The organism is Streptomyces sp. NPDC107522, from assembly GCF_055657525.1.
Map to the genome: position 1 here is coordinate 394,597 of NZ_JBVKAU010000007.1, position 43,230 is coordinate 437,826.

Consider the following 43,230-nt stretch of genomic DNA (forward strand, 5'->3'; position numbering starts at 1 on the left):
GAGGGCATCGCGGTGCACGACACCGCCTCCTTCTGGGCGTACGCCGGCAAGAAGGGCAACAAGACCCGCATCATCGGCCCGAACTGCCCCGGCATCATCACCCCGGGTCAGTCGAACGTCGGCATCATCCCGGGCGACATCACCAAGCCGGGCCGTATCGGCCTGGTCTCGAAGTCCGGCACGCTGACGTACCAGATGATGTACGAGCTGCGTGACATCGGCTTCTCCACGGCCGTCGGCATCGGTGGTGACCCGATCATCGGCACCACGCACATCGACGCCCTCGCCGCGTTCCAGGCCGACCCCGACACCGACCTGATCGTGATGATCGGTGAGATCGGTGGCGACGCCGAGGAGCGGGCCGCGGCCTTCATCAAGGACAACGTGACCAAGCCGGTCGTCGGCTACGTCGCGGGCTTCACGGCGCCGGAGGGCAAGACCATGGGTCACGCCGGCGCCATCGTCTCCGGTTCGTCGGGCACGGCCCAGGCGAAGAAGGAGGCGCTGGAGGCGGCCGGCGTCAAGGTCGGCAAGACGCCGACGGAGACGGCGAAGCTGGCGCGCGAGATTCTCGGCGGCTGAGGGTAGTTACGGCTGTCAGCTGAACGTTGGTGGGCCCGTTCCCCGGGGTGGGGGCGGGCCCACGGCGTTGTCGCCGGCCGCGCACCGCGACGGGCCCGCGGTCGGGAGACGGCCGTAGCTGCAACGGCGGAGTGCCGCACCTCTCATCTGGTCTCCGGTACAAGCCTCACTGGGCCGCTTGCCGCAGCCTTCCGCAACTTCTCCCGCAGTTTCACCTCCCTCTCCGACAACGGCCCCGGCGCCACCTTCGGCGGTACGCCGAGCACCGTCTGCCCCGGGGACACGGGGGGTTCGTACCGGGTCGGAGCCGTTCGCAGCGTGAGCGCCGTCGTGCCGATGAGGGCCACCGTGAACGCGATCGCCGCCCGGGTCCAGAAACGGGCCCGGCGTTCGCTGCTGTCACGCACCGTCGGCGGCTTGGCCGCGCGCAAGCGCTCCGCGGAGGCCAGTTCGGCCAGACGGCGGTGGAGGTCGGTGGGGTCGGACAGGGCCGGGAGACGGTCGGCGACAGCGGCGCGGGCGTGCAGCAGGCGCATCGCGGTCGCCGGAGTGCTCGCCTCCGACTCCGCTGCCGTCTCGGGCAGGTCGAGGCCCACACCGTCGTAGAGGAGAAGCGCGCGGCGCTGTGGCGGCGTGAGGTTGAGGAGTACGTCCAGCAGCGCGCGGTCGGACGCGTCGGCGGGCGGGGGTTCGGGGTGCCGGTAGCGGGGGCGGAACCGGTGCCAGGGGGAGAGGGCGAAGTCGTACGCCGTCGCCCGCACCCAGCCCGCCGGGTCCCGGTCGCAGGCCACCTCCGGCCAACGCTGCCAGGCGAGTTGGAAGGCCCGCTCGACCGACTCACGCGCGAGTTCCCGGCGCCCGGTGAGCAGGTAGGTCTGCCGTACGAGGGCGGGGGCGCAGAAGGCGTAGAGCGCGTCGAAGGCCTGGGCGGGGGTGAGGGGACGCGTCGACTGCTGACGTCGTGTCACTTCGGCGTCGATCACCCCGTCCTGAGCCGCCGTCTGCGATGCGAGCGACCTGAGCAGTTGGGCGTAGGCCTCCTTCCTGAGGCCGCGTGGTGTCGTACGGCCGTTCTCCCAAGCGTGTACCGTCTCGCGGCTGACGCCCACCTGTGCCGCGACCTGAGCCTGCGTCAATGAAGCGGCCTCACGCAGGTGTCGGCGCTCCTCGGGCGGGGGGAGCGGGGTTGCAGGGGTCTGCGTCACCGGGCGCCCTTCCGTGTGAAAAGGTACATAAACATATATTGAGCGACACATCGGAGGTTCGCCTGTTACGACGGGAAAGCGCGTGTCGTTGGGAGCATGGCGGGCGTGATCGAAACGACCGCTCGTCGAACGTCCTCGTTCTCCTCGCACACGCGCAGGCACGGCCGAACGCCCGGGCTGGCCGCCAGTCTCATGGCCGGTGCGGTGGCGGCGGGGCTGGGGCTGGGTGTGTTCGCGGTGCTGGTGATGGTGCTGTGGGTCAGTTCGCCGTATCCGGACAGTGGGCCGGGCAGTGCGTTGCAGATCGCCGCCGTGCTGTGGCTGCTGGCGCACGGCGCAGAACTGGTCCGCGTCGACACGCTCTCCGGCGTCCCCGCGCCGGTCGGTGTCACGCCGTTGCTGCTGTTCGTGCTGCCGGTGCTGCTGGTGCACCGGGCGGCGCGGGACACGGCGGCGGACGGGGGTGAGGGGGCGCCGCTCGTGCCGGGGCGTACGGCGTGGGCGGGCGTCGTGCTCGGGTACCTCGGGGTCGGTGCGGCGGCCGCGGTGTACGCCGCGCGGGGGGATCTGCGGCCGGCGTGGTGGTGGGCCGGAGTGTGGGTGCCGGTGGTCGTGATCGTGGCGGCGGGAGTGGGGGTGTGGACGGGGTGCGGTCGGCCGCCCGAGGTGGTGGAGCGGGTGCTGGTCGCATTGCCGAGGAGGGTGCGGCGGCTGGTGCCCGGCGTGACGGCGCGGGCCCGGCTCGGAGTCGCCGGGCGGGCCGCGGGCGCCGGGGTCGCGGTGCTCGTCGGGGGTGGGGCGGTGCTGGTGGGCGGGTCGCTGGTGTGGCACGGGGCCGCGGCGCGGGCGTCCTTTCTGCAGCTGACGGAGGGCTGGTCGGGGCGGTTCGCGGTGCTGCTGCTGTGTGCGGCGCTCGTGCCGAACGCGGCGGTGTGGGCGGCGTCGTATGCCCTTGGGCCGGGGTTCGTGCTCGGGGCGGGGCATGTGGTGGGGCCGGTGTCCTCGGCGCCCGCGCCGTTGCTGCCGCCGTTTCCGTTGCTGGAGGCGGTGCCGGGGGCGGGGGTTGGGGGGCCGGTGCAGTGGGGGGTTGGGGCGGTGCCGGTTGTGGCCGGCGTGGTGGTGGGGTGGTTTGTGGCGCGGGTGGCGGTTTGTGGTGGGGATGGTCTGGTGGCTCGGGCGGGCGGTTGGGGCGATGGGTGGCAGGCTTCGGGGCAGGCTGGGGCGGGGTTTCGGACCAGGGGTGGGCAGGGGGCCGAGGAGACGCGGTCCAGGAGTGGGGGAGTGACTGAGGGAGTGCGGACCAAGGATGGGCGGGGGGCCGAGGAGGGGTGGACCAAGGGCGGGCGAGCGTCTGCGGCGGACGGGTCTCGGGCCGGGCGCGTGCAAGCGCAAGCTCCTGTTGTGGTCTGGTCGAGCGGGCGCACCGCAGGGGTTGCGGCGCAGGCTGCCGTGCTCTGCGGGGCGGTGTTCGCTGTGGTGGCCGCGCTGTCGGGTGGGCCGCTGGGGGTGGGGGTGCTGGCGCAGTTCGGGCCGGTGTGGTGGCAGGTGGGGACGGCGACGCTGGGGTGGGTTCTGGTGACGGCGGTGCCGGTGGCTGTGGTGGTGCGGGCGTGGCGGTGCCGGGCGGGGCGGGGTGTGGCGGAGGGGGTCGTGAGCGAGGCGCAGGGGGCGGGGATCGGGATCGGTAGGCCTCGGGTGGGGGTGACCGGGGGGAGCGGCTCGGGTGTGGGGGCTGCCGGGGCGGGTGCTGGTTCGGGTGTCGACGGCTCGGGTGCTGTCCGTGGGCGGCGGTTGCGGGAGCGGTTGCCGTTGGTGGGCCGGTGGTGGTCGCGGGGGGCGGAGTCGGAGGTGGGTGAGGGGGCGGCTGCGGAATCGGGGTCGGGGCGCATGGTTTACGACCAGGACGCGCCGTACGCGGTGTCGGGGCAGGAGCAGGCTGTGCCGCTTCAGGGGCGTGACGATCTGGATGCTCGGGTCGCGGAGGGTGACTCCGAGGCTTTGAACGAGGCTCGCGACGAGGAAATCCCGTACGTGGAGTACGACCACGACACCACCTTCGAGCCGTACGGCTTTCCGTCCAGCGAGCCGCCGGCTGGGCCGCCGCCCTCGCCCTCGTCCGCGCCGTCACCATCGGCGTCGCCCTGGCACGATGACGCCTCCCGTGCGGCGCGTTGGGCAGCGATGAAAGAGGTGTCGGAGCCGTCGGAGGTCCTTGAGGACTCGGAGTCGTCGGGCGCGGCCATCGTGGACGCGGATTCAGTGGGTGCCGTTGCGGACTCGGATGCGGCCGGCGCCCTTGAGGAGCCGGATTCCCCCGACGACGGCTCTGAGGACACGGCATCGCAGCCGTGACCGGCCGGAGGCCCAGGGCGGAGCCGCCGATGGATTCCTCGCCCCCGCCGCCCCTACCCGTCCCATCCCCCAGGGGCTCCGCCCCTTCGACCCCGGTCCCTGGGGGCTGCCGCCCCCAGACCCCCGCATCGGCCCTGAAGGGGCCTTGTCCTCAAACGCCGGACGGGCTGAGAGATGCGGGCCGGCGCTGGGACGTGACCGTCGGTGCCGTGAGGTGAAGCCCGGTGGTCGAGAGGAGGCCGCCCCTCTGCGGGTGGGTGGGGGTTGTTAGGGACGGCTCTGCGCGGCCTCGACCCCCGGACCTGACGGGCTGAATGACGCGGACCGGCGCCGAGAACGGAGCCGCCGCCTCCTCGTCAGACCCCGCTACTCAACCCGCGTTCCCCAAAACCCCCCGCAACTCCTCGGGCAGAAGCTCATTGCACGACTGCTTGGCCTCGTTGGTCAGCGCGTCACTCGTGCAGGTGTAGTAGTCGCTGTACACCACCTGCGCCGTGAACCCGGCAGCCACCACCGCGAGCGCGAGGGACGCCGTGACGAGCCCGCTCACTGCTGCCGTGGTCTGGGGGCGGCCCGTGTGCTGGGGGGCCGGGGTGTTCGGGTCGGGGGTGCGGGGCTTGGTGCGGAGGCTGGTGATGCCCCAGTAGAGGGCCAGCGCGCCCAGCAGCAGGGCCACGTACGGCCAGCTGAAGAGGGCGAAGAAGAAGGCCCACATGCCGGACAGCAGGGCGTAGCGCGCGCGGCGCTGGGCGGGGTCGGTGGGATCCCAGCGCAGGCCCGTGCCGGGTCCGCCTCCGCCGGGGCCGTCCTGGCCGCCGCGGGGGCGGTCGCCGAAGCCGCCCGGGGAGCGGCCCGGCTGGCGGTCGCTCCACTGGCTGCCCCAGGGCGAGTGGCCGCCGCCCTCGCCCGATCCCTGCGAGCCGTCCTCGCCCGTGGGGCGCCGCGGCTGCCACGGACGGTCCGGTGTGCCCTCCGGCGGCGGTGCGAAGGGGTTGTCCTCCCGCGCCCGGCCGCCACGGCCCGGCCGGCCGTCCTGAGCCCGGCCGCCACGCCCGTCGTCGTCCTGTCCTTGGCCGCCACGGCCCGATCCGCCCTGAGCCCGGCCACCATGACCCCGGTCGTCCTGAGTCCGGCCACCGCGGCCCCGGTCGTCCTGAGCCCGCTCGTTGCCGTGCTCGCCGCCCGAGGGTGCGTCGGGCGGTGAGGCGGGGCGCTCGCGCAGCAGCATGCCGCTGTGCTCCCTCCCCTGCACCGGCTGCGGGGGGAGCATGTGGAGTCGCAGACTGCGGTCCGGCATCAAGTGAGCGTCTTCCCCTTGTGGATACGGCTGGATACGGCTGACACGGCTGTGGGGCCGGCCGGCTACGACAGTCGGCCACGGCTGTCTCGCGTGGAGCTGTCACTTCGTGAACGCACCGCACACCGACCGCGTTCCCGAGCCCGCTCCCCGCAGACGCTACCTTCCGGCCGTGCCCCCGTCCCACGGGGGCCGCCCGGTGTGCCGGTATCGTTGCTGACGGTCGGCTGCTTCGTAGACTTCCCCGTATCGCGGGGCGCGATGCATTCGTATGAACGTACAGGCCGTCTGCGGGCAAGGCGCAGACCGTCGACGTCCCTACCCGCCGGCCGCACGAAGAACGCACCCCCGAGAAAGGGCCCCACCGTGGCCGCCAAGCCCGTGGCCGAGCGTCCCAGGCGCCTCGTCGTGCTGGTCTCCGGATCCGGCACCAATCTGCAGGCGCTCCTCGACGAGATCGCCGCCGTCGGCCCCGAGGCGTACGGCGCCGAGATCGTCGCCGTCGGCGCCGACCGGGAGAACATCGAGGGGCTGGCGCGGGCCGAGCGCGCCGGGCTGCCGACCTTCGTGCGGAAGGTCAAGGACTACGGCAGCCGGGAGGAATGGGACGCCGCCCTCGCCGAGGCCGTCGCGGCCCACGAGCCCGACCTCGTCGTCTCCGCCGGGTTCATGAAGATCGTGGGGAAGGAATTCCTGGCCCGGTTCGGCGGACGGTTCGTCAATACCCATCCCGCCCTTCTCCCCAGTTTTCCCGGCGCCCACGGCGTGCGTGACGCTCTCGCGTACGGCGCCAAGGTCACCGGCTGCACCGTCCACTTCGTCGACGACGGCGTCGACACCGGACCGATCATCGCTCAGGGCGTGGTCGAGGTCCGGGACGAGGACGACGAGAGCGCTCTGCACGAGCGCATCAAGGAAGTCGAGCGAAGGCTGCTCGTCGAGGTCGTGGGGCGGCTCGCCCGCAACGGCTATCGCATTGAGGGACGAAAGGTAGTTATCCAGTGACCGCCACCGCCGAGAGCAACAAGCGGGCCATCCGTCGCGCGCTCGTCAGCGTCTACGACAAAACCGGCCTCGAAGACCTCGCGCGCGGGCTGCACGAGGCGGGCGTGGAGCTTGTCTCCACCGGGTCCACCGCGGGCCGTATCGCCGCCGCGGGCGTCCCCGTCACCAAGGTCGAGGAGCTCACCGGCTTCCCCGAGTGCCTGGACGGCCGCGTCAAGACGCTGCACCCGCGCGTGCACGCGGGCATCCTCGCCGACCTGCGCCTGGAGGACCACCAGCGGCAGCTGCAGGAGCTGGGGGTCGAGCCGTTCGACCTCGTCGTCGTCAACCTCTACCCGTTCCGGGAGACCGTCGCGTCCGGCGCCTCTCCCGACGAGTGCGTCGAGCAGATCGACATCGGCGGTCCGTCGATGGTGCGCGCCGCCGCCAAGAACCACCCCTCCGTCGCCGTCGTCACCAGCCCCGCCCGTTACGCCGACGTGCTGGCGGCCGTACAGAACGGCGGCTTCGACCTCGCCACCCGCAAGCGGCTCGCGGCCGAGGCCTTCCAGCACACGGCCGCGTACGACGTGGCCGTCGCGAGCTGGTTCGCCTCCTCCTACGCCCCCGTCGACGAGTCGCAGTTCCCCGACTTCCTCGGCGCCACCTGGGAGCGCGAGAACACCCTCCGGTACGGCGAGAACCCCCACCAGCCCGCCGCCCTCTACGTCGACGGCAGTGGCGGCGGCCTCGCCAAGGCCGAGCAGATGCACGGCAAGGAGATGTCGTACAACAACTACACGGACACGGACGCCGCCCGCCGTGCCGCGTATGACCACGCCGAACCCTGCGTCGCGATCATCAAGCACGCCAACCCGTGCGGCATCGCGGTCGGCGCGGACGTCGCCGAGGCGCACCGCAAGGCACACGCCTGTGACCCGCTGTCGGCGTTCGGCGGTGTGATCGCCGTCAACCGGCCGGTCAGCAAGGAGATGGCCGAGCAGGTCGCCGAGATCTTCACCGAGGTCATCGTCGCGCCCGACTACGAGGACGGCGCGCTGGAGGCTCTCACCAAGAAGAAGAACATCCGCGTCCTGCGCTGCCCCGAGGGCCCCGGCAACCCCGTCGAGGTCAAGCCCGTCGACGGTGGCGTCCTCCTCCAGGTCACCGACCGCCTCCAGGCCGACGGCGACGACCCCGCCAACTGGACCCTCGCCACGGGCGAGGCGCTGTCCGCCGAGGAACTCGCGGAACTCGCCTTCGCCTGGAAGGCCTGTCGGGCCGTCAAGTCCAACGCCATCCTGCTCGCCAAGGACGGTGCCTCGGTCGGCGTCGGCATGGGGCAGGTCAACCGGGTCGACTCCGCGAAGCTGGCGGTGGAGCGCGCCGGTGCCGAGCGCGCCCAGGGCTCGTACGCCGCCTCGGACGCCTTCTTCCCCTTCCCGGACGGCCTGGAGATCCTCACCGCGGCCGGCGTCAAGGCAGTGGTCCAGCCCGGCGGTTCGGTCCGCGACGAGCTGGTGGTCGAGGCCGCGAAGAAGGCGGGCGTGACGATGTACTTCACGGGCACGCGGCACTTCTTCCACTGATTCCGCAGGCGGAACGACACCCTGGCGGCGCTACGTCGAACTGCGCAGCGCCGCCCAGGTGTTGGGGCCCACCTGGCCGTCCACCTCAAGCCCCTTGGCGCCCTGGAACTGCTTGACCGCGGACTCGGTGTCCCGGCCGAACTCGCCGTCCACGCCCGCGCTGCCCACGCTGTAGCCGCGCTTGGTGAGCATGCACTGCACCTGGACGACGCGTTGGCCCTTGTCGCCGTAGTCGGTGAGCTCGGTGCCGGAGTAGTACGTGCACTGGGAGATCCAGGGCGGAGTGGCGGGGGTCGTGGCCGTCTTGGTGGGGGTGGCGGCCGGGGTGCTGCCGTCACTGCCGCTTCCGTTGCCGTCGGACGGGGCGGAGGTTTCGTCGGCGGGAGTCGCCTGCGTTCCGCCCGCTGCGCCGGCAGAGGCGCTCGGGCTCTTCGACGCCTCGATCCTCTCCGCACCCGGCGTTGCCTTGTCCTTCCCCTTTTCCTTGGCGCCGGAGGGCGACGCGGAAGAACTGGTGAGGGAAGAGGCCTGCGCGTCGTCGGCCGTGGCGCCGCCGGTTGCCGTCGGGGCCGCCGAGGCCGTCTCGTCGAAGGACGGGCGCGTGAGGAAGAAGGCGCCCGCGGCCACGGCGCACACGGCGAGGCCCGCGGCCACGGCCAGGTACGTCTTCCGCTTCCTCCGGCTGCCCCCGCCCTCGGGAACCGGGGTCTGCACGGGGGTGGCGTACTGAGCAGGCGGCATCGGCGGCGTAGCAGGCCCGAAGGGGAGGCCGGGGGCGCGGGACGCCGCGGGCTCCGTCGGCGCACGCAGCTGGACCGTCTCCTGGACGGAGACCTGTTCCAGTACGTCGCACGCCTGCCGTCGGGCGAGCAGCCGGGCGTCCAGCGGCTCGTGCCAGGAGGCCGCGCGGCCGTGACCGGCGGCCGTGGCGGCGTCGAGGAGCTGCCGCGGGGTGGGGCGCCCGGCGGGGTCCTTGGCGAGGCAGGCGGACAGCAGGGCGGCGAGCGCGGGGTCCACGCCGGAGAGGTCGGTCATGATCTCCGGCTTGGGCTCCTCGAACGCGACCCGGTGCATCACGTCGACGCCCGTACCGTCCCCGAAGGGGGCGTGCCCGGTGGCCGCGTAGATCAGGCTCCCGGCGAGCGAGAAGACGTCGGAGGCGGTGTCGCAGGTGCCCTCGCGCAGATACTCGGGCGCCATGAAGGCGGGCGTGCCGACGCGGCTGCCCGTCGAGGTGATCGCGCTGCTGTCGGCGAGCTGCGCGATGCCGAAGTCGATGACGTACGCACCCTGCAGGGACAGGATCACGTTGGACGGCTTGAGATCCCGGTGTACGACACCGGCGGCGGCCAGCGCCGACAGGGCCTGCCCGAGCTCCGCCACCAGCCGCCACACCCCGGCCGCCCCGAGCGTGCCGCACTCGCGGACGGCGTCGGCGAGGTTGAGGCCGGGCAGGTACTGCGTCGCCATCCACAGCAGCGAGTCGTCGAACCCGGTGCCGAGCAGGCCCGGCGTGCGCGGCGTGTGCACCTGGGCGTGCACGGCCGCCTCCCGCTCGAAACGCCGCCGGAACCGGGGGTCCTCGGCGTACTCCGGGCGGATCACCTTGACGGCGGCGAGGCCGGGGGCGTTGTCGGCGGGGCGTGCGAGGTAGACGTGGCCCATGCCGCCGCTGCCGAGCAGCCCGAGGGGCACGTAGGGGCCGATCCGCGCCGGGTCCGTGGACCGCAACGGGCTCGCCCCTGCCTGCCGCAGTGCGGCGTCCCCGGACGCCGGAACGTCCGGCGGCGTCGGCTGTTGGTCTGACATGGGTCCCCCGGTGTGCTGCCTTCTCACAACGTGCGCTCGTGTCACGCCAGTTGCGCAAGAGGCTACCGCCCCGGGCGAACGTGGGTGCGGCCTCCGGCCCTCCCCCGAGGGGACCGGAGGCCGCGCCCGTGTCAGCGGCGTCGGTCAGCAGGTGCGCAGACCCGGGATCGCCCCGTAGTTCACGCCGCCGGACACCTTGTTGGCGGGGAACCAGCCCCAGCCGCCGTTGCTGACGTTGGTGTCGGCCTGGGTCCACAGCCACCAGTCGTTGCGGGCGTCGCCGACCGGCGGGTTCTCCTGGCCCGGGAACTTCTTCTGGCAGACGAACCAGTTGTCGCCCGCGTTCAGCCAGCCCGCGACGTTGCCGTTGAACATCACGTTGCCGCCCTGGTAGTTGTGGCAGTAGCGGGAGTTGTTCGGCCCGCTGCCCCAGCAGCCGTTCGGTGCCGCGGACGCGCCCGTCGGCGTGAGGGCGACCGCCCCCGTGGCGAGTACGGCCGCCGCACCCAGCGAGGCGAGCATGCGCTTCATGGTCGGTGTCCTTCCGGTCTTGCCACCCCCGTTGGTGGACACGACCACGGTGACGCCGACGCCCCCCGCGCGGTACCTCGGACCTCTCAGGGTCACTTCTTGCCGGGCGGCGTGTACTCCTTGAGGTAGTGGGCGACGCGGGCGGCGTAGTCGCGGTACTTCGGGGGAACCCCGCCCGCGTTGTTCACCACCTTGGTCGACGTCCGGTACGCGGCCGCCAGCAGCACCTGACGGTCGCCGGACAAGCCCTTCCGATGGAGGAGCGGTTCCATGTAGCAGAGGTAGCGGCCCACGGCCGGGATGGACTCGGCCGGCGTGAGGGGAGGCTTGGGGGTCTCCTCCGCCGGGACGCCGTCCGCGCGGATCCACCAGCGCAGCAGGCTCGGCGTCCAGCGCGCGATGCCGTACTCGCCCTCCTCGCCCACGGACGGGTCGGTGAGGTCGGGGTCGAAGTTGCTCTCCGCCTTCAGCAGGGCCGCGATCAACGCCGGGGTGACCTCCGGCCGCACGCAGTCGTGGGCGGCGTCGACGATCAGCCTGCGGTAGGCCACCGGGACGCCCTTGTCGGTACGGAGTTCGGAGGCGCCGTAGGTGGCGGCCGTGACCTTCGTGGTCCCGGCGGACGAGGGCGCGCCCGCGCTTCCGTCCGTGCCGTTGTCCACCCAGGCGCTGACGCCGTAGCCGAGCGCCGCCACCGCCACCACGGCGGTCGCGGCGGCCAGCGTCGTCGTACGGCCGGAGCGGCGGCGCGGGAGGAGGGCCCGCGGCAGGCGCGGCGAGCGGGCGGTGCCGGCCGCGGCCTCCACGCGGCGCAGCAGCTCCTGGGTGCCGATCCGGTCGGCGTGCGTACGGGTCAGACAGTCCCGCACGATCTCCCGCCAGGCGTCCGGGAGTTCGGGCGACAGCCGCAGGTCGTCGGTGCCGCGGGCGTAGGCGGCGGCCGCGTCGCGGCGGGCCGTCGGGGTGGCGCCGGGCAACGGGAAGGAACCGGTCAGGAGGAGATGCGCCAGCACACCGAAGGCCCAGACGTCCGCCGAGGGGCGGATACGGCGGCCCCGCTCACCGATCTCCGACCAGAGCAGCTCCGGCGGCGTGTAGTCGGGCGTCGAGAAGGCGGGCGTGTACGCGTGCGTGCCCTCCAGCTCCGCCGCCATGTTGAAGTCGGCGAGCCGGGCCGAACCGTCCCGCATCAGCAGCACGTTGGCCGGTTTCAGATCCCCGTGCACCCAGCCGGCGTGGTGCAGCTGCGCCAGCCCCTCACAGATCTGCGCGAGCAGGGCGGGACCGGCGGCGGGCCGGGGCTGGGCGGCGAGCAGCGCGGACAGGGAGCCCTCCGCCTTCTCCAGTACGAGGACGGTGGCGCCGTCGAGGGCGGGGCTCGCCGGGTCGTCGACGGTGAGGGTGCCGTACATCCGGATCAGCCGCGGCTGCTTCAGCCTGCGGTGCAACTCGACCTCGCGGTCGACGAGTTCGCGCAGGTGGGTGAGTTGGCGGGGGGTGCCGGTGCCGGTGGGCAGGAACTTCAGGGCCGCCGTACGCGGCAGGTCCTGCGAGCCGTCCGTACGCCTCCCCTCGTACACACTCCCGAACGCCCCCGTGGCGATCGGCTCCCGCACCTCCCACCCGCCCACCCGGTACCCCTTCGGCACCGGCACGGCGTACGGCTCGGTCACCGGGCCGGCCGGCCGGACGCCGGGGCGGAGGGAGACGGCTCGCTCAGCACGACGAGATCGTCCTCCCGTACGAGATCGAAGCGCAGGGCCAGCGAGACCAGGGACTCCTTCTTGCCGTTGAGCCGCGGTCCCGTGTCGGCTGTCTCCGGGCCGGGTTTCAGGCGCAGCTTCACGGCGAGGTAGTCGATGTTCCACTGCACGGACGTGCGCGAGGCGGCGGGCCAGGTAGGGCGCAGGCGGTCCACGACCTGGTCGACCGTGGGCAGCGGGGCGTGCGGCTCGCCGCGCAGGCGGGGTTCGCACAGGGCGGCCAGGACCGCGAAGTAGCGCTTCGTACGGTCGACCGAGAAGGCGGGCGCGGTGGTGGCACCGTCCAGTCCGCCCTCGGCGGTGAGGTAGTCGTGGCGCGGCGCCCACACCTCGATCGGCAGCAGATCACCGGCCGCCGGCAGCACGATCCGCGAGAACTCGAAGGGGATCGGCGCGTCCAGCCGCCCCGGCCCGACCTTGATGTGCTCGCCCGCGCCCTCCGGGTTCTCCACGACGTACGTCTGTTCCCGGCTGAGGTTGCTCAGTATCCAGAAGGCGCCCTGCGCGGTGATCTCACCCGCTCTGCGGGAGACCCCCTCGTGCGCGATCGCGAGGCCGTTGTCGGAAACGGAACGCCCGAAGCCGAGCCGCTCGCCGGGCGCCAGCCGGATCTGGGTGGGCCGGTTCTCGTCCTCCGTGGTCGGCGGAGGTACCACGATGATGCTGTACAAGGTGCGTCTCCCCGTGCCTGACGGCTACCCAGGTCAGAGTAGGGCGACGCAGCGGGGCCGTGTCCCCCTCGTACGGGTGAGACACGGCCCTCGGCTGCTATTTGGCGCGAACTGAGCCCCCGCTGGGGGCGTTCCTCAGTAGCGCGGGCGGTTGAACCAGGCGGACGCCTGGCTGTTGACCATCGAGGCGAGGATGATGCCGGCGATGGCGAGGGAGATCAGCCCACCGAAGGTGGCGGAACCGGTCCCTCCGGCCACGATGTTGTAGATGCTGCCGAGGATCATCAGCGACGCGTACACGATCGTCGTGATGCGGATGCCGCTGCCGCCGTTCTTGAACTTGACGCCCAGGAAGATGGACAGCGCGCCCATGCCCACCAGGAGGGCCGCCATCAGGAAGCCGAGACCGGCCAGGGCGTCGGTGGAGTCACCCGAGCCGACGCCGTTGGACACGTCCTGCATGGCGCCGACGGCGATGCCGGCGATGAGGCCGAACAGGATGTCGAAGCCGGCGAGGATGAAGAGGAAGACACGCGCGGTCTTCATCAGGCCCGGCATCTCCATCGGCATCATGTTGCCGCCCGGGTAGCCGGGGTAGGCCGGCTGGCCCTGCGGGTAGCCGTAGGCGGGCGGCTGCTGGGGAGCGCCCTGCGGGTAGCCGTAGCCGGGCTGGGGCTGGCCCTGGGGCGGCTGCGGCGGGTAGCCGGGCTGGCCCTGGGGCGCCTGGGGCGGCGGGCCGTAAGGGTTGTTCGGGTCGCCGAAACTCATGGCGGTCTTTCCTCCGTTGTCCGAGTGCGGGGACGCGCGGCACGGTTCGGAGGAAGGTCTTCTATGCGGTTTGTCCCCCCGGTACTGCCCGCGGCACTGCCGTCACATCGTTCTTTAGTCTGCTCTTACTTGTCCAGCCGCATTCCCTATGTGTTGTGCAAGTGCAACATCGCTGATCATGAGGGGATACGGGGGGAGATACGGCGGCCGAGGTCACGGCAGGCGCCGCCGAGGGCCGCAGGAGACCCGGATTGGAACCCGGAGGGCGTCATCCGGGAGGATGGGAGCCATGACCGCCCAGATTCTCGATGGCAAGGCCACCGCAGCCGCGATCAAGTCCGATCTGACCGCCCGCGTGGCGGCGCTGAAGGAGAAGGGCGTCACGCCCGGCCTCGGCACCATCCTCGTCGGGGACGACCCCGGCAGCCAGAAGTACGTCGCCGGCAAGCACCGCGACTGCGCCCAGGTCGGCATCGCCTCCATCCAGCGCGAACTGCCCGGCACGGCGACCCAGGAGGAGATCGAGGCGGTCGTCCGCGAACTGAACGAGGACCCGGCCTGCACCGGCTACATCGTCCAGCTCCCGCTGCCCAAGGGCATCGACGAGAACCGGATCCTGGAGCTCATGGACCCGGACAAGGACGCCGACGGACTGCACCCCATGAACCTCGGCCGTCTGGTGCTCAACGAGCCCGCCCCGCTGCCCTGCACCCCGAACGGCGTCCTCACCCTCCTGCGCCGGTACGGCGTCGAGATCAAGGGCGCCGAGGTCGTGGTCGTCGGCCGCGGTGTCACCATCGGCCGCCCGATGCCGCTGCTGCTGACCCGGCGCAGTGAGAACGCGACCGTGACCCAGTGCCACACCGGGACGCGCGACCTGTCGGCGCACCTGCGGCGCGCGGACATCATCGTCGCGGCCGCGGGCTCCGCCCATCTGATCCGCCCCGAGGACGTGAAGCCGGGCGCGGCCGTCCTCGACGTCGGTGTCTCGCGCGGCGCCGAGGGCAAGATCGTGGGCGACGTCCACCCCGGTGTCGCCGAGGTGGCCGGCTGGATCTCCCCGAACCCCGGTGGCGTGGGTCCGATGACCCGGGCGCAGCTGCTGGTCAACGTGGTCGAGGCGGCGGAGCGCAGTGTCGGCTGAGAAGGCCGCCGGCAGGGCGGAGAACACTGCCGAGGCGGAGGAGATCGAGGTCCGCGACCCGGTGAGCGCGCCGGACGCGGAGGGCAGGCCCCGGCGCACCACCCGCCGCTTCCCGCTGTTCACACGGGACACCGCCCGCCCCGAGGGCGGCGGCCGGGCCGCGGGCGGTGACGCGCCCGCGCCCGCCCGGCAGTGGCCCGTCCTCCTCGTCCTCGGCCTGGTCGGCATCGGCCTGCTGATCACCGCGCTCGACGTCTTCCGCGCCGGCACGCTGGTGATCGGCGGCGCCCTGCTGGCCGGCGCGGCGCTGCGGTGGCTCCTGCCCAGCGTCGGGATGCTCGCCGTACGGTCGCGCTTCACGGACATAGTGACGTACGGCGTGCTGGGCCTCGTGATCGTGCTGCTGGCGCTGATGGCGCAGCCGGATCCGCTGCTGAAGATCCCGTTCCTGAAGGACGCGCTGCACTTCACCGTGGACAGCTGACGCCCTGATCGAAAACGGCGGCCCGTCCTCTCCCCCGAGGAAGGACGGGCCGCCGTCTGCGTCAACCCTCGGGCACGGTGAAGGAGCTGTTCAACGCCTGTCAGCGCGCTGTGGCACGGAGGTGACCGTTCCGCTACGTGGGTCCGCCGGGGCGGTCGAGAACCTCCGTCGGGCCCCTCGGGAACCTCCCTCGACAACCTCCGTCGGGAACCGATGAGCGGTCCCGTGTCGTCACCTGATCGGATCTGGTTCGGAGGTGAGCGATGGGTGCCTGGCAGCCGCTGCCCGACGATCTGCCGCCGGAGGTGCGGCACTTCGTGGAGCAGTTGCGGCAGCTCAAGGACCGCACGGGCCTGAGCCTGGTCGCGCTGGGCGCGCGCACGGCGTACAGCAAGTCCTCCTGGCAGCGTTACCTCAACGCCACCCAGCCCCCGCCCCGGCAGGCGGTCGTCGCGCTGTGCCGGGTCGCCGGGGTCGGGAAGGAGGAGGCGGAGCGCTTCGGGGTGCGATGGGAACTGGCGGTGCAGGCATGGCCGAAGCCGGCGGCGTCGGCGCAGGCGCCGGTGAACCCGGACGGTACCGGCGAGAGCCGGGGCGCTCACGAGGCACGCGAGGAGCACGAGGAGTACGAGGACGATCCCACCCTCCCCTGGTGGGACGCGCCGCCGCAGGAGCCGGAGGCGCCGTCGCGCCGGTTGCTGGTGGTCGCGGTCGCGCTGGTCGTGGTGCTGGTGCTGACGGGACTGATCGGGACTGTCGCGCTGGGGTGAGCCAGGCGAGACTGCCGTGCCGGACTTGCCCGGATAGATCGCCCGTGACGCAGGTAATCGCTTATGTGCGTTCTGTGTGTCGATGTGTTGACAAGTTCGCGGATTTGCAAGGAAGTCGTCCAACAAGCGGGCTAGCGTGGTCGATCGGGACGGTCCGGGGCGTCCCGTGTGTTCTGTAAGGGCTTACTGCCAGGGTTGCGTCGGCCGGCGAGGGGAGCCGGTGGAACACTGGACGCGACTCGGTGGGCGTGCGACGGTGCATGCCCACGGTCCCGACGCTCCCGTGCGCCCCCACCCCGGGAACTGAGATCCTTACTGGGCGCATCCCTGTGGGTAGCCAGAACGGGGACTCGGCAGAGGGCACCACGCGCGGGGGAACGCGAGAAACACCAGCACGAACCGGGGGGAAGAGGGGGGAAGCAATGCCTCGTTGGAGGGCCTTGCCGGATGAACTGGATCCGCAGGTCAGGGAGTTCGCGAGCCAGCTGCGGCGGCTCGTGGACCGCAGCGGTCTGAGCATCGCGGCGCTGGCCGACCGCACGGGATACAGCAAGACGTCCTGGGAGCGGTATCTGAACGGGCGGCTGCTCGCACCCAAGGGCGCGATCGTGGCGCTCGCGGAGGTCACCGGGACCAATCCGATCCACCTGACGACGATGTGGGAGCTCGCCGAACGGGCGTGGAGCCGTTCGGAGATGCGCCACGACATGACCATGGAGGCCATCCGCATCTCCCAGGCGCGGGCCGCGCTGAGCGAGTTCGGGGCGCCGCCGGCGAACGCCAAGGGGAGCGGGAAGGCGGGCAGGACCGCGCGCAGAAGCGGCAGCGCGACGGCGGCGCCGACGCCTGGCGTGGCCGGGCCGGCGGGCGTGGCCCCGACGGTGCCGCCTGCCGTGCCGGTGCAGCCTACGGCGCCGGAGGTGCGGGACTCGGCGGTTCGGGATTCCTCGGTGCAGGACTCCGTGGTGCGGGACTCCGCGGCGCGGGGTTCGGCGGGGAGTGACGTCCGGGAGGGCGGTTCCTCGGGGAGTTCCGGGGGCAACTCGTGGGGGGTCGCGGGCTATCGGGGTCCGTCGCCGTCGGGTGGTCGTACCGCGAGGTCGGGGGCGGCGCCCTCGGCGGCGTCCGGGGCGCCCGAGGTGTCGGGAGCGTCCGCGTCCGGCGCGTCCGGCGTGGCCTCCGGGTGGTCTCCCGGGGCGCCCAATCCGTACGGAGAGCCTCCGCAGGGGCCGCGTCCCGGACGCCGGTCCTCCGGTGGCGGTGGCGGTGGCAAGCGGCGGCTGACGATGTTCCTCGCGGGCGTCGTCGGTGTGCTGGTCGTGATCGCGGCGGTGTTCTACCTCACCGACGGCGGCAGCGGGAAGAAGGGCGAGGACGCCGCCAAGTCGCCCTCGCCGTCCGCGACCACCGACGCCGATCTGCCGGCCGGGGTGAAGTGCAGCGGTGACTCCTGCACCGGCAAGGACGCGGAGAGCATGGGCTGCAGCGGGGACCTGGTGACCACCGCCAAGACCGCGACCGTCGGCACGGCCGTGGTCGAGGTGCGCTACAGCGAGACGTGCGGCGCGGCGTGGGGGCGGATCACGGGGGCCACGCAGGGGGACGAGGTGGTCGTGTCGGTCGGCAAGACGAAGCAGACCGGGACGATCACTGTCGCCGGGGACACGATCGCCTACACGCCGATGGTGGCCGTGAAGGACGCGGGCGAGGCGACGGCTTGCGCGACGCTGGCGGCGGGGCAGGAGGGGTGTACGCCGTAGGGGGCGGCGGGAGGGGGTTGCCCACCCGCCCACCCGTCTCGGTCCCTCGAGAGGCTGGGCTCGAAAAGCCCTGGGGCTCCGGCCCAGGCCCCGCCGATGCTTTGCACCCGCCGCGGCGGCTTGACGCCGACTGTGCGACCAACGGCCGTCATGGGCTGGTCGCGCAGTTCCCCGCGCCCCTGTCGGGGCGCTGCCGGACCGCCTCCTTCAGCGCACCCGGCGCCCGAGTCCCGAGTCAACCGTCCCTGCCCTCGACGTCGGCCAGTTGTGGCCAGAGCGTCGGGCGTTCGAGGACGAGCACAGTCATCCCTGACCCCACGCAGCGCAGGCTGGCAACTTTCAGCCCGTCCGTCGTTCGAGGACAAGGCCGCACCATCCCGAACCCCCACCCACCCGCAGGGGGGTCTGCCGCACAGGACCGGCGCTCACTTCCCAGCGCCGGACTGCATCATCCAGCCCGTCCGGCGTTTGAGGACGAGACCCTTTCAGGGCCGAAGCGGGGGTCTGGGGGCGGCAGCCCCAGGACCGGGGTCGAAGGGGCGGAGCCCCTGGAGGATGGGACGGGTAGGGGCGGCGGGGGCGGAAAAAAGAATTCGGTCGGGCAGGAATGGGCGGCGGCAAAGTGGGCACGCGCACCGTACCCCCACGGGAGTCCGGCAATCGGTACCCCCACCCGGCGGCCGCCCAAGTCCCCCTCTCCCGGACAGGGCGGCCGCCCCCCCTTTTTTTGCAACGCGCCTGCCCCCCTCTTGCAACGCGCCCGGCCCCCCTTTGGCCATGCGCCCGCCCCCTTTGGCCACGCGCCCGCGCCCCTTTGACCCCAGTGATCGTCTTTCTGTGGGACGGGCCACACGGACCCGGCCGTGCGAGATCCCGGATGCGCGATAGCCTGACGGGTGGATCTCTTGACGCCAAGAGATCGATCATCTCGTCCCGCACCCCGGGGCAGGGACGCCCCATCGCCAGCTGTCATACGGAGAACGCCATGACCCGCACTCCCGTGAACGTCACCGTCACCGGCGCGGCCGGCCAGATCGGCTACGCCCTGCTCTTCCGCATCGCCTCCGGCCAGCTGCTGGGCGCGGATGTTCCGGTCAAGCTGCGTCTGCTCGAGATCACCCCGGCCCTCAAGGCCGCCGAGGGCACCGCCATGGAGCTCGACGACTGCGCGTTCCCGCTCCTCCAGGGCATCGACATCACCGACGACCCGAACGTCGCCTTCGACGGCGCCAACGTCGCCCTCCTCGTCGGCGCCCGCCCCCGCACCAAGGGCATGGAGCGCGGCGACCTCCTCGAGGCCAACGGCGGCATCTTCAAGCCGCAGGGCCAGGCCATCAACGCCCACGCCGCGGACGACATCAAGGTCCTCGTCGTCGGCAACCCGGCCAACACCAACGCCCTCATCGCGCAGGCCGCCGCGCCCGACGTACCGGCCGAGCGCTTCACCGCGATGACCCGCCTCGACCACAACCGCGCGCTGACCCAGCTCGCGAAGAAGACGGGCTCGACCGTCTCCGACATCAAGCGGCTCACCATCTGGGGCAACCACTCCGCCACCCAGTACCCGGACATCTTCCACGCCACCGTCGCCGGCAAGAACGCCGCCGAGGTCGTCAACGACGAGAAGTGGCTGGCCGAGGACTTCATCCCGACCGTCGCCAAGCGCGGCGCGGCGATCATCGAGGCCCGTGGCGCCTCCTCCGCGGCCTCCGCCGCCAACGCCGCCATCGACCACGTGTACAGCTGGGTCAACGGCACCGCCGACGGCGACTGGGTCTCCATGGGTATCCCGTCCGACGGGTCCTACGGCGTTCCCGAGGGCCTTATCTCCTCCTTCCCCGTCACCACCAAGGACGGCAAGTACGAGATCGTCCAGGGCCTGGAGATCAACGAGTTCTCCCGCGCCCGTATCGACGCCTCCGTCAAGGAGCTCGAGGAGGAGCGCGAGGCCGTTCGCTCCCTCGGTCTCATCTGAGTCCGGTATCCGAGTTCTGTCACGAACTTGCGCGGGCCCCGTTCCGGTTTCTTCCGGGACGGGGCCCGCGGCCGTTTTCGCCGCTAGCGTCGGAAGTGGTAACCATCAGGTGATTCGGGGGACTTGCCATGAGCGGGTGGGACGGCAAACACGAGCCGAGCGAGGAGAGAGGCCAGGCCGCCTGGGCCGCGGGGGAGCCCGAACAGGAGCCGGTCACCCCGCCCGCGTGGGCCTCGGCCCGGACGCAGACCTTCTGGACGCCCCCGCACCCGTCGGTCCCCGTTCCCGTTCTCACCCCCACCCCGCCCTCGCCCGCGCCTCCCCGCGCCCGCCGCCTCCTGCTCGTCCTGGCCGCCGCGGCCGTCTTCGGCGCAGGCGTCGGCACCGGCGTCTGGTACCTGATCCGCGACGACTCCACCGCCACCGGGGCGGCGACCCCGGTGCCGAGCGTCGCCGTCACCACCCCGTCGGCATCCACCCTGACCTCTCCCTCCGCGACACCCTCGCCGTCCGTGGGCTACCGCCGCGCCCAGGACCCCGTCGGCTACACCCTCCACGTCCCCGAGGGCTGGCTCCGCAGCCAGAAGGAGGGGGAGAAGGCCCCGGTGGTCCACTACGACTCCCCGGACGACGGCCGCGGCCTGCAGATCTTCGCCCTCGCGGAGGACACCCCGGCCGAGTCCCTGGGCCTCGCCGAGAACGACCCCGGCTACGGCTTCGCGCACCAGCCCGGCTACCAGGCCCTGGACCGGGCCTCGTCCGCCACCTGGTCCGAGCTCACGTACCGCTACGTCGACGAGGACAAGGGCCCGCGCCAGGTCGTCGACCACCGCTTCGAGGCCGCCGACGGCACGCTCTTCGCGATCCGCTCCAGCGGCCCGGAGGACCTGGACCCGGACCTGGTCCGCGCGCCGCTCGACATGGCGCTCGACTCCTTCTGCCCGCAGGGCGGTTCGTGCCCCTGAGGGCGCGGAGGCGACGTCACGCCGCGGGCTCCTTCGCACGGCTCGGCACGGCCGCCGTACGCGAAGCGCCGCTTCCTCCTCGGTGGCCGGCCACCACCGCGACCGTTGCCGTCAGCACCAGCAGGGCGACGACGCGCAGGGCCGGGCCCATCCCGTGCGGGAAGTCGGTGTGGGTGGACAGGACCGTGCCGGTGGCGGCGACGCCCAGGGCCGCGCCGATCTCGCGGGCCGAGGTGCCGAGGCCGGAGCCCAGGCCCGTCCGGTGGGCGGGGAGGGACGTGATGACGCCGAGGGTCAGGGCGGGCATGGCCAGGCCGGTGCCGGCGGAGATGACGAGCAGCCAGCAGGCGTACGCCGGGTAGGGCGTGCCGGCGTCCGCCGTGGACGCCCCGAGCAGGCCGAGTCCGATGAGGGCGAGGCCGCTTCCGATCACCGCACGGGGGTACGCCGTCCAGCGCGCGGCGAGCTTCGGCATCAGCGCCATGCCGACGATGAGCGGGACGATCGCGACGCCGGTGAGAGCGGGGCCGTAGCCCTTCACGCCTTGCAGATACTGCGAGTTGACGTAGAAGAGGGAGAACAGGCCGAAGAAGCCCGTCGCCAGGCCGAGGGTGGTGGCGCGCAGGCGGGGCGCGGTGAACACGCGCGGGTCGAAGAGCGGGGTGCGAGAGCGGAGCGCGTGCAGCGTGAAGAGGGCGATCAGGACGGCGCCGGCCGCGAAGACCGTCAGGATGCGTGGCGAACTCCAGCCGTAGGCCGGGCCTTCGATGATGCCGAAGAGGACGGCGACCAGGCCCGCGGTGAGCAGGAGCGTGCCCAGGGGGTCGGGGTGGTTGTGCGGGGCGCGCTCCGTGCGCGGGGTCGTGATCGCCACGGCGAGGGCGAGGAGCGCTGCCACAGGGACCATCAGTGCGAACAGCGCGCGCCAGGACAGGAACTGGCCGATCAGGCCCCCGCCCAGATTGCCCGCGAGGCCGCCGAGGCCGATCGCGAGCGTCCAGGAGGCCATGGCCTGTGCCCGGCGTTCGGGACCCGCCAGCCGCAGCAGGATCGAGGTGGTTGTGGGTGTGATCAGCGCGGCGCCCGCGCCGGAGATGCCACGGCCCGCGATCAGCAGCGCCGGATCCGGTGCGAGCGCGCTCGTGGCGGCGCCCGCGGCGAACAGGGCGAGGCCGGTGAGCAAGGCCCCTTTGCGGCCGAGCCGGTCGCCCAACGCGCCGGCCGGGATGAGGAGTCCGGCGAAGACGATGACGTAGGCGTCGACCGTCCACAGGATTTCGGTGTGGGTGGGATGCAGGCTCGACGAACTCAGTTGCGGGATCAGGAGGTTGATGGCGGCGACCATGCTCTGGGCGACCAGGACGCAGGCGCACAGAGTCAGCAGCGTCGACCGTTTCAGGGCGTGCGAGGGCAAGGCTCCTCCCGGGAGCTCGGTGTGGTGTGGGATGCCCTGTCACCGTAGGCTCGGGGTCCACCTGCACTCCAGTGCAACCTTTGCAAGGGATCGATGCGCGTGACGCAATCCGCGAGCCCGGGGAATCCGGGGAGCCCGGCCGACCTGCATCCGGCGAACCTGGACCTGAATCTGCTGGTCGCCCTGGACGTGCTGCTGGAGGAGCAGAGCGTGGGCGGCGCCGCCCGGCGGCTGCATCTGTCCGAGCCGGCCATGAGCCGCACGCTGGGCCGGGTCCGCAAGGCGCTCGGCGACCCCGTCCTGGTGCGGGCCGGGCGGCGGATGGTGCCGACGCCGCACGCGCTCGCCGTGCGGGCCGAGGTGAGCGCGGTGGTGGAGCGGGCGCGCGCGTTGTTCGCGCCGGCCGGGGACGTGGACGTGCGGACGGTGCGGCGCACGCTGACGATCGTCGGTCATGACGCCATCGCCGCCGCCTGCGGACCGGCGCTCTACACCCGCGCCGCCGAGGAGGCGCCCGGCATCCGCCTCAGGTTCCTCGCCGAGAGCCATGTGGACACGCCGTTCCTGCGCGAGGGCACGGCGGATCTGGAGGTCGGGGTCGTCGACACGGTGGCGCCCGAGGTGCATGTGGAGCCGCTGTGCGAGGACCGGATGCTGGGTGTCGTACGGGCCGGACATCCGCTGCTGGAGGGCGAGTTGACGCCCGAGCGGTTCGCTGCGGAGGCGGACCACCTCATCGTCTCGCGGCGCGGGAGGCTGCACGGTCCGGTCGACGCCCGGCTCGCCGAACTCGGGCTGCGGCGTCGGGTGGTGGGAGCGGTCGGCACCTTCCCTGCCTCGCTGTTCGTCATCCGGGACACCGACCTCGTGGGGCTGATCAGCTCCTGGTGTCTGCCGCTCGCCTCGGCATTGGGGCTGGTCACCTTCGACGTACCGCTGCGGCTGCCGCCGCTCAGGCTGGGGCTGGCGTGGCATCCCCGGCACGACGCCGACCCCGCGCACGCCTGGCTGCGCTCAGCGGTGCGGGGCGTGGTGGCCGAGTGGTCAGTCGGTGGAGGTGGACGTGGAGGTGGCGCTGTCGTCTAGGCGCTTCTCGAACCAGTGGCCGCCGTACACGTCGTCGTTGTAGGCCGGGATCTCGGTGTAGCCGCACGCCCGGTACATCGCCTGCGCCTCGGTGAGCACGGCGTGTGTGTCGAGGCGTACGACGGTCAAGTGCCGTGCGGCCGCCTCCTGTTCGAGCGCGGTGAGCAGACGGCGGGCGAGGCCGAGGCGGCGGGCGTCGGGGTGTACCCAGACGTGGCGGATCTCGCCGGTGCCGGGTGCCAGGCGCCGCAGCGCCCCGCAGCCCACGGGGCGGCCCTCCTCATGGGCGACGAAGAACGCGCCGGCGTCGCCGGACACCTCCTCCGGCCGTACGAGCCAGGCCTTGTCGTACCCCTCGGGGAACCGCTCGTCGATGTCGGCCGCGTACGCGTCGAGGCAGGCCCGGGCGTCCGGTGCGGCGCCGTCGACCAGGTCGACGCTGATGCCCGCGAGGCGCAGGAGGCGCTGGGTGGTGGCCATGGCCTCGGTCAGTTCGGTGCGCTGAGGTTCGCTGAGACCTTCGAGCAGCCCGGCGACGACAGCGCCCGCCCGCCGGTTCTGCTCCTTCACCTCCACCCGCCCGGCCGGGGTCAACTCGATCATCCGCAGCCGGTTGTCCCGCGGGTGCGCGCTCAGCCGGACCATGCCCTGGGCCTCCAGCGCCTTCGCCATCCGGCTCAGATACCCGGCGTCCAGGCCGAGCCGGCTCCTGAGCTCCCGCAGGGACGCGCCGGCCGGGAAGCCGGAGATCTCGAAGAGCAGCCGGGCCTCGCCGAGCGGGCGGTCCTGGCCGAGGTAGTGGTCGTCCAGTACGCCGATGCGGCGGGTGAAGTAACGGTTGAAGCGGCGGAAGGCCGTCACATGCTCCGTTGATACTGGCTCCATATTTCTTTGACTTTAGTCAAAGGTCGGGCCACCGTCTATGGATTCCTTTTTGTCGCTTTTGTCCTTATGTTCAGTGACCCGGCGCACTTTCGGTCACGGATCGCGCATGCATCCGAGGGCGGGGGGCAGGCGCACTCGGTCCCCGTGTGTGACACCCGTGTGACACAGGGGCTCTGAACAGGAACGGAAGGCAACACCGATCATGGCGGAAAGTACCGAACTCGCGGCGCGCAACACCATCCACGTGGGAGGGGAGTGGCGTGCGGCCGTCTCCGGCGCGACGCGCGACATCCTCGACCCCGCGGACGCGACGCCGTTCGCCGTGGTCGCGGAGGGTGACGAGAAGGACACCGATCTGGCGGTCGCGGCCGCTCACCGTGCCTTCGACGCAGGCCAGGGCGAGTGGCCGCGTACGCCTGTCGCCGAGCGTGCCGCCCTGCTGCGCCGCGTCGCCGACCTGCTCGTGCGCGACCGCGAGAAGCTCGGCCTGCTGGAGAGCCGCGACGCCGGCAAGACCGTCGAAGAGGGCCGGGTCGACATCGACTGCGTCGCCGACGCCTTTCGCTACTTCGCCGAGCTCGTCGCCGCCGAGGCCCCGGGCCGCGTCGTCGACGCGGGCTCGTCCGACATCCACAGCGTGGTCGTCCACGAGCCGGTCGGCGTGTGCGCGCTGATCACGCCCTGGAACTACCCCCTCCTCCAGGCCAGCTGGAAGATCGCGCCCGCGCTCGCCGCCGGGAACACCTTCGTCGTCAAGCCGAGCGAGATCACGCCGATGACGACCATCGCGCTCATCGAGCTGCTGGTCGAGGCCGGGCTGCCCGCCGGGGTCGCGGGCATCGTCACCGGGCCCGGCCACACCGTCGGCGCCCGTCTCGCCGAGCACCCCGACGTCGACCTCGTCTCCTTCACCGGCGGCCTCATCAGCGGCACCAAGGTGGCCCAGGCCGCGGCGCCCACCGTCAAGAAGGTCGCCCTCGAACTCGGCGGCAAGAACCCCAACGTCGTCTTCGCCGACGCCTGCGCCACCGACGAGGCCTTCGACACCGCCGTCGACCAGGCCCTCAACGCCGCCTTCATCCACAGCGGCCAGGTCTGCTCGGCGGGCGCCCGCCTCATCGTCGAGGAGTCGGTGCGGGACCGTTTCGTCGCCGAGCTCGCCCGCCGGGCCCAGAAGATCCGCCTCGGCCGTGGCACCGCCGACGGCGTCGAGTGCGGCCCGCTCGTCTCCGAGCAGCAGCGCGCCAAGGTCGAGGGGTACGTCGACTCCGCGCTCAAGGAGGGCGCGGTGCTGCGCTCCGGCGGAAAGCGGCCCGAGCCGTCCGCCGAGCGGCCGGTGAACGGCTACTTCTACGAGCCGACCGTCCTCGACCACTGCCACCGCGAGATGAAGGTCGTACGGGAGGAGGTCTTCGGGCCGGTCCTCACCGTCGAGACCTTCCGCACCGAGGACGAGGCGATCGCCCTCGCCAACGACACCGAGTACGGCCTCGCGGGCGCGGTCTGGACCGCCGACGCGGGGCGGGCCCGCCGGGTCGCCGGCCGGCTGCGGCACGGCACCGTGTGGATCAACGACTTCCACCCCTACCTGCCGCAGGCGGAGTGGGGCGGCTTCGGCAAGAGCGGAGTGGGCCGGGAGTTGGGGCCCGCGGGGCTCGCCGAGTACCGCGAGACCAAGCACGTCTATCAGAACCTGGCGCCAAAGCCTGTCCGGTGGTTCACCGGCTGATCCCGGGCACCGCAGCCAACCAAGGGGCGCGGGGAACTGCGCGACCAGCCACAAGAGACCCGCGCCCGAAAGACCACAGGCCCCCCACGGCGCCAAATCCCTGGAGTACCACCCCATGTCCAAGAACCCTCACGAGTACGACTACGTCGTCATCGGCGGCGGCACCGCAGGATCCGTCATAGCCTCCCGCCTCACCGAGAACCCCGACGTCACCGTCGCCGTCATCGAGGGCGGCCCCAGCGACGTCGGCCGCGACGACGTCCTCACCCTGCGCCGGTGGATGGGCCTGCTCGGCGGCGAGCTGGACTACGACTACCCCACCACCGAGCAGCCACGCGGCAACTCCCACATCCGGCACAGCCGCGCCCGCGTCCTCGGCGGCTGCTCCTCGCACAACACGCTCATCTCCTTCAAGCCGCTTCCGTCCGACTGGGACGAGTGGGAGGAGGCCGGCGCCAAGGGCTGGGGTGCCGTGCCGATGGAGGCGTACTACGCCCGGCTGAAGAACAACATCGTCTCCGTCGACGAGAAGGACCGGAACGCCATCGCCCGCGACTTCGTCGACGCCGCCCAGAGCGCGCTCGGCGTCCCGCGCGTCGAGGGCTTCAACAAGCAGCCCTTCACCGAGGGCGTCGGCTTCTTCGACCTCGCCTACCACCCCGAGAACAACAAGCGCTCGTCGGCGTCGGTGGCGTATCTGCACCCCGTGATGGACGAGCGGGAGAACCTCACGATCCTGCTGGAGACCTGGGCGTACAAGCTGGAGCTCGACGGCAGCCGCGCCGAGGGCGTCCACGTGCGCACCAAGGACGGCGAGGAGCTGCTGATACGGGCCCGGCGCGAGGTCGTCCTGTGCGCGGGCGCCGTCGACTCGCCCCGCCTGCTGCTGCACTCCGGCATCGGCCCGAAGGCGGACCTGGAGGCGCTCGGCATACCGGTGGCGCTCGACCTGCCGGGCGTCGGCGAGAACCTGCTCGACCACCCCGAGTCGGTGATCGTCTGGGAGACCAACGGCCCGATCCCCGACAACTCCGCGATGGATTCGGATGCCGGGCTGTTCGTGCGCCGCGACCCCGAACACCCGGGCCCCGACCTGATGTTCCACTTCTACCAGATCCCCTTCACGGACAACCCGGAGCGACTGGGCTACGAGCGGCCGGAGTTCGGGGTGTCCATGACCCCGAACATCCCCAAGCCCAAGAGCCGCGGCCGGCTGTACCTGACCAGCGCCGACCCGTCCGTGAAGCCCGCGCTCGACTTCCGCTACTTCACGGACGAGGACGACTACGACGGGCGGACGCTGGTCGACGGGATAAAGATCGCCCGCGAGATCGCCAAGGCCGAGCCGCTCGCCGGCTGGCTCAAGCGCGAGGTGTGCCCCGGCCCGGACGTCACGGGCGACGAGGAGCTCGGCGAGTACGCCCGCAAGGTCGCGCACACCGTGTACCACCCGGCCGGCACCTGCCGAATGGGCGCAGCCGACGACGAACTGGCCGTGGTGGACCCGCAGTTGCGGATCCGCGGACTGGATGGAATCCGAATCGCCGACGCCTCCGTGTTCCCGACGATGACCGCAGTGAACCCGATGATCGGGGTGCTCATGGTCGGGGAGAAGGCGGCGGACCTGATGGGAGGTGAGGCGTGATGAGTACGACCCCTGAGACGACGCCCGAGAACACGACGACCGAGAACACGACGCCCGTGAACACGCGGCCTGACAACACGAGGACCGAGAACACGATGCCCGAGACCCGAAAGCCGCCGACCGCGGCGCCGGTCTTCTCCGTCGAGGGCCTGTGGAAGGTCTTCGGCCCGAAGGCGCACCGGGTCCCCGCCGACCCGGAGCTCACCGCGCTCACCCCCGCCGAGCTGCGCACGCGCACCGGCTGCACGGCGGCGGTCAGGGACGTGTCCTTCGACGTCCGCAAGGGCGAGGTCTTCGTCGTCATGGGCCTGTCCGGCTCCGGCAAGTCCACGCTGGTGCGCTGTCTGACCCGGCTGATCGAGCCCACCTCCGGCACGATCGCCATCGACGGCGAGGACGTCCGCGCCATGGACAAGACCCGCCTGCGCGAACTGCGCCGCCACCGCGCCGCGATGGTCTTCCAGCACTTCGGCCTGCTGCCGCACCGCACGGTCCTCGACAACGTGGCCTACGGCCTGGAGATCCAGGGCGTCGGCAGGGCGGAGCGCCGTGAGCGGGCCGCCCAGGTCGTCGCCAAGGTCGGCCTGGAGGGCATGGAGCACCGCAGGCCCGGCCAGCTGTCCGGCGGTCAGCGTCAGCGCGTGGGCCTCGCGCGGGCGCTGGCCGTGGACCCCGAGGTCCTGCTCTTCGACGAGCCCTTCAGCGCGCTCGACCCGCTGATCCGGCGGGACATGCAGGAGGAGGTCGTCCGCCTGCATCGCGAGGAGGGCCGCACGATGGTCTTCATCACCCACGACCTCAGCGAGGCCCTGAAGCTCGGCGACCGCATCGCCCTCATGCGCGACGGCGCCGTCGTCCAGCTCGGCACCCCCGAGGAGATCGTCGGCTCCCCGGCCGACGACTACGTCCGCGAGTTCGTCCGCGACGTCCCGCGCGAACAGGTCATGACGGTTCGTACGGCCATGAGGACCGCGTCGGCGTCCGAGCAGGGCAGCGGCCCGGCGGTCGCGCCGGACGCGACGGTGTCCGAGGCGATCGAGGCGGTGGCACGGGCGGGCGCTCCCGCACGCGTCGTCGACGAGGGCCGGTGCGTCGGGGTGGTGGACTCCGAGGCGCTGCTCGAGGTGGTGGCCGGGACCGCCAAGGAGGCGGTCTGATGGCAACGATCACCGCACCGACTCCCCGTGGCCTCCCCGCGATCCTGAGAAACCGGGCGGCAGCCAAGCTCGTCCTTCTCGCCCTCGCGGCCGCGGTCCTCGTGCCGCTGGCCAACGCCCGCTGGGCGAGCGGCAGCTGGCCGGACGCGCTGACCGTCGACCTGACCGACCCGCTCACCAGGACCAGCGCCTGGATCATCGACAACCGGGACAGCCACCCCCTGTTCCTCTACTTCTTCGGCCACATCAGCAACGCGGTCGTCGTCTCCGTACGCGCCGTCTACCTGGTCCTGCTCGCCGCCGGCTGGGCGGGCGTCACGGCCGCCGCGGCCCTGATCGCCTGGCGCGTCGCGGGCTGGAGGCTGGCCGCCGGTACCGGCGTGGCGTTCCTGGCCTGCGGTGTCCTCGGCATGTGGGTCCCGACCATGCAGACCCTCGCGCTGATGGTCGTGGCGGTTCTCGCCTCGGTCGTCGTCGGCGCGCTGCTGGGCCTCGCCGCCGGGCTGTCCGACCGTATGGACCGGGCCCTGCGCCCTCTCCTGGACACCATGCAGGTGCTCCCGGCGTACGCCTACCTGCTCCCCGTCGTCCTGGTCTTCGGCATGGGCGTCCCCGCCGCCGTCCTGGCCACGGTCGTCTATGCCGCCCCGCCGATGGCCCGCCTCACCGCCCTCGGCCTGCGCGGCGCCGACAAGGAGGTGCTGGAGGCGGTCGAGTCGCTCGGCGCCACCGCACGGCAGCGGCTGCTGACCGCCCGCATCCCGCTGGCCCGCAAGGAACTCCTCCTCGGCCTCAACCAGACGATCATGATGGCGCTGTCGATGGCGGTCATCGCGTCGGTCATCGGCGCGGGCGGCCTCGGTGACCGCGTCTACCAGGCGCTGGCCTCGGTCGACGTCGGCGCGGCACTCGCCGCCGGCATCCCGATCGTGCTGCTCGCCGTCGTCCTCGACCGGGTGACCGGCGCGGCGGGCGAGGGCCTCGGCGACGAGCCGCACCCGAACGGCCGGGCACGCTGGGCGTACGCCCTCGTCGGCGCCGTGGCCGTAGCCGTGGCCGGACGTCTGGCGGGCCGCCTCGACTGGCCCGACGCCTGGACCCTGAACTTCGCCGAGCCGGTCAACCGCGCCGTCGACTGGATGACCGACCACCTCTACTCCGGCGTCCCCGTCATCGGCGGCACCGCCGACTGGGCGGCCCACTTCACGACCTGGATCCTCGACCCCGTGCGGGACGGCCTGCAGTGGCTGCCGTGGTGGTCGGTCCTGCTGATCGTCGCCGCCCTGGCCTGGCTGATCGGCACCTGGCGCACCGCGCTGACCGCCGTGCTCGCCATGGCCGCGATCGGCGTCCTCGGCGTGTGGGGTCCGTCGCTCGACACCCTCTCCCAGGTCCTGGCGGCCGTCGCCGTCACCCTGGTCCTCGGCTTCGCGACCGGCATCGCGGCCGCCCGCAGCGACCGCTTCGAGCGGCTGCTGCGCCCCGTGCTGGACGTCTTCCAGACGATGCCGCAGTTCGTGTACCTGATCCCGGTCGTGGCGCTGTTCGGCGTGGGGCGCGCCCCCGCGGTCGCCGCGGCCGTCGTCTACGCCCTGCCCGCCGTCGTCCGCATCACCACCCAGGGCCTGCGCCAGGTCGACCCGGCCGCCCTGGAGTCGGCCCGCTCGCTCGGCGCGACCCCCGCCCAGCAGCTGCGGCAGGTCCAGCTCCCGCTCGCCCGCCCGGCGCTGCTGCTCGCCGTCAACCAGGGCGTCGTCCTGGTCCTCGCCGTCGTCATCATCGGCGGCCTGGTCGGCGGTGGCGCGCTCGGCTACGAGGTCGTCTTCGGCCTCGCCCAGGGCGACCTGGCGACCGGTCTGGTGGCCGGCGCGGCGATCGTCTGCCTGGGCCTGATGCTGGACCGGGTGACCCAGCCGACTGAGCGCCGCGCGAAGAAGGGAGCGTGACATGCGACTTCGTACTACGACCGCTGCGGTGGCCGGTGTGTCCTCGCTGTCGTTGCTGCTGCTGACCGGCTGCGGCGCCGCCGACATGACCAAGCAGGCCTCGCCCTTCGCCAACGCCCAGGGCGCCAAGTCCGTGACCCTGTCCGTGCAGTCCTGGGTCGGCGCGCAGGCCAACGTGGCCGTCGCCCAGTACCTGCTGGAGCACGAGCTCGGCTACCGCGTCGACACCGTGCAGATCGACGAGGTGCCCGCCTGGGACGCGCTCAGCCAGGGCCGCGTCGACGCGATCATGGAGGACTGGGGCCACCCCGACGAGGAGCAGCTCTACGTCAAGGACAAGAAGACGATCGTGCCCGGCGGTGACCTCGGGGTCACCGGGCACATCGGCTGGTTCGTCCCGACGTACTTCGCCAAGGCGCACCCGGACGTCACCGACTGGAAGAACCTCAACAAGTACGCCGACCAGATGCGTACCGCGGAGAGCGGCGGCAAGGGCCAGCTGATGGACGGCTCGCCCTCCTATGTCACCAACGACAAGGCGCTGGTGAACAACCTGGACCTGGACTACCAGGTGGTGTTCGCCGGTTCGGAGGCCGCGCAGATCACGCAGATCAAGCAGTTCGCCAAGGAGAAGAAGCCCTTCCTGACGTACTGGTACGAGCCGCAGTGGCTGTTCAAGAAGGTCCCGATGACCGAGGTGAAGCTGCCGGCGTACAAGGAGGGCTGCGACGCGGACCCGGAGAAGGTCGCCTGCGCCTATCCGCACACCCCGCTGCAGAAGTACCTCAACGCGGACTTCGCCAGGACCGGCGGCAAGGCGGCGGCTCTGCTGAAGAAGTTCAAGTGGACGACCGAGGACCAGAACGAGGTCTCCCTGATGATCGCCGAGCAGAAGCTGTCGCCGGAGGAGGCGGCGAAGAAGTGGGCGGACAGCCACGAGTCCACGTGGAAGGCGTGGCTGTCCTGACCGTCACTTCGTGAGGCCGGCTGCGAGATCGGCCGCGATGTCACCCAGGGCCTGAGCGGCCCGGCGCTGGAGTCCCGGCCCGAACGTGATCCGGGTGGCCCCGAGTTCACCGAGTTCGGTGGGCGAGGGGCCGTCCCCGGTCACGGTGCCGTGCACATTGATCGGCCCCTGGATCCCGGACCGCAGCAGCGGCAGTACGTCGGTGGGGGCGCCGATCGGATACACGCAGTCGGCGCCCGCGGCGACGTACAACGCGGCCCGCTGGATGGCCTGTTCGGCGGCCTGCTTGGGGTCGGTGGCACCGGGCGTGCGGATGAAGGTGTCGATCCGGGCGTTGACGAAGAGCCGGTCGGCGGCGGCGTGCCGTACCTCGGCGAGCCAGTCGGCGTGCGCGCGCGGGTCCTTCAGGGCCCCGTCCGCGGAGTCCTCGAGGTTGCAGCCGACGGCGCCCGTCTCCAGCAGCCGCTCCACCAGCTCCTTCGGCGCGATCCCGTACCCGCCCTCGATGTCCGCCGACACCGGCACGTCGACGGCCCGTACGATCCGCGCGACCGCCGCGAACATCTCGTCGGCCGGGGTTTGTCCGTCCTCGTACCCGAGGGAGGCGGCGACCCCCGCGCTGGGCGTGGCGAGTGCCGGGAAGCCGGCCTCGACGAAGACGCGGGCGCTGGCGGCGTCCCAGGGGCCGGGCAGGACGAGCGGGTCGCCGGGGGAGCGGCGCCGGTGCAGTGCGCGTAAAGCTCCGGCCTTGGTCACGGCTCCGGTCTGGGCAACGGTCTCGGTCATGGTGTGTATCCCCCTGGTGGAATGCGCCGGCCGACCATCATCCGGTTCCAGTTGTTGATGGCGACGACCAGCCCGATGAGATGGGCGAGTTCGGTCTCGTCGAAGTGCGCGGCGGCACGGTCGTACACCTCGTCCGGCACAAAGCCGTCCGTGAGGACGGTGACCGACTCGGTCACCGCGAGCGCGGCCCGTTCCCGCTCGTCGAAGACGTCCTCGGCCTCCTCCCAGGCGGCAAGCAGATCGAGCTGCTGCTCGCTCACGCCGTGCTCGCGGGCGATGGCGAGGTGCATGTCGAGGCAGAAGGCGCAGTGGTTGAGCTGTGAGGCCCGGATCACGACGAGCTCGGCGAGGGCCGGGTCGCCGAGGCCCTTCTTCGCGGTCGCGCTGAGCGCGGACATGGCCTGCCCTACGGCGGGGTCGAGAAGCCGTGTGCGTGGGCTCACCGATGTGCGGGTGGTCACTGGTGCCCGCCGGGCTGGTAGTGCCCCGGGACCATACGGCAGGTCACCCCGAACCGGTTCCAGGCGTTGATCACCGTGATCGCGGCGATGAGCTGGGCGAGTTCGGCCTCCTCGAAGTGCCCCGCGGCCTTCTCGTACACCTCGTCGGGCACGAACCCGTCCGTCAGCACGGTCACGGCCTCCGTCAGCTCGATCGCCGCGAGCTCCTTCGGTGTGTAGAAGTGCGCCGACTCCTCCCAGGCGCCGAGCTGCACGATCCGCTCGACGCTCTCGCCCGCCGCGAGCGCGTCCTTCGTGTGCATGTCCAGGCAGAACGCGCAGTGGTTGATCTGCGAGGCGCGGATCTTCACCAGCTCGTACAGCCTCGGCTCCAGCCCCTTCCGGGCGGCCGCGTCGAGCCGGATCATCGCCTTGTAGACGTCGGGCGCGTGCTCGGCCCAGCTCAGCCGGGCGGGACGCTCGGGGGCGTACTCCACTGTGGTGACCATGGCGGTGCTGTCTGTCGTCGTCATGATCTCGACCCTAGGAGGGAAGCAGCCCAGGAGTATGGTCCATTTCCATGCCGAAACCTTGGGCCACTCTGGGCATCGACCTCCACCTGGAACCGGCGGGACCGGGCCTGCGCCGCGGCCTGGGCGACGCCCTGCGCGAGGCGGTCCGCACAGGCCGCCTCGCCCCCGGCACCCGCCTGCCCTCCTCCCGCTCCCTCGCCGCCGACCTGGGCATCGCCCGCAACACGGTCGCCGAGGCCTACGCCGAACTGGTCGCCGAGGGCTGGCTCACCGCCCGCCAGGGGTCGGGGACGCGGGTGGCCGACCGGGCGGTGACGCCACGGACGGGCGCGTCGGCGTCATCGGGCGCTCCTGGTGCTCCGGCAGCTGAGGGCACCGCCCTCACTTCGCCCCGCGTCACGCCCCCACCCCGCCCGGAACGCCCCCGCCCCGCCTACGACCTCGTCCCCGGCACCCCCGACCTCTCCGCCTTCCCCCGCACGGAGTGGCTCAAGGCGGCCCGCCGTGCCTTCCTCGCCGCCCCGCACCAGGCCCTCGGCTACGGCGACCCGCGCGGCCGCGCCGAACTGCGACACGCGCTCGCCGGCTACCTCTCCCGCGCGCGGGGCGTGCGCGCCGACCCCGAGTGCATCGTGATGTGCGCGGGTTTCGTGCACGGCCTGCAACTGCTCGCCAGGGCACTGCGGGCGCGCGGGACGCAGACGGTGGCGGTGGAGTCGTACGGCCTGCCGCGGCACTGGAGACAACTCACGACGGCCGGACTGACCACCGCCCCCCTCCCCTTCGACGAACTCGGCACGAACCCTGATGAGTTGAAGCAGGAGGGGCCACGGGCAGGCGTTGGACAGGGTGCAGGCGCGGCTACGGGTACAGATGCGGTCCTCCTCTCCCCGGCCCACCAGTTCCCCATGGGCGTACCCCTGCACCGCGACCGCCGGGCGACGGTGGTGGACTGGGCACGCCGCACCGGAGGCCTCGTCCTGGAGGACGACTACGACGGCGAGTTCCGCTACGACCGCCAGCCCGTAGGCGCGCTCCAGGGCCTGGACCCCGACCACGTCGTCTACCTGGGCACGGCCAGCAAGTCCCTCGCCCCGGGCCTGCGGCTGGCCTGGATGGTGCTGCCGGCGACGCTGGTGCGGGAGGTGGTGGAGGCCAAGGGCGGTGTGGACACCTGCGGTGTCCTGGACCAGCTGACCCTCGCGGAGTTCCTCACGTCCGGCGCCTACGACCGCCATGTCCGCGCCGCCCGCCTGCGCTACCGCCGCCGCAGAGACGCCCTGGTCCGCGCCCTGGCCACCCACGCCCCCCACCTCCACGTCACCGGCATCGCGGCCGGCCTCCACGTCGTCCTCCGCCTTCCGCCGGGCACGGAGCAGTCCGTCGTCCAGGCGGCGAACTGGCAGGGCCTGGCCCTCCACGGCCTGACCTTCTACCGCCACGAGACCGCCGCGACGGAGCCGTTGGACGCGCTGGTCGTGGGGTACGGGACGCCGCCGGATCACGCGTGGGCGGGGGCGTTGGAGGCGTTGTGCCGGGTGCTGCCGTGAGAACGGCTCACGGGCAGTGGAGCGGGCCGGTCAGGAGGGACCGGAAGACCAGTTGACCGGCCTGATGCCCCGTCACCTCGATGGTTCCCAGGTCGCGTTCCTGCGCGGCGGCGGGTGTCGCCTCGATGGTGCACGCATCGTCGATCTCCGCGTAGCGGTGAAAGACGGTGGAGATCGCGGACGGTGTGATCGTGTACGGTCGCACGAGCCCGCACGCGGCCTGCCGGGCCGCCTCCAGCAGGACCATCCCCGGGTAGTGATCTCCCTGGTGGTCGAACAGGACCGGGTGGTCCGGATCGGGCGTCAGCAGCCACCGGTTGGGCTGCTCGGTGGGCGAGAGCACCACGTCCTCCGGCCGGGCGCGTCCGACCGCGGCCGGTGGCATCGTGGGACGCGGCAGGCCACGCCGACTGCTCATGTCACAGCCCAGGCGGCTGCCGCGCAGCCGCCGGTAGACGGCGGGCGAGATGCAGGTGAACCGGCCACCGCCGACGCCGACCGCCTTGCCGCCGCGCCGTATGGACAGCTCCATCCGGAATCCGGCGGCCTTGCCACCCCGGAAGGCGATGTCCGTGCACACGGCGCTCAACTCCACGTCGGTGGGCGCGGATCCGATGTGCAGTTGATCGAGCTCGGTGCTGAACCCGAGGTCCCACATGACGAAGTGGTGTCCGAGCGGGACTCCGAGTTCGGCGTGGGCCAGGAGCAGGCCGGCCTGGCGAAACGTCTCGGCGGTGAGCAGCGGGTCGTGGCTGCTGCCGTCCGCGGTCTGGAAGAAGGTGTGCGCTCGCGGCCACTGGCCGGAGAGCGAGAAGTGGGTTTCGCTCTGCCTGGCACATCCGGTGAGGAAGACCTCGGCCAGGCTTGCGCGGTGGACGTACTCCTTCGGAACCGTGGTGGTCAGCCCCGGAACGTCAGGCGTCAAGACATGGGTGTGCAGCGAAGTCAAGGACAACTCGATTCCCCCGGTGAGTGCGCTGAAAGCGTGTCCGAGCATGTAAGATACGGACCTACCGGTTTGGTTCTCAATTGCCGCCTGGCAAAGGATCGGTCAAGCGTTCGGATTCCGTGGTCCGGGAGTCGGCGGCTCAGGATGAGCGGCTCCGGCGCCGAATAGGCAGCAATCCTGTAGCAAAGCGTGCATTTTCCTTTAGGATCACGGGGTCGCCGGTGCCGTCAGCGTTAGCAACCACTTCTGGGCACCGGTCTGCTCACTGCGATTTCCGTACCGTGGGACCGGCGTTTAGGGGGAAGCCGACCGATGGAAGAACCAACCGTCCCTGCTCTCTTGGACCCCAGTGGGCGGGATGTCCACGCTGAAGCAGCATGCCTGCGCGCTCGTGGTCCGGCCACCCGGGTCGAGTTGCCCGGAGGAGTCGCCGCATGGGCGATCACCGAGCATGAACTGATCAAGCGTCTGATGGCGGACCCCCGGGTCTCCAAGGACGCCCATCGCCACTGGCCCGCCTGGATCAACGGCGAGGTGGACGACGCATGGCCGCTTGCCATGTGGGTCTCCGTGCGCAGCATGCTCACCGCCTACGGTGAGGAGCACAGGCGCCTGCGCCGACTGGTGGCCGGTGCCTTCACCGCCCGGCGTACCACCCTGCTCCAGCCGAGGATCACCGAGATCGTCCACGAGCTGATCGAGCGGCTGGCAGGCCTGCCGGAAGACCAACCGGTCGATCTTCGCAAGGAGTTCGCCGGCCCGCTGCCCGTCAAGGTGATCTGCGAGATGCTCGGCGTGGCCGAGGCCGGGCGTGAGGATCTGCACCGCGTGGTCGACGTGCTGTTCACCACGACGACCACCTCCGAACAAGCTCAGGCCAACCAGGCCGAGTTGTACCTCCTGCTCAGCGAACTCGTGGCCCGCAAACGGCGCGAACCGGGCCCGGACATGACCAGCGACCTCATCGCGGTGCGCGACGAAGGCGGCTCGGGGCTGACCGAGAAGGAACTCGTGGACACCCTCCTGCTGATCATCGGGGCAGGGCACGAGACGACCGTCAATCTGCTGGACCAGGCGATCGTCGCTCTGCTCACGCACCCTGACCAGCTGCGTATGGCCCGGCAGGGGACCGTCTCCTGGGAGGCGGTGGTGGACGAGACCCTGCGCTCGCAGGCACCGGTCGCCACGATCCTGTTCCGCTTCGCGGTGGAGGACATCGATCTCCCGGGCGTACGCATAGCCCAGGGAGAACCGATCGTGTTCTCCCTGGCCGCGGCCGGCCGCGATCCGCGGCGACACGGGCCGGACGCCGACCGTTTCGACGCCTCCCGGAGCACCAGCCGCGACCACCTCGCCTTCGGGCACGGCGCCCACCACTGCCTGGGCCGGCCGCTTGCGACGCTCGAGGCGACCACGGCACTGGCGGCCCTGTTCGAACGCTTCCCGCACATGCGGCTGGCCGTGCCGCGGCGGCAGCTGCGTCCGCTCGAGTCCTTCATATCCAGCGGCCACCGTGAGCTTCCGGTGGTCCTGACGCCCGGGGCCGCGCAGTGAGCCCCGCAGCCGAGGAGACAAAAGACATGCCCACCGCTGTGCGGCACCTCCGGCTCGCCGCGGTCAACATCGACGGCGTCCTGCTCAACGACACCTTCAGCCCCGTCATCCGGCAGATGGTGGTCGAGCGGGGCGGCGAGTACACCGCCGAGGTCGAGTACGCCCTCTTCTCCCAGAGCCAGCTCGTGGCCGCCCAGGCGTTCGCCGAGGCCGCGAAGGTGACCATGTCCCCGCAGGAACTCGTGGACGCCTATCTGCAAGAGCGCGAGCGCTACCTCGTCCGGCATCCGGTGCGGGTGCTCGACGGCGCGGCGGAGCTGCTCGCCCGGCTGCGTGACATGGGACTGCGCATCGTGTGCTACGGCGGATTGGACAAGACGCACTTCGACCGCCATCTCGGCTCGCTGGCCCACTTCTTCGACGGCCCCGGCTACGTGTGCACCGACCGCTTCCGACCAGGGCTCCGCGAGATCACCCAGGACATCTTCCAACTGCCGTACGACCGGGTGCTCTTCGTCGACGACGTGGCCAGGGTCGCCGAGGAGGCCCGTCGGCTCGGGGTGCCCTTCATCGGCCGTCCCGGCGACTTCGAGCACGGCCACCAGCACACCCTGATGCGGCGGGCCGGCGTACGGCATCTGGTGCGCAGCCTGCACGACATCGACGAGGATCTGCTGCGGACCGTGGACGCCGAAGCAGCCGCGGGCACGTGCTGGGAGGACCCGGGATCCCCGTCCGTCGCCCTCGGCCACGAAGGAGCCTCCCGTGCCTGACAGCGACGGCCCGCTGAGCGGGAAGGTCGTGATCATCACCGGGGCCAGCAGCGGCATCGGTGCGGCCGCGGCCCGGGTCTTCGCCCGGCAGGGAGCCCGCCTGGTGCTGTCGGCGCGCCGCGAGGAACGGCTTCGCGAACTCGTCCGCCGGCTGGGCGAGGAGGGCGCCACGGCGAGCTACGTCGTCGCCGACGTCTCGCGCAGCGAGGACGCCCGGGTGATGGTCGAGCATGCGATGTCCCGGTACGGAAGACTGGACGCGGCCTTCAACAACGCCGGGGTCGGCATCGAGAAGACTCCGCTGCACCTCATCGACGACGACGCCTACGAGCACGTCATGGCCACCAACGTGCGCGGGGTGTGGAACTGCCTGCGTCACGAGATCGCCGCCATGCTCACCTGTGGGGGAGGAGCGATCGTCAACACCAGCAGTGTCGGCGGCCTGGTCGCCTCCTCGACGGCGGCGCCGTACATCGCCTCCAAGCACGCCGTCATCGGACTGACGAAGGCGGCCGCGGTCGAGTACGCCGCCCAGGGCATCCGGGCCAACGCGATCGCCCCCGGTCTCACCCGCTCGGAGTTGGTCGACGCCTGGTTCACGCGGCACCCGGAGGCGGAGCAGAAGGCATACCGTTCGGCCCCCCAGGGGCGGGCGGCCGATCCGGAGGAGGTGGCCGAAGCAGCGGCCTGGCTGTGCAGCGACCGGGCCTCCTTCGTCACCGGCGCGACGGTCCCGGTGGATGGAGGACGCATCGCCTGGTGAGCGGCCCTCTCCCGGACCAAATGTCGCCGAGCGCTGTTCTTCGGACCGAGTGTTCCGTAAAGTACGGCATGTTTGGTTTAATTTTTATTCAAAGGAGGGTCTCATGGCTCAGCAGGAGAGGGCTGTACGGACCCGACGTGCTGTTCTTGAGGCAGCCGCCGCCGTCTTCGCGGAGCGCGGGTACGCGGCCGCCACCATCGCCGAGATCCTGAGCAGAGCCGGCGTCACCAAGGGTGCCTTGTACTTCCACTTCAACTCCAAGGCGGCCCTGGCCCAGGGCGTGCTCCAGGAGCAGATAACGGCGGAATACCACCTGCCGCGGGAGTTGAAGCTACAGGAGTGGGTGGACGCGGGCATGACCCTTGCCAAGCGTCTGCCCCAGGAGCCGATGCTGCTCGCCGGTGTCCGGCTCTCCGCCGACCTGCAAGGGCGGGACGTCTTCGGAAGTGCCTGGCCGGCGTGGGCCGAAGTGACCGCGTCGTTCCTGGCGGACGCCAAGGAACGGGGGGAAGTACTCCCCCATGTGGTGCCCGCGGAAGCGGCCCAGGTCTTCCTCGGCGCGTGGATCGGGGTGCAGTTCGTCTCGCAGGCTGCCGCCGACTGGGCAGACCTGGAGGAACGCATGTCGTCTCTGTTCAACTACGTGCTCCCCGCGATCGCGGCTCCGGCCGTCCTCGCCCGGCTCGACACCGCGCCTGACCGGGGTGCCCGGGTGATTGCTGAGGCGAAGCAGCAGTCTCCGGTGGCCTTGGCCGGGGCCGCCACCTGACATCGGTCGACTCCGCCGAAACGACTGTCCGGCTCACCGCGCACTGATCCGCGCGGCCGAAGACCTCTGCGATCGCGCACTGATCCGCGCGGCCGCAGAGGTCTTCGTTTGTGAGGGCTACGTACGCGCATGCAAAGGCGGTGTCGAGTCGGCCCGCCGCCGGGGGTGGAACCGGGCCCACGGTCGCAGGTGCACTACAGACATCCGGTAGCAAGCAGGTCGATCTTGCATCCATTGACAAACCGCATGGACTGTTTTTAACTCGGTGCTCTACTCGCCCTCCTGGCGAGATTCGACGGCGCTTACAGCGACGACTGGGGGAATTGGCGTGGACATCCAGGTACTGGGCACCCTCGGAGTACGAGAAGAAGGGGTGTCCATCACCCCCACGGCACCGAAGGCGCGACGGGTGCTGGCACTGCTGGCTCTGCACGCTGATCAACCCGTCTCCGTCTCGGCGTTGGTCGAGGAGCTCTGGGGCGAACTGCCGCCGCGCAGCGCGCGTACCACCCTGCAGACCTATGTGCTGCAGTTGCGGGAGCTGATCACCGCCGCCCTCGACGCGGGCACCGCGGAACCGGTGACGGCCAAGGACATCCTCGTGACGTGCCCCGGCGGTTATCTGCTGAACACCCGGGGCGGCACCAGCGACGTGCGCGAGTTCGACCGTCTGGCGGGTCTCGGTTACCGGGCCATGGACACCGGTGACCACACGCGTGCGGCACGTCTGCTGCGCGAGGCCCTGGCCCTGTGGAGCGGCGCACCCTTCGCGGACGTCCAGTCGGGCCCGAAGCTGGAGATCGAGGCACGTCGCCTGCAGGAGAGCCGGCTGTGCGCTCTCGACCAGCGCATCGAGGCGGACCTGAGGCTGGGCCGGCACCGCGAACTGCTGCCCGAACTGACCGTCCTCGTCAGCCAGTACCGCACGCACGAGAACCTCCACGGGCAGTTCATGGTGGCGCTGCAGCGCTCCGGCCGCCGTGGTGAAGCCCTCGACGTGTACCGCTTGCTGCGCACCACCCTGGTGCGGGAGATGGGCATCGAACCGTCCGCGGCCCTCAGCCGTCTGCAGCGCTCCATCCTGCTGGCCGGTCCCGACAAGGTGCCGGTGTCGAGCTGAGAGTCGTGTCGGCATCAGGTTCTGGGCGAAAGCCGCTCGCAAGGTGCTGCATCGCCGTGCTGCGGCCCGTTCCGAAGCGGGTGGAGGTCAACTTGATGAGGGCTCAAGGAACAGGGTGTGGCCGATTTCTGGCCGTTACGGTGCATGCAGCGCACCCGCTCTTCGAACGCACGCTCGAGGAGAAGAAAGACGCGAAGGGGGATCGGAAACATGAGGATTCAGATACTGGGTCCACTCAGTGCCGAGATCGGTGGTGTGCCGATCGCGCCGACAGCGAGCAAACCGCGACAGATCCTGGCGCTGCTCGCGCTGTACCCAGGCCGTGTGATGCCCGTACCGACTTTGATGGAGGAGATCTGGGGCGGAGAACCGCCGGTCAGCGCCCTCACCACCTTGCAGACCTACATCCTTCAACTGCGCCGGCGGCTCGGCACGGCCATGGGGCCCAACTCGGCGCGCAACGCCAAGGACGTCCTGGCCACCCGGCACGGCGGATACGTCCTGCAGATCGCCCCCGACAGCGTCGACGTGCACGCCTACGAGCGGCTCTCGGCCGCGGGGCGTGCGGCGTTCGAGGCCGGCGATGACGCGCACGCGGCAGAAACGCTCCGTCAGGCGCTGGACCTATGGCAGGGTCCGGCCCTGGTCGACGTGCGCGTCGGACCGCTGCTGACCATCGAGACGGTCCGCCTGGAGGAGAGCAGGCTCGGCACGATGGAACGGCGGATCGACGCGGAACTGCGCCTGGGCAGGCACACCGAGCTGATCGCCGAACTCAGGGACCTCATCGCACGCCACCCCCAGCACGAGGGACTGCATTCGCAGGCCATGGTGGCGCTGTACCGGTCGGGCCGGCAGGCCGCGGCGCTCGACGTCTACCGTCAGTTGCGCGTACGGCTCATCGAGGAACTGGGCGTGGAACCGTCGCCTCAGCTGCAGCGCCTGCACCAGGCCATGCTGAGCGTGGACCCCGCGCTGGACATTGCCGCGGGCCCCCGCCGGGGCTCGACCTTCGACCTCTACACATCCTGACTCGTTCAACCGTTGTGACCGCTTCGAGCCCGCCTCTAGCACCGTCAGCGAGGCTGATGGGGCCCGCGGAACCAGGGTCGAGGAGGGGCGGACATGGCAGACAAAGCGGCACCCGTACGGCTGTACTGCTTCGCGCACGCAGGGGCCGGAGTCTCTGCCTTCCACGGCTGGGCGCGCCGCCTCGGTCCCACCGTCGAGACCGTGCCCGTGCTGCTGCCGGGCCGGGAGAGCCGACGGCGTGAACCGCGTCTGACGGACCGGTCGGCACTCGTCGCCGACCTGCTGGAACGCGTCAGGCCCGAGCCGGACCGGTCGTACGTCCTGTACGGGCACAGCCTGGGCGCCATGGTGGCCTACACCCTCACCAAGGCCCTGCAGGAGCGGGGGCTCCCGCTTCCCGCCCTGCTGGCCGTCGGTGCCTGCCCGCCGCCGGACCGGGCCAGCGCACTGTCCGACAACTCCCACACCTTCGACGCCACCCTGATGGACCGGCTCCGCGCCCTGGGAGCCGTGCCCGACGGCGCGGTGCCGGGCGACTACTGGCACCGGGCGTTGCTGCCGGTGCTCCGCGACGATCTGCGCCTGGCGCACGCGCTGCGCGTCGCGGCCCGCCGCACCGCGGCCCGCAACGGCCAGGTGCCGGTGCCGCTGCTCGCCGTCTCCGGCGACCGCGACCCGCTGGCGCCGCCCTCCGTGGTCGACGGCTGGCGCGGATGGAGCGCCGGCCCGGTGGTGACGCGCACGGTCTCCGGCGACCACTTCTTCGTACGAGAAGGTGCGCTGCCCCACCTCCTCGGGCGCGCCATCCGTGTCGTACGGCGCCTTGGTCCCGCCGCCGCGGCGGGGCCGGGCGTCCTGGCCACGCCCCACGGCGAGCTGCGGCGGACCGGCTCACGAGCCCTCGTGGCCCGGTGATACGCGTGGCGTCCCCGCCGGGCCCCGGACCGCCGCCCGGTACCGCGCCAGGCCAGGCATCGCTGATGACCCCTCACCGACCAACTCACCGCTGAACGTGCTCGGCACGAGAAAGAGAGAGCCACCGATGCAATCGCTCGAAATCAAGGATCTGGTCGTCCTGCTGCGCACCAACGCCGGTGACAGCGACACCTACGACCTGGACGGCGATGTCCTGGACGTTCCGTTCTCCGAGCTCAGCTACGACTCGCTGGCCCTGTTGCAGGTCACCGGCGCCATCGAGCGCGACCACGGCGTCGCCCTCGACGAGGAGGCCCTGGAGGAGGCCGAGACCCCGCGCCAGTACCTCGACGTCGTCAACCGGGTGCTCGCGGACGCTGCCCGCGCGGCCTGACCGACGGCGTCCTCGGACACCGTTTCGCACACCCCAGGGGGGCGGTCCTTCGGACCGCCCCCCTTCGTGGTGCTGGTCTTCAGTAGCGGTAGTGGTCCGGCTTGTACGGGCCCTCGACCTCGACACCGATGTACGCGGCCTGCTCGGGACGCAGCTTCGTCAGCTTCACACCCA

The 43,230-nt window shown here is 71.6% G+C and carries 39 protein-coding genes (1 of these 39 only partly in view); 25 read left to right on the forward strand and 14 right to left on the reverse strand.

Translation table 11 applies throughout. The features are described 5' to 3' along the window. On the forward strand, positions 1-582 hold the 3' portion of the coding sequence (gene sucD / locus ACZ7L6_RS25040) for a succinate--CoA ligase subunit alpha (protein ID WP_471927436.1). It extends 303 nt beyond the left edge of the window; the window shows 582 of its 885 coding nt (coding positions 304-885); its start codon lies off the left edge, out of view; it ends in the stop codon at positions 580-582. 143 nt (positions 583-725) lie between these two features. Here sucD and ACZ7L6_RS25045 read toward each other — a convergent pair whose 3' ends face one another. Then, on the reverse strand, positions 726-1,787 hold the full coding sequence (locus ACZ7L6_RS25045; protein WP_471927438.1) for a helix-turn-helix domain-containing protein: 1,062 nt from the start codon (positions 1,785-1,787) through the stop codon (positions 726-728). 96 nt (positions 1,788-1,883) lie between these two features. On the opposite strand from ACZ7L6_RS25045, the gene ACZ7L6_RS25050 reads away from it, so the two are divergent. Beyond that, positions 1,884-4,139, forward strand: coding sequence for a cell division protein PerM (locus ACZ7L6_RS25050; protein WP_471927440.1), 2,256 nt, complete (start codon positions 1,884-1,886; stop codon positions 4,137-4,139). 370 nt (positions 4,140-4,509) lie between these two features. Here ACZ7L6_RS25050 and ACZ7L6_RS25055 read toward each other — a convergent pair whose 3' ends face one another. Beyond that, on the reverse strand, positions 4,510-5,436 hold the full coding sequence (locus ACZ7L6_RS25055; RefSeq protein WP_471927442.1) for a hypothetical protein: 927 nt from the start codon (positions 5,434-5,436) through the stop codon (positions 4,510-4,512). Between the two features lie 366 nt (positions 5,437-5,802). Here ACZ7L6_RS25055 and purN point away from each other — a divergent pair, with 366 nt between their 5' ends. Continuing rightward, entirely contained in the window at positions 5,803-6,441 is a 639-nt protein-coding gene (gene purN, locus ACZ7L6_RS25060; protein WP_471927444.1) for a phosphoribosylglycinamide formyltransferase, read from the forward strand. Next, the gene (gene purH, locus ACZ7L6_RS25065; protein ID WP_471927446.1) at positions 6,438-8,009 is read left to right on the forward strand and encodes a bifunctional phosphoribosylaminoimidazolecarboxamide formyltransferase/IMP cyclohydrolase; all 1,572 of its coding nucleotides are present in this window, start codon (positions 6,438-6,440) and stop codon (positions 8,007-8,009) included. Before purN ends, purH begins: the two co-directional genes overlap by 4 nt. A 30-nt stretch (positions 8,010-8,039) precedes the next feature. On the opposite strand, the gene ACZ7L6_RS25070 is transcribed toward purH, so the two are convergent. The 5 genes from ACZ7L6_RS25070 to ACZ7L6_RS25090 all read right to left on the reverse strand — a co-directional run bounded on the left by ACZ7L6_RS25070 (position 8,040) and on the right by ACZ7L6_RS25090 (position 13,551). Continuing rightward, the gene (locus ACZ7L6_RS25070; protein WP_471927448.1) at positions 8,040-9,818 is read right to left on the reverse strand and encodes a protein kinase domain-containing protein; all 1,779 of its coding nucleotides are present in this window, start codon (positions 9,816-9,818) and stop codon (positions 8,040-8,042) included. 144 nt (positions 9,819-9,962) lie between these two features. Continuing rightward, positions 9,963-10,349: a hypothetical protein gene (locus ACZ7L6_RS25075; RefSeq protein ID WP_244181711.1), complete on the reverse strand. Its 387-nt coding sequence runs from the start codon at positions 10,347-10,349 to the stop codon at positions 9,963-9,965. A gap of 92 nt (positions 10,350-10,441) precedes the next feature. Beyond that, positions 10,442-12,022 (reverse strand): protein kinase domain-containing protein, encoded by a 1,581-nt coding sequence (locus ACZ7L6_RS25080; RefSeq protein WP_471927450.1) that lies wholly within the window; start codon positions 12,020-12,022, stop codon positions 10,442-10,444. Beyond that, entirely contained in the window at positions 12,019-12,783 is a 765-nt protein-coding gene (locus ACZ7L6_RS25085) for an FHA domain-containing protein (protein WP_471927452.1), read from the reverse strand. The genes ACZ7L6_RS25080 and ACZ7L6_RS25085 overlap by 4 nt, the downstream gene beginning before the upstream one ends. Before the next feature lie 135 nt (positions 12,784-12,918). Then, positions 12,919-13,551 carry a hypothetical protein gene (locus ACZ7L6_RS25090; protein WP_471927454.1) on the reverse strand — a complete coding sequence of 211 codons (633 nt, stop codon included), beginning with the start codon at positions 13,549-13,551 and terminating at the stop codon, positions 12,919-12,921. A gap of 289 nt (positions 13,552-13,840) precedes the next feature. Here ACZ7L6_RS25090 and ACZ7L6_RS25095 point away from each other — a divergent pair, with 289 nt between their 5' ends. The 6 genes from ACZ7L6_RS25095 (at position 13,841) to ACZ7L6_RS25120 (ending at position 20,649) form a co-directional block, all read left to right on the forward strand. Then, on the forward strand, positions 13,841-14,695 hold the full coding sequence (locus ACZ7L6_RS25095) for a bifunctional methylenetetrahydrofolate dehydrogenase/methenyltetrahydrofolate cyclohydrolase (RefSeq protein WP_471927456.1): 855 nt from the start codon (positions 13,841-13,843) through the stop codon (positions 14,693-14,695). Next, complete coding sequence (locus tag ACZ7L6_RS25100) at positions 14,685-15,179, forward strand: DUF3017 domain-containing protein (RefSeq protein WP_471927458.1); 495 nt, start codon at positions 14,685-14,687, stop codon at positions 15,177-15,179. Before ACZ7L6_RS25095 ends, ACZ7L6_RS25100 begins: the two co-directional genes overlap by 11 nt. 263 nt (positions 15,180-15,442) lie before the next feature. Beyond that, positions 15,443-15,949 (forward strand): helix-turn-helix domain-containing protein, encoded by a 507-nt coding sequence (locus ACZ7L6_RS25105; RefSeq protein ID WP_471927460.1) that lies wholly within the window; start codon positions 15,443-15,445, stop codon positions 15,947-15,949. A 440-nt stretch (positions 15,950-16,389) separates the two neighbouring features. Next, complete coding sequence (locus ACZ7L6_RS25110) at positions 16,390-17,709, forward strand: helix-turn-helix domain-containing protein (protein WP_471927462.1); 1,320 nt, start codon at positions 16,390-16,392, stop codon at positions 17,707-17,709. A gap of 985 nt (positions 17,710-18,694) precedes the next feature. Next, the gene (locus ACZ7L6_RS25115; protein WP_471927464.1) at positions 18,695-19,684 is read left to right on the forward strand and encodes a malate dehydrogenase; all 990 of its coding nucleotides are present in this window, start codon (positions 18,695-18,697) and stop codon (positions 19,682-19,684) included. A 128-nt stretch (positions 19,685-19,812) separates the two neighbouring features. Further along, positions 19,813-20,649 carry a hypothetical protein gene (locus ACZ7L6_RS25120; protein ID WP_471927466.1) on the forward strand — a complete coding sequence of 279 codons (837 nt, stop codon included), beginning with the start codon at positions 19,813-19,815 and terminating at the stop codon, positions 20,647-20,649. A gap of 16 nt (positions 20,650-20,665) precedes the next feature. Here ACZ7L6_RS25120 and ACZ7L6_RS25125 read toward each other — a convergent pair whose 3' ends face one another. Further along, positions 20,666-22,063: an MFS transporter gene (locus ACZ7L6_RS25125; protein WP_471927468.1), complete on the reverse strand. Its 1,398-nt coding sequence runs from the start codon at positions 22,061-22,063 to the stop codon at positions 20,666-20,668. 93 nt (positions 22,064-22,156) lie between these two features. Between ACZ7L6_RS25125 and ACZ7L6_RS25130 the strand changes: the two genes are divergently transcribed. Next, complete coding sequence (locus tag ACZ7L6_RS25130) at positions 22,157-23,149, forward strand: LysR family transcriptional regulator (RefSeq protein WP_471927470.1); 993 nt, start codon at positions 22,157-22,159, stop codon at positions 23,147-23,149. Here ACZ7L6_RS25130 and ACZ7L6_RS25135 read toward each other — a convergent pair. After that, complete coding sequence (locus tag ACZ7L6_RS25135; protein WP_471927472.1) at positions 23,108-24,034, reverse strand: bifunctional helix-turn-helix transcriptional regulator/GNAT family N-acetyltransferase; 927 nt, start codon at positions 24,032-24,034, stop codon at positions 23,108-23,110. The genes ACZ7L6_RS25130 and ACZ7L6_RS25135 overlap by 42 nt on opposite strands. 202 nt (positions 24,035-24,236) lie before the next feature. Between ACZ7L6_RS25135 and ACZ7L6_RS25140 the strand changes: the two genes are divergently transcribed. The 5 genes from ACZ7L6_RS25140 to ACZ7L6_RS25160 all read left to right on the forward strand — a co-directional run bounded on the left by ACZ7L6_RS25140 (position 24,237) and on the right by ACZ7L6_RS25160 (position 31,478). Continuing rightward, positions 24,237-25,763, forward strand: coding sequence for an aldehyde dehydrogenase family protein (locus tag ACZ7L6_RS25140; RefSeq protein ID WP_471927474.1), 1,527 nt, complete (start codon positions 24,237-24,239; stop codon positions 25,761-25,763). A 115-nt stretch (positions 25,764-25,878) separates the two neighbouring features. Then, positions 25,879-27,408 (forward strand): GMC family oxidoreductase, encoded by a 1,530-nt coding sequence (locus ACZ7L6_RS25145; RefSeq protein ID WP_471927476.1) that lies wholly within the window; start codon positions 25,879-25,881, stop codon positions 27,406-27,408. A 95-nt stretch (positions 27,409-27,503) separates the two neighbouring features. Continuing rightward, on the forward strand, positions 27,504-28,565 hold the full coding sequence (locus ACZ7L6_RS25150; RefSeq protein ID WP_471927536.1) for a quaternary amine ABC transporter ATP-binding protein: 1,062 nt from the start codon (positions 27,504-27,506) through the stop codon (positions 28,563-28,565). Continuing rightward, positions 28,565-30,511, forward strand: a complete 1,947-nt coding sequence (locus ACZ7L6_RS25155; RefSeq protein ID WP_471927478.1) for an ABC transporter permease — start codon at positions 28,565-28,567, stop codon at positions 30,509-30,511. The genes ACZ7L6_RS25150 and ACZ7L6_RS25155 overlap by 1 nt, the downstream gene beginning before the upstream one ends. A gap of 1 nt (position 30,512) precedes the next feature. Next, positions 30,513-31,478: an ABC transporter substrate-binding protein gene (locus ACZ7L6_RS25160; RefSeq protein ID WP_471927480.1), complete on the forward strand. Its 966-nt coding sequence runs from the start codon at positions 30,513-30,515 to the stop codon at positions 31,476-31,478. Positions 31,479-31,481: 3 nt separating this feature from the next. Here ACZ7L6_RS25160 and ACZ7L6_RS25165 read toward each other — a convergent pair whose 3' ends face one another. The 3 genes from ACZ7L6_RS25165 to ACZ7L6_RS25175 are packed head-to-tail and all read right to left on the reverse strand — an operon-like array spanning position 31,482 to position 33,237. Beyond that, positions 31,482-32,264: an isocitrate lyase/PEP mutase family protein gene (locus tag ACZ7L6_RS25165; protein WP_471927482.1), complete on the reverse strand. Its 783-nt coding sequence runs from the start codon at positions 32,262-32,264 to the stop codon at positions 31,482-31,484. After that, positions 32,261-32,707, reverse strand: a complete 447-nt coding sequence (locus tag ACZ7L6_RS25170) for a carboxymuconolactone decarboxylase family protein (RefSeq protein ID WP_471927484.1) — start codon at positions 32,705-32,707, stop codon at positions 32,261-32,263. Before ACZ7L6_RS25170 ends, ACZ7L6_RS25165 begins: the two co-directional genes overlap by 4 nt. A 14-nt stretch (positions 32,708-32,721) precedes the next feature. Next, positions 32,722-33,237, reverse strand: a complete 516-nt coding sequence (locus ACZ7L6_RS25175; protein ID WP_471927486.1) for a carboxymuconolactone decarboxylase family protein — start codon at positions 33,235-33,237, stop codon at positions 32,722-32,724. A 47-nt stretch (positions 33,238-33,284) separates the two neighbouring features. Between ACZ7L6_RS25175 and pdxR the strand changes: the two genes are divergently transcribed. Next, entirely contained in the window at positions 33,285-34,787 is a 1,503-nt protein-coding gene (pdxR, locus tag ACZ7L6_RS25180) for a MocR-like pyridoxine biosynthesis transcription factor PdxR (RefSeq protein WP_471927488.1), read from the forward strand. Between the two features lie 7 nt (positions 34,788-34,794). Here pdxR and ACZ7L6_RS25185 read toward each other — a convergent pair whose 3' ends face one another. Then, positions 34,795-35,712: a ScbA/BarX family gamma-butyrolactone biosynthesis protein gene (locus ACZ7L6_RS25185; protein WP_471927490.1), complete on the reverse strand. Its 918-nt coding sequence runs from the start codon at positions 35,710-35,712 to the stop codon at positions 34,795-34,797. 495 nt (positions 35,713-36,207) lie between these two features. Between ACZ7L6_RS25185 and ACZ7L6_RS25190 the strand changes: the two genes are divergently transcribed. From ACZ7L6_RS25190 to ACZ7L6_RS25225, 8 genes are all read left to right on the forward strand, one after another. Further along, a complete protein-coding gene (locus tag ACZ7L6_RS25190; RefSeq protein ID WP_471927492.1) occupies positions 36,208-37,290 on the forward strand; it encodes a cytochrome P450 family protein in 1,083 nt (360 codons plus the stop codon). A 26-nt stretch (positions 37,291-37,316) separates the two neighbouring features. Then, positions 37,317-38,063 (forward strand): HAD family phosphatase, encoded by a 747-nt coding sequence (locus ACZ7L6_RS25195; protein ID WP_471927494.1) that lies wholly within the window; start codon positions 37,317-37,319, stop codon positions 38,061-38,063. Continuing rightward, positions 38,056-38,826, forward strand: coding sequence for an SDR family NAD(P)-dependent oxidoreductase (locus ACZ7L6_RS25200; RefSeq protein ID WP_471927496.1), 771 nt, complete (start codon positions 38,056-38,058; stop codon positions 38,824-38,826). The genes ACZ7L6_RS25195 and ACZ7L6_RS25200 overlap by 8 nt, the downstream gene beginning before the upstream one ends. Before the next feature lie 103 nt (positions 38,827-38,929). Continuing rightward, the gene (locus ACZ7L6_RS25205) at positions 38,930-39,595 is read left to right on the forward strand and encodes a ScbR family autoregulator-binding transcription factor (RefSeq protein ID WP_471927498.1); all 666 of its coding nucleotides are present in this window, start codon (positions 38,930-38,932) and stop codon (positions 39,593-39,595) included. 328 nt (positions 39,596-39,923) lie between these two features. Then, entirely contained in the window at positions 39,924-40,715 is a 792-nt protein-coding gene (locus ACZ7L6_RS25210) for an AfsR/SARP family transcriptional regulator (protein ID WP_471927500.1), read from the forward strand. Positions 40,716-40,925: 210 nt separating this feature from the next. Continuing rightward, entirely contained in the window at positions 40,926-41,747 is an 822-nt protein-coding gene (locus tag ACZ7L6_RS25215) for an AfsR/SARP family transcriptional regulator (RefSeq protein ID WP_471927502.1), read from the forward strand. 93 nt (positions 41,748-41,840) lie between these two features. Next, positions 41,841-42,662, forward strand: coding sequence for a thioesterase II family protein (locus tag ACZ7L6_RS25220; RefSeq protein ID WP_471927504.1), 822 nt, complete (start codon positions 41,841-41,843; stop codon positions 42,660-42,662). A gap of 127 nt (positions 42,663-42,789) precedes the next feature. Further along, the gene (locus ACZ7L6_RS25225; protein WP_471927506.1) at positions 42,790-43,056 is read left to right on the forward strand and encodes a phosphopantetheine-binding protein; all 267 of its coding nucleotides are present in this window, start codon (positions 42,790-42,792) and stop codon (positions 43,054-43,056) included. Between the two features lie 79 nt (positions 43,057-43,135). Here the strand turns inward: ACZ7L6_RS25225 and ACZ7L6_RS25230 are convergent. Further along, a partial coding sequence (locus tag ACZ7L6_RS25230) for an adenosylhomocysteinase (protein WP_356139216.1) occupies positions 43,136-43,230 on the reverse strand: 95 nt, incomplete at its 5' end.

Excerpts from the sequence above, each read along its gene's own strand:
- ACZ7L6_RS25050 (WP_471927440.1), top strand. The coding sequence starts at position 1,884 with ATGGCGGGCGTGATCGAAACGACCGCTCGTCGAACGTCCTCGTTCTCC.
- ACZ7L6_RS25055 (WP_471927442.1), bottom strand. The coding sequence starts at position 5,436 with ATGCCGGACCGCAGTCTGCGACTCCACATGCTCCCCCCGCAGCCGGTG.
- ACZ7L6_RS25070 (WP_471927448.1), bottom strand. The coding sequence starts at position 9,818 with ATGTCAGACCAACAGCCGACGCCGCCGGACGTTCCGGCGTCCGGGGAC.
- ACZ7L6_RS25075 (WP_244181711.1), bottom strand. The coding sequence starts at position 10,349 with ATGAAGCGCATGCTCGCCTCGCTGGGTGCGGCGGCCGTACTCGCCACG.
- ACZ7L6_RS25090 (WP_471927454.1), bottom strand. The coding sequence starts at position 13,551 with ATGAGTTTCGGCGACCCGAACAACCCTTACGGCCCGCCGCCCCAGGCG.
- ACZ7L6_RS25095 (WP_471927456.1), top strand. The coding sequence starts at position 13,841 with ATGACCGCCCAGATTCTCGATGGCAAGGCCACCGCAGCCGCGATCAAG.
- ACZ7L6_RS25105 (WP_471927460.1), top strand. The coding sequence starts at position 15,443 with ATGGGTGCCTGGCAGCCGCTGCCCGACGATCTGCCGCCGGAGGTGCGG.
- ACZ7L6_RS25115 (WP_471927464.1), top strand. The coding sequence starts at position 18,695 with ATGACCCGCACTCCCGTGAACGTCACCGTCACCGGCGCGGCCGGCCAG.
- ACZ7L6_RS25120 (WP_471927466.1), top strand. The coding sequence starts at position 19,813 with ATGAGCGGGTGGGACGGCAAACACGAGCCGAGCGAGGAGAGAGGCCAG.
- ACZ7L6_RS25130 (WP_471927470.1), top strand. The coding sequence starts at position 22,157 with ATGCGCGTGACGCAATCCGCGAGCCCGGGGAATCCGGGGAGCCCGGCC.
- ACZ7L6_RS25135 (WP_471927472.1), bottom strand. The coding sequence starts at position 24,034 with ATGGAGCCAGTATCAACGGAGCATGTGACGGCCTTCCGCCGCTTCAAC.
- ACZ7L6_RS25140 (WP_471927474.1), top strand. The coding sequence starts at position 24,237 with ATGGCGGAAAGTACCGAACTCGCGGCGCGCAACACCATCCACGTGGGA.
- ACZ7L6_RS25145 (WP_471927476.1), top strand. The coding sequence starts at position 25,879 with ATGTCCAAGAACCCTCACGAGTACGACTACGTCGTCATCGGCGGCGGC.
- ACZ7L6_RS25150 (WP_471927536.1), top strand. The coding sequence starts at position 27,504 with ATGCCCGAGACCCGAAAGCCGCCGACCGCGGCGCCGGTCTTCTCCGTC.
- ACZ7L6_RS25155 (WP_471927478.1), top strand. The coding sequence starts at position 28,565 with ATGGCAACGATCACCGCACCGACTCCCCGTGGCCTCCCCGCGATCCTG.
- ACZ7L6_RS25160 (WP_471927480.1), top strand. The coding sequence starts at position 30,513 with ATGCGACTTCGTACTACGACCGCTGCGGTGGCCGGTGTGTCCTCGCTG.
- ACZ7L6_RS25165 (WP_471927482.1), bottom strand. The coding sequence starts at position 32,264 with ATGACCGAGACCGTTGCCCAGACCGGAGCCGTGACCAAGGCCGGAGCT.
- ACZ7L6_RS25175 (WP_471927486.1), bottom strand. The coding sequence starts at position 33,237 with ATGACGACGACAGACAGCACCGCCATGGTCACCACAGTGGAGTACGCC.
- pdxR (WP_471927488.1), top strand. The coding sequence starts at position 33,285 with ATGCCGAAACCTTGGGCCACTCTGGGCATCGACCTCCACCTGGAACCG.
- ACZ7L6_RS25190 (WP_471927492.1), top strand. The coding sequence starts at position 36,208 with ATGGCGGACCCCCGGGTCTCCAAGGACGCCCATCGCCACTGGCCCGCC.
- ACZ7L6_RS25195 (WP_471927494.1), top strand. The coding sequence starts at position 37,317 with ATGCCCACCGCTGTGCGGCACCTCCGGCTCGCCGCGGTCAACATCGAC.
- ACZ7L6_RS25205 (WP_471927498.1), top strand. The coding sequence starts at position 38,930 with ATGGCTCAGCAGGAGAGGGCTGTACGGACCCGACGTGCTGTTCTTGAG.
- ACZ7L6_RS25215 (WP_471927502.1), top strand. The coding sequence starts at position 40,926 with ATGAGGATTCAGATACTGGGTCCACTCAGTGCCGAGATCGGTGGTGTG.
- ACZ7L6_RS25220 (WP_471927504.1), top strand. The coding sequence starts at position 41,841 with ATGGCAGACAAAGCGGCACCCGTACGGCTGTACTGCTTCGCGCACGCA.
- ACZ7L6_RS25225 (WP_471927506.1), top strand. The coding sequence starts at position 42,790 with ATGCAATCGCTCGAAATCAAGGATCTGGTCGTCCTGCTGCGCACCAAC.